The 57671-nt window shown below is 42.7% G+C and carries 47 protein-coding genes and 3 pseudogenes (1 of these 50 running past the window's edge); 17 read left to right on the forward strand and 33 right to left on the reverse strand.

Annotated features, from left to right (window positions below):
* On the reverse strand, positions 1 to 1376 hold a 1376-nt coding region (locus AACX33_RS26010), incomplete at its 3' end, for a heavy metal translocating P-type ATPase (protein ID WP_227788824.1).
* A 182-nt stretch (positions 1377 to 1558) separates the two neighbouring features.
* Here AACX33_RS26010 and AACX33_RS26015 point away from each other — a divergent pair.
* Together AACX33_RS26015 and AACX33_RS26020 are read left to right on the forward strand one after the other, a co-directional pair.
* Positions 1559 to 3103, forward strand: a complete 1545-nt coding sequence (locus AACX33_RS26015; protein WP_193999741.1) for a hypothetical protein — start codon at positions 1559 to 1561, stop codon at positions 3101 to 3103.
* A 170-nt stretch (positions 3104 to 3273) separates the two neighbouring features.
* On the forward strand, positions 3274 to 4374 hold the full coding sequence (locus AACX33_RS26020) for a precorrin-8X methylmutase (protein ID WP_193999743.1): 1101 nt from the start codon (positions 3274 to 3276) through the stop codon (positions 4372 to 4374).
* 46 nt (positions 4375 to 4420) lie between these two features.
* Here the strand turns inward: AACX33_RS26020 and AACX33_RS26025 are convergent, their stop codons facing one another.
* From AACX33_RS26025 to AACX33_RS26035, 3 genes and pseudogenes are all read right to left on the reverse strand, one after another.
* On the reverse strand, positions 4421 to 5521 hold the full coding sequence (locus AACX33_RS26025) for an iron ABC transporter permease (RefSeq protein WP_193999745.1): 1101 nt from the start codon (positions 5519 to 5521) through the stop codon (positions 4421 to 4423).
* A 31-nt stretch (positions 5522 to 5552) separates the two neighbouring features.
* A complete protein-coding gene (locus tag AACX33_RS26030; RefSeq protein WP_193999953.1) occupies positions 5553 to 6755 on the reverse strand; it encodes an ABC transporter substrate-binding protein in 1203 nt (400 codons plus the stop codon).
* 75 nt (positions 6756 to 6830) lie between these two features.
* Positions 6831 to 7011 (reverse strand): annotated as a pseudogene (locus tag AACX33_RS26035) ((2Fe-2S) ferredoxin domain-containing protein); the annotation flags it as partial.
* A 302-nt stretch (positions 7012 to 7313) separates the two neighbouring features.
* Here AACX33_RS26035 and AACX33_RS26040 point away from each other — a divergent pair.
* A complete protein-coding gene (locus AACX33_RS26040; protein ID WP_227788825.1) occupies positions 7314 to 11255 on the forward strand; it encodes a DUF4912 domain-containing protein in 3942 nt (1313 codons plus the stop codon).
* Between the two features lie 158 nt (positions 11256 to 11413).
* Here AACX33_RS26040 and msrB read toward each other — a convergent pair whose 3' ends face one another.
* From msrB to AACX33_RS26075, 7 genes are all read right to left on the reverse strand, one after another.
* Positions 11414 to 11905: a peptide-methionine (R)-S-oxide reductase MsrB gene (gene msrB / locus AACX33_RS26045; RefSeq protein WP_193999747.1), complete on the reverse strand. Its 492-nt coding sequence runs from the start codon at positions 11903 to 11905 to the stop codon at positions 11414 to 11416.
* A gap of 129 nt (positions 11906 to 12034) precedes the next feature.
* On the reverse strand, positions 12035 to 17182 hold the full coding sequence (locus AACX33_RS26050) for an nSTAND1 domain-containing NTPase (protein WP_193999749.1): 5148 nt from the start codon (positions 17180 to 17182) through the stop codon (positions 12035 to 12037).
* A 36-nt stretch (positions 17183 to 17218) separates the two neighbouring features.
* Positions 17219 to 17650 carry a DUF6006 family protein gene (locus AACX33_RS26055; RefSeq protein WP_193999751.1) on the reverse strand — a complete coding sequence of 144 codons (432 nt, stop codon included), beginning with the start codon at positions 17648 to 17650 and terminating at the stop codon, positions 17219 to 17221.
* Positions 17651 to 18841: 1191 nt separating this feature from the next.
* A complete protein-coding gene (locus AACX33_RS26060) occupies positions 18842 to 19084 on the reverse strand; it encodes a DUF1902 domain-containing protein (protein WP_193999753.1) in 243 nt (80 codons plus the stop codon).
* 90 nt (positions 19085 to 19174) lie between these two features.
* Complete coding sequence (gene fghA / locus AACX33_RS26065) at positions 19175 to 20026, reverse strand: S-formylglutathione hydrolase (RefSeq protein ID WP_193999756.1); 852 nt, start codon at positions 20024 to 20026, stop codon at positions 19175 to 19177.
* A gap of 6 nt (positions 20027 to 20032) precedes the next feature.
* Positions 20033 to 20545 carry a DUF29 domain-containing protein gene (locus tag AACX33_RS26070; RefSeq protein ID WP_193999758.1) on the reverse strand — a complete coding sequence of 171 codons (513 nt, stop codon included), beginning with the start codon at positions 20543 to 20545 and terminating at the stop codon, positions 20033 to 20035.
* A gap of 125 nt (positions 20546 to 20670) precedes the next feature.
* Complete coding sequence (locus tag AACX33_RS26075) at positions 20671 to 21780, reverse strand: S-(hydroxymethyl)glutathione dehydrogenase/class III alcohol dehydrogenase (RefSeq protein WP_193999760.1); 1110 nt, start codon at positions 21778 to 21780, stop codon at positions 20671 to 20673.
* 236 nt (positions 21781 to 22016) lie between these two features.
* Between AACX33_RS26075 and AACX33_RS26080 the strand changes: the two genes are divergently transcribed.
* Both AACX33_RS26080 and rimM read left to right on the forward strand, forming a co-directional pair.
* Positions 22017 to 23303, forward strand: a complete 1287-nt coding sequence (locus AACX33_RS26080) for a valine--pyruvate transaminase (protein WP_193999762.1) — start codon at positions 22017 to 22019, stop codon at positions 23301 to 23303.
* Positions 23303 to 23998, forward strand: a complete 696-nt coding sequence (gene rimM, locus AACX33_RS26085; protein WP_193999764.1) for a ribosome maturation factor RimM — start codon at positions 23303 to 23305, stop codon at positions 23996 to 23998. The genes AACX33_RS26080 and rimM overlap by 1 nt, the downstream gene beginning before the upstream one ends.
* Before the next feature lie 162 nt (positions 23999 to 24160).
* Here rimM and AACX33_RS26090 read toward each other — a convergent pair whose 3' ends face one another.
* Positions 24161 to 25162, reverse strand: coding sequence for a serine/threonine protein kinase (locus AACX33_RS26090; RefSeq protein WP_193999766.1), 1002 nt, complete (start codon positions 25160 to 25162; stop codon positions 24161 to 24163).
* 163 nt (positions 25163 to 25325) lie between these two features.
* On the reverse strand, positions 25326 to 26219 hold the full coding sequence (locus tag AACX33_RS26095) for an alpha/beta fold hydrolase (protein ID WP_193999768.1): 894 nt from the start codon (positions 26217 to 26219) through the stop codon (positions 25326 to 25328).
* Between the two features lie 414 nt (positions 26220 to 26633).
* Here AACX33_RS26095 and AACX33_RS26100 point away from each other — a divergent pair, with 414 nt between their 5' ends.
* The 5 genes from AACX33_RS26100 (at position 26634) to AACX33_RS26120 (ending at position 32881) form a co-directional block, all read left to right on the forward strand.
* Positions 26634 to 26828, forward strand: a complete 195-nt coding sequence (locus AACX33_RS26100) for an NAD(P)H dehydrogenase subunit NdhS (protein WP_193999770.1) — start codon at positions 26634 to 26636, stop codon at positions 26826 to 26828.
* A 91-nt stretch (positions 26829 to 26919) separates the two neighbouring features.
* Positions 26920 to 27576 (forward strand): HAS-barrel domain-containing protein, encoded by a 657-nt coding sequence (locus tag AACX33_RS26105; RefSeq protein WP_193999772.1) that lies wholly within the window; start codon positions 26920 to 26922, stop codon positions 27574 to 27576.
* A gap of 148 nt (positions 27577 to 27724) precedes the next feature.
* Positions 27725 to 29887 carry a cation:proton antiporter domain-containing protein gene (locus tag AACX33_RS26110; RefSeq protein WP_193999774.1) on the forward strand — a complete coding sequence of 721 codons (2163 nt, stop codon included), beginning with the start codon at positions 27725 to 27727 and terminating at the stop codon, positions 29885 to 29887.
* A 497-nt stretch (positions 29888 to 30384) separates the two neighbouring features.
* On the forward strand, positions 30385 to 31332 hold the full coding sequence (locus AACX33_RS26115; protein WP_193999776.1) for a UDP-glucuronic acid decarboxylase family protein: 948 nt from the start codon (positions 30385 to 30387) through the stop codon (positions 31330 to 31332).
* Between the two features lie 157 nt (positions 31333 to 31489).
* Positions 31490 to 32881, forward strand: coding sequence for a UDP-glucose dehydrogenase family protein (locus AACX33_RS26120; RefSeq protein WP_193999778.1), 1392 nt, complete (start codon positions 31490 to 31492; stop codon positions 32879 to 32881).
* Between the two features lie 113 nt (positions 32882 to 32994).
* Here AACX33_RS26120 and AACX33_RS26125 read toward each other — a convergent pair whose 3' ends face one another.
* From AACX33_RS26125 to AACX33_RS26145, 5 genes and pseudogenes are all read right to left on the reverse strand, one after another.
* Complete coding sequence (locus AACX33_RS26125; protein WP_193999958.1) at positions 32995 to 33789, reverse strand: LmeA family phospholipid-binding protein; 795 nt, start codon at positions 33787 to 33789, stop codon at positions 32995 to 32997.
* Positions 33790 to 33954: 165 nt separating this feature from the next.
* A pseudogene (locus tag AACX33_RS26130) lies at positions 33955 to 34850 on the reverse strand (efflux RND transporter permease subunit); the annotation flags it as partial.
* A 5-nt stretch (positions 34851 to 34855) separates the two neighbouring features.
* Positions 34856 to 35521 (reverse strand): cobalt transporter, encoded by a 666-nt coding sequence (locus AACX33_RS26135; protein ID WP_193999780.1) that lies wholly within the window; start codon positions 35519 to 35521, stop codon positions 34856 to 34858.
* 259 nt (positions 35522 to 35780) lie between these two features.
* Positions 35781 to 36080 (reverse strand): tyrosine-type recombinase/integrase, encoded by a 300-nt coding sequence (locus AACX33_RS26140; RefSeq protein WP_445253351.1) that lies wholly within the window; start codon positions 36078 to 36080, stop codon positions 35781 to 35783.
* A gap of 5 nt (positions 36081 to 36085) precedes the next feature.
* A complete protein-coding gene (locus AACX33_RS26145) occupies positions 36086 to 36691 on the reverse strand; it encodes a TetR/AcrR family transcriptional regulator (RefSeq protein ID WP_227788827.1) in 606 nt (201 codons plus the stop codon).
* A gap of 120 nt (positions 36692 to 36811) precedes the next feature.
* Here AACX33_RS26145 and AACX33_RS26150 point away from each other — a divergent pair, with 120 nt between their 5' ends.
* Positions 36812 to 37204 carry a nuclear transport factor 2 family protein gene (locus tag AACX33_RS26150; protein ID WP_193999784.1) on the forward strand — a complete coding sequence of 131 codons (393 nt, stop codon included), beginning with the start codon at positions 36812 to 36814 and terminating at the stop codon, positions 37202 to 37204.
* A 95-nt stretch (positions 37205 to 37299) separates the two neighbouring features.
* On the opposite strand, the gene AACX33_RS26155 is transcribed toward AACX33_RS26150, so the two are convergent.
* Positions 37300 to 37548, reverse strand: coding sequence for a hypothetical protein (locus tag AACX33_RS26155; RefSeq protein ID WP_227788828.1), 249 nt, complete (start codon positions 37546 to 37548; stop codon positions 37300 to 37302).
* 436 nt (positions 37549 to 37984) lie between these two features.
* Here AACX33_RS26155 and AACX33_RS26160 point away from each other — a divergent pair, with 436 nt between their 5' ends.
* From AACX33_RS26160 to AACX33_RS26180, 5 genes and pseudogenes are all read left to right on the forward strand, one after another.
* Positions 37985 to 39658 (forward strand): GMC oxidoreductase, encoded by a 1674-nt coding sequence (locus AACX33_RS26160; RefSeq protein ID WP_193999786.1) that lies wholly within the window; start codon positions 37985 to 37987, stop codon positions 39656 to 39658.
* Between the two features lie 58 nt (positions 39659 to 39716).
* Positions 39717 to 40214: a transposase family protein gene (locus AACX33_RS26165; protein ID WP_193999788.1), complete on the forward strand. Its 498-nt coding sequence runs from the start codon at positions 39717 to 39719 to the stop codon at positions 40212 to 40214.
* Positions 40215 to 40247: 33 nt separating this feature from the next.
* Positions 40248 to 40742: pseudogene (locus tag AACX33_RS26170) on the forward strand (HARBI1 family protein).
* A gap of 166 nt (positions 40743 to 40908) precedes the next feature.
* Positions 40909 to 41388: a sensor histidine kinase gene (locus AACX33_RS26175; protein ID WP_265338627.1), complete on the forward strand. Its 480-nt coding sequence runs from the start codon at positions 40909 to 40911 to the stop codon at positions 41386 to 41388.
* The gene (locus tag AACX33_RS26180; RefSeq protein WP_265338628.1) at positions 41379 to 41528 is read left to right on the forward strand and encodes a hypothetical protein; all 150 of its coding nucleotides are present in this window, start codon (positions 41379 to 41381) and stop codon (positions 41526 to 41528) included. The genes AACX33_RS26175 and AACX33_RS26180 overlap by 10 nt, the downstream gene beginning before the upstream one ends.
* Before the next feature lie 77 nt (positions 41529 to 41605).
* On the opposite strand, the gene AACX33_RS26185 is transcribed toward AACX33_RS26180, so the two are convergent.
* The 5 genes from AACX33_RS26185 to AACX33_RS26205 are packed head-to-tail and all read right to left on the reverse strand — an operon-like array spanning position 41606 to position 47031.
* Complete coding sequence (locus tag AACX33_RS26185; protein WP_193999790.1) at positions 41606 to 41920, reverse strand: nucleotide pyrophosphohydrolase; 315 nt, start codon at positions 41918 to 41920, stop codon at positions 41606 to 41608.
* A gap of 45 nt (positions 41921 to 41965) precedes the next feature.
* The gene (locus AACX33_RS26190; protein WP_193999792.1) at positions 41966 to 44227 is read right to left on the reverse strand and encodes a UvrD-helicase domain-containing protein; all 2262 of its coding nucleotides are present in this window, start codon (positions 44225 to 44227) and stop codon (positions 41966 to 41968) included.
* The gene (locus tag AACX33_RS26195) at positions 44224 to 45393 is read right to left on the reverse strand and encodes a hypothetical protein (RefSeq protein WP_193999794.1); all 1170 of its coding nucleotides are present in this window, start codon (positions 45391 to 45393) and stop codon (positions 44224 to 44226) included. Before AACX33_RS26195 ends, AACX33_RS26190 begins: the two co-directional genes overlap by 4 nt.
* A 39-nt stretch (positions 45394 to 45432) precedes the next feature.
* A complete protein-coding gene (locus AACX33_RS26200) occupies positions 45433 to 45645 on the reverse strand; it encodes a hypothetical protein (RefSeq protein ID WP_193999796.1) in 213 nt (70 codons plus the stop codon).
* A gap of 21 nt (positions 45646 to 45666) precedes the next feature.
* Complete coding sequence (locus tag AACX33_RS26205; RefSeq protein WP_193999798.1) at positions 45667 to 47031, reverse strand: hypothetical protein; 1365 nt, start codon at positions 47029 to 47031, stop codon at positions 45667 to 45669.
* A 374-nt stretch (positions 47032 to 47405) separates the two neighbouring features.
* On the opposite strand from AACX33_RS26205, the gene AACX33_RS26210 reads away from it, so the two are divergent.
* Positions 47406 to 48503: a DNA sulfur modification protein DndB gene (locus AACX33_RS26210; RefSeq protein ID WP_193999800.1), complete on the forward strand. Its 1098-nt coding sequence runs from the start codon at positions 47406 to 47408 to the stop codon at positions 48501 to 48503.
* A gap of 111 nt (positions 48504 to 48614) precedes the next feature.
* Here the strand turns inward: AACX33_RS26210 and dpdD are convergent, their stop codons facing one another.
* From dpdD to dpdJ, 9 genes are all read right to left on the reverse strand, one after another.
* Positions 48615 to 50882 carry a protein DpdD gene (gene dpdD, locus AACX33_RS26215; protein WP_193999802.1) on the reverse strand — a complete coding sequence of 756 codons (2268 nt, stop codon included), beginning with the start codon at positions 50880 to 50882 and terminating at the stop codon, positions 48615 to 48617.
* Positions 50879 to 51394, reverse strand: coding sequence for a phospholipase D-like domain-containing protein DpdK (gene dpdK, locus AACX33_RS26220; RefSeq protein WP_193999804.1), 516 nt, complete (start codon positions 51392 to 51394; stop codon positions 50879 to 50881). The genes dpdD and dpdK overlap by 4 nt, the downstream gene beginning before the upstream one ends.
* 6 nt (positions 51395 to 51400) lie before the next feature.
* Positions 51401 to 51847, reverse strand: a complete 447-nt coding sequence (locus tag AACX33_RS26225) for an HNH endonuclease (protein WP_193999806.1) — start codon at positions 51845 to 51847, stop codon at positions 51401 to 51403.
* Positions 51817 to 52086, reverse strand: a complete 270-nt coding sequence (locus AACX33_RS26230; RefSeq protein ID WP_193999808.1) for a hypothetical protein — start codon at positions 52084 to 52086, stop codon at positions 51817 to 51819. The genes AACX33_RS26225 and AACX33_RS26230 overlap by 31 nt, the downstream gene beginning before the upstream one ends.
* Positions 52087 to 52128: 42 nt before the next feature.
* Positions 52129 to 53550: a hypothetical protein gene (locus AACX33_RS26235; protein WP_193999810.1), complete on the reverse strand. Its 1422-nt coding sequence runs from the start codon at positions 53548 to 53550 to the stop codon at positions 52129 to 52131.
* A gap of 218 nt (positions 53551 to 53768) precedes the next feature.
* On the reverse strand, positions 53769 to 54317 hold the full coding sequence (locus tag AACX33_RS26240) for a hypothetical protein (RefSeq protein WP_193999812.1): 549 nt from the start codon (positions 54315 to 54317) through the stop codon (positions 53769 to 53771).
* 542 nt (positions 54318 to 54859) lie between these two features.
* On the reverse strand, positions 54860 to 55402 hold the full coding sequence (locus AACX33_RS26245) for a hypothetical protein (RefSeq protein WP_193999814.1): 543 nt from the start codon (positions 55400 to 55402) through the stop codon (positions 54860 to 54862).
* Entirely contained in the window at positions 55399 to 55893 is a 495-nt protein-coding gene (locus AACX33_RS26250) for a DUF4365 domain-containing protein (RefSeq protein ID WP_193999816.1), read from the reverse strand. Before AACX33_RS26250 ends, AACX33_RS26245 begins: the two co-directional genes overlap by 4 nt.
* 39 nt (positions 55894 to 55932) lie before the next feature.
* A protein-coding gene (gene dpdJ, locus AACX33_RS26255; RefSeq protein WP_193999819.1) for a protein DpdJ crosses the window boundary here: on the reverse strand, positions 55933 to 57671 show its 3' portion. The gene runs 2806 nt beyond the window's last position; 1739 of the gene's 4545 nt are visible here — the last part of the coding sequence; its start codon lies off the right edge, out of view; its stop codon occupies positions 55933 to 55935.

Genomic DNA, 57671 nt, shown 5'->3' on the forward strand with positions numbered 1-57671 from the left:
CTCTTCGCTTGCGGGGAGGGGCTAGGGGTGGGGTTCTTTGCTACCCAAACCACAGTTTTACCTTCATTTTCCAGAGATTGCGCCGATTTTTGTAACTCCTCTGGGAACTGGGTAACGTATTGCTTGATAAAAACGGCATTCCCCACAAACACCTGTTGATTGTTGACAAAACCGACAATTCCCTGTCCGGGTATAGCTTGGACATCAACCCCACGCACCCACTCTGTACCAGCCGCCTGGACAATGGCTTTCGCAATGGGATGTTCTGAGCAAGATTCCAAAGCGGCTGCGGCTTTTAATACCTCAGCTTCCGAATATTCACTACTAGAAATTACTTGAGATACTTGGACATTACCTGTAGTGAGAGTACCAGTTTTATCAAAGGCGATCGCGCGAACTTGACCAATTTTTTCCAACTGCGCCCCATTCTTAAACAAAATCCCTTGGCGCGCACCATTCGCAATTCCTGATAACAGTGTAGGCATAATTGCCGCCATCAGCGCACAGGGAGAAGCCACCACCAAAAAAGTCAAAGCGCGGTAAATCGTAACTTCCCAACTCCAACCCCAAATAAAGGTTGGTAAAAAGACTAACAATAAACCAGCAACCACAATTACCCGCGCATACATCCGTTCAAATCGTTCAATAAACTGTTGAGAAGGGGGTGCTTCCGTCTGTGCTTGTTCCACCAATCGAATTACACGCTGAATCAAACTGCTAGAAGCTGGTTTGTGTACCTGAAGTTTCAAAGCCCCAAAACCGTTCAGCGTCCCTGCAAAAACTTCATCTCCTACAGACTTTTCAATAGGTAAAGATTCCCCTGTAATTGCGGCTTGATTCAGAGTACTATAACCAGAAACAATCAACCCATCAGTAGGAATCAACTCACCTGGTTTCACGATAATTTCATCACCCACCTTCAGCTGAGTAATGGGAAGCATTTCTTCCTCTCCCTTCAGTAAAACCCTAGCTGTATCTGGAGTTAAACTCATCAAACCCTTGATACTGCGTTCAGTGCGCCGCATCGCATAACCTTCCAAAGCGCCACTAATAGCAAAAATGAGAATCAAAATCGCCCCATCTATAATCAGATGATATTCCCTGCGCCATAAACCCAGACTAGCAGCACCAAGCGCCGCCACAATCATCAGCAAATCGACATCTAACTCCTTTTCCTGAATCAGAGTAGTCAAACCCTCACGGGCGCTTTCGTAACCACCAATCACATAAGCAGCAGGTAAAAACAGCAAAGCCCATCCCAACCAACCAATATGTAAAGCCAACCAGCCCAGAAACAACAGCATTCCACAAACCAAAGCCGCCAAAGTATCCGAATGTTCTTCTGTAAATTCTGTAAAACGCTGAGAATAAACCATAAGAATTGCATAAATAATCACTCCCTAACCCTAAACCTTGACATCACTGTCAATGTCAACCCCACAAAAAACCTCTCCGCGTACCTTTGCGTTAACCTCTGCGTACCTCTGCGTTAAAAAATATTTACCAAAAAATGGTTTTTACCGGATAATTAACTGTGATAAAAAACTCTGGAGTAACAATGCTAGAAAAAAAAGGCATCACTCGGATTTCAAGGTTATCATTTCAATCACCTTGGTTGATTATAATTATTTTTTCTACTCTCGGTTTAATCGGTATTCTCAACCATTCAATGTGGAGAGATGAACTAAACCCCTGGCTAATTGTCAGAGATAGTGAAACCTTTGGAGATTTAATTGCCAATATTCATTACGAAGGACATCCAGTGCTGTGGTATTTTTGTCTAGCAGTTCTCAGAAACATTTCTGAGAATCCCGTAATTATGCAAATGTTCCATTTAGCTATGGCGATGGTTTCCGTTGCTCTGTTTTGCTTATATAGTCCCTTTAATCATCAACAAAAGTTTTTATTCTCCTTTGGTTTCTTTCCTTTTAATGAATATCTGCTGATATCTCGCAATTATGCTTTTAGTATGCTATTCATTTTTGCTTTTTGTAAATTATTTCCATCCCGGAAAAAAACTTATGTTTACTTAGCAATTTTATTGGGTTTGCTGGCTAATAGTAGTGCTTACGCCTTATTTGTGGCATTTTCTTTGTTATTGACTTTGCTAGTCGAGTTTTGGTTTGACATTGAACATCGAAATCAGTATTTTAGCCAAAGTTCCAAATACGATTTATTTTTAAGCCTGGGAATTATCTTATTTTCTTTGATTTTATCGATTTATATTATTACTCCACCAGCAGATAGTTATCTTCATGGTGGGTTAGAGAATGGATGGGTGAATCAATTAGATTTGCGTAATTTATTCAGAAGTCTAGGGAGATTATTTGGCAGTTATTTCTTAATCATACCCACACATAAAAGATGGCTCGATTTAATTGTGTGTGGTTTGATAGTTTTATTTGTTGTGGTTTTAACGGTAATTAAACTAACTAAAAAGCCTGTGGCGTTGTTTTTTTACATCATCGGTAATTCTATTATCTTGGCATTTACCTATTTGAGATTTTTAGGTGCGCCGCGACATTTTGGACATTTTTATTTAATTTTTATAGCAGCCTTATGGTTGGGAAGTTACTATGCAGAATCGGCATTTTTAATCAATAAATTTAAAATCAAACCAAAAACAATTACTTTTACTGACAAATGGCATCATATAGCCTTTATGCTCATCCTGTATGTGCAGTTTATTGGCGGAATTGGCAGTTTTACCAAAGACTTAATTATCCCATATTCAGCTAGTCGGGCAACAGCTAATTATATCCAAGCCTCTCAATTAAATGATGAATTTATTGTTGCCAGTCGAGATGCTAATATGGCGGCATTATCGGGTTATCTCAACCGAAAATTATATTATCCTGAACTGCAAAAGCTGGGAAGTTTTACACTTTTCAAAGCCGGTCGTCAACCGATAGAACAACCTGAAATATTAGGACAAATTACTTCACTGTTAACAAATCAACCAGACAACAGCAAAATTTTGCTAATTTTAAATAAAAAACTGAATGTAAATAACCAGGATTTAAAGATTGTGCCAATCAAAACTTTTGAAAAAGCTTGGGTGAATGATGAACGATATTATCTTTATTGGGTAAATAAAGTATAGAAATTATATTGAATTTCTGTTGGCGTAGCCAGGGCTTGGCGCTGAAAAATTAAATACAAAAATATCCGCGTTTATCTGCGTCCATCTGCGTTTAATTATTACTGCGTGTACCTCACTTGAATGGGAATTGCCATAAAGTAAATAAACACTGAAAAAGCAAATATTTAACTATGAATACTGGTTGCTTAACAATTAAAGAACTTACCGATGCAGTAGGAGAAGGCATAACCCCCCGCATGGTGAGACATTACCATCAACTAGGACTATTACCGCAACCAGAGCGATCGCCTAGCAATTATCGGCTGTACACAGATAGAGATATAATCAGATTGCAGCGCATCGTCGCCCTAAAAAATCAAGGTTTCCAACTCAACCATATTCGCAACATATTAGAAACCGAACCACAGACAGACAACCTCATAGAACAACTCCAGCAGCAATATCGGGCGGTGATGCAGCAAATAACCCAACTGCGACAAACAGCCTCAGCCTTAGAGAACTTACTCGGACGCGATCGCCATTGTCAAATCATGCAAGCCGAAGTCCTATCCCAACTCAAACATTTAGAAGTAGAAACCCAAATCGGACTAGGAGAACTCAATCAATTGTGGAGTGGCTTAGATGCAGAAGTACATCATCATCCAGAAGCATTCACCGAATCATTGCAGAGAATTTTACCCGACTTATCCCAGCGTTCCGAAATTGAACAAGATTTAATTGCCCAATTAGTGCTAGCCAGCGGTGATGTTAGTTTAGTATCCTTTGTGAAAATCAGTCAAAGTGCGATCGCAACCAGTCGAGAAAGCCTCAAATCAGGGTGTAACATCGTCGTAGATATCCCCACCGTCGCCGCAGCCTTAGATCAAACCAGACTCACCCACCTCGGCTGTCAAACCATCACCTTAATAGACAACCCCCATATTACCACCGCCCCAGAAGCCGAAACAGAATTTTGGCAACAGCAGAAATGGCGAAAAAAACTCACCCAAATTAGTAAAAACAGTATATTAGTCATAGGCTACGCCCCCTCAGTCCTCCTAGAAATCTGCGAAGCCATAGACCAGAAAAAAATCCAACCCGCCCTCATCATCGGCTTACCCATAGGCTTCAGTCACGCCCCCGCAGCCAAACGCAGACTCATGGAACAACCAACACCATACATAACCATAGAAGGAACCCTTGGCGGAGGACTCCTAGCCGCCACAACCCTCAACTCCCTACTAGAAACACTAATAAATAAACCCCATTGCCACTGCCATCTTACCTCTTAATTCTTTCCCCCTTTGCGCCTTTGCGCCTTTGCGCGAAACATTCCTCCTACCCCCTCCGCCGCAAAATCAACCAAGTAACAACCGGAGTCCCAATCAAAGCCGTCACCGAATTGAGAGGTAAAACCAACTGATTTCCAGGTAACTGAGAAACCAAATCTGCAACCAAAGCCAAAATACCCCCCATCATTATCACCGCAGGAACCAAAACCCGATGGTCAGAAGTATTAAATAAACTCCGACACAGATGAGGAACCGAAACCCCCAAAAAGGCGATCGGACCACAAAAAGCCGTAATTGCCCCTGCTAAAATAGAAGCACTAGTAATCAACCAAAACCGAGTCCGTTGCACAGCCAAACCCAGAGTACTAGCATAAGATTCACCCAGCAGCAGCGCATTTAAAGGTTTCGACAACAGAATAGCCACCGCCAACCCCAAAACCACCACAGGGGCTAAAACTAAAATTTGCGTCCAAGTCACACCGCCAAAACTGCCAAAAGTCCATTGTAAGTAAGTTTGGATATTATTAGTTTCACTAAATTGCAACAAAATACTCACTAAAGCACTCGTAGCATAGCCAAATAATAAACCTAAAATCAGCAGTTGCATTGTATCTTGAACCCGACGCGCCACAAGTAAAACTAAACCTAAAGCTAAACCTGCGCCTAAACTGGCTGCTATAACTAAACTTAAATCAGCAATTATTCCTAAACCTTTAAACATAGCACCAGCACCAGTAGCACTTGTTGTTAGAACAACCAAAGCTACACCTAAACTTGCACCAGAACTAATTCCTAATACAAAAGGTCCCGCCAAAGCATTTCTAAATAATGTTTGCATTTGTAAACCACTGACTCCCAAAGCTGCGCCGGCTAAGGTTGCTGTTAAGGCTTTGGGTAAGCGAAATTTGAGAATAATATTTGTCCAAGTGGCTTTTTCTGGTTCTCCTCCTAGTAAGATGGTCAGGACTTCGTTAATGGGTATATGGACTGAACCGAAACCTAAATCTAGTAAAAAGGCGAAGATTAAAGCTGATAGTAAGGTGAGGAAAATTAGATATTGTTGGGTTGATTTTTTATGAGTTAGGAATTTAACGAACCGCCAAGTGCGCCAAGTACGCCAAGTGAAGAAAGAGAGGATTTCACGCATTGTTTAAAGTTCGTAGTGAGGACTTTAGTCCTCAAGTTAATTTGCGGTAATAAACGAATTGATGATTGGGTAATAAATCAGGATGAAATATTTTAATTAAATCAGCTAAAACCACATCCGGGTTACTAATACCTCCTTCCCAATAGTCGTTGCCTTGATTTTCATTTAATCTGGCATCATTATTATAAAGGTTGCCTATTTTTACAGCTTGAAAATCACCATAGCGATTATCTGCATTCAATAAATCTGTTAAGTTCTGCCAAGCTTGACTAAAGTTCAGCCAGTAGTCAGCATTAGCAGCACGTTCTAAGATAATCTCGAAAGATAGGGGAAGGCTACCAGAAGTGTTATCATTATTCCATAGATAATTTGCCCCAGCGTCATTGAGATATTTAGCGACATAACTATTACCTCCTGGCATATACCAAGTTCCTTTAAAGTTGAATCCTACAAATACACTAGGACGATTATTTATAGACTTGGTTGTTTGAGCAATTTCTTCATATTTTCTAGCAATTTCACTAAATAGCTTTTCCGCTATTTCTTCCTGATTAAAAAACAAAGCTGTAAATTTCATCCACTCAGTTCTTCCTAGCGGAGAATTTTCCATATATTCAGTATTGATGGCGACTTTTAACCCAGCATCTACTAATTGCGGATAACTATCTGACTGTGAATTCCCCACCGCATAGGTTGTAATTAAGTCGGGATTTAAATCTAATATCTGCTCAATATTAACATTATTATTTCTCCCCACTTCTGTGATTTTTCCGGCTTTAATTCGGGAAATTACCTCAGCCGTATTGACTTGTTTAAAATCACTCACACCGATGAGTTTATCCACCACTCCTAACTTAGCTAAATGAGGTAAATGAGTCGTCGAAAGAGAGATAACCGAATTTACCGGGACAGTAATTACTTGCGTTTCTAAAAAATCCGGCGGTACTGGTGCGCCACACTGCACTAAAACATATTGAAAACCCGTATTAGCATTACGCCAAGGATTTTTAACCGTGACAACTTTGTAATGTTTATAATACTCCACATCAAAACCAGTCGCATAATTAACGCTCACTTTTGCCGGAAAATAATCAATAGTTGGATCATATTTTTGACCACAGGCGCTGCTACCCAGAGGACTGGTCTTATTACAAGCAATAACCAACGTAGCAACCAAAAACAAAACACAGAGAAAAAACTTGATTTTCCATCGACGAACCTGAGCAAACCTCATATATTTTCCTCTATCATGTCTTCCTCTGTGTTCTCTGCGCCTCTGTGGTTCAATAAATCCAAATTCATCCGACACAGGAGGATAAGAATAATCCCTGACCTGATTACCCCTCACCAAATGTTCCTCAACAATAATTTCCGCCACATCAGGAGTAACGCAAGTGTACCAACTCCTATCCTCAGAATGAAACACGCCCTAGCCCCAATTTGCAAACCTCTAAACAGCCAGATGTCCTGACTTCAATATCCAAACCCGCATCTGCATGGGGATATTGTCAACTGGTAATTTCGGCATAAGTCAGAAATTTTTAGGACTTTTTGCGCCTAAATCCGGTTATTCGCTGGCATTGACTCATCTGTGTACCCTGCGGTTAGCCATGAATTCTTCAGTGTATCTACGCAAGAGATCAGCGGAGTATCCTGTTTTGGTTAATTCACAGTCTGAGTAACAGAAAATTAGAATAAATTTAATACCAGATGTATAATTAGCGCGTCTGCTCTTTCATGAAAAGATAAAATTCATGATTGTCCAGCTTTCTGTACCTAGATAAACAGCATTATGTGGCAACAAGAAAAAAAAGATAGTGCGATCGTCAGTCTGGCATTATTACTGTCCTTTGCTACTACCCCTATGGCAGTACCTTTGTTCGTACCGACACCAGTGCTGGCACAATCTGCCACTGACGCTGATTCTTTTCCACTACCGGAAACTGTGGAAGATGGAACTACGGTGCGGATTGATGGTTCGATGAGTTTGGCTGCAATCAACCAAAGTTTAAAACAACGCTTTGAGCAAGAGTTTTCTGGTACAAGTGTAGAAGTTGCTGCTAATGGGACTAATGAGGCTATCTCAGCTTTGTTAGATGAAAGAGTTGATCTAGTAGCGATCGCTCGTGGTTTGACTCCAGAAGAACAAACCCAAGGTCTGGCGCAAGAACAGTTTTACCAAGAAAACATTGCCATCATAGTTAGTACAGATAATCCTTTTCAGGGGAGTTTGACTGATCAGCAATTCGCCGATATCTTCCGGGGAAATATTACCAACTGGTCAGAACTGGGAGGAAATGAAGGTACGATTCGATTCATTGATCGCCCTGAAACCAGTGATACCCGCAATGCGTTTCGCACTTATGCGTCTTTCAAAGGTGCTGAATTCACCACGGGTGCTAATGCTACCCAAATAGCAGATGATAATACTGCCGAAATTGTTAAACAACTAGGCAATGACGGTATCAGCTATGCAATGGCTCATCATGTGTCGCAACTGCCAAATGTGCGTGTGGTTCCGTTAAATGAAACTTTACCAGATAATCCTAACTATCCCTATTCTCAGCCTCTAGTTTATGCTTACAGGGAAAATCCTAGCGCCAATGTAGCCAGTTTTCTCGGCTTTATTCTATCACCACAACAGCAAGCTATAGAAGCAGCTAGAGCCACAGCCGCAAGCGCGATCGCCGGAGGCGGGGCTTTGCCCATCATCGCCCAGGGTGCAGCACAAACACCAGCAAGTCCTACTCAAGATGCAGGAACATTAGATCAACAGCAGCCTCCAGAATCTAGTTCTAACGAAATACCTCTGTGGTGGCTTTTGTTACCTACGGCTGTGATTGTGGCTTTAGTATTGTGGCTTTTCCGCTCACGCCTATGGCCAAGTAAGGCTAAAAATAACACCTCAGATGGCGACTCCCCGGATATTTGGGAGAATGAAGTGGCAACAAATAATCCAAATATTGCTCCGGCTGTGGGTGAACCTCTCGACGAAATGTCGTTCGAGGATGACGCTATCGGGTCGGTTTGGGATGAACAAGTCGGTAATCAAGAAGAATCGCTGACAACCAATGATGACAGTAATTATCCGGAAGTAGAGTCTTTTGATGAAGAGCCATCTCCCTGGGATATAGAAGCACCGGCATCTGTTGTCAATACTCCATACCCTCAATTACCAGATATCTCTCAGGCGAGCTGGGAAGAGTCGCAGTTTTCAGATGTGGTATCTGATGGGGAAAATCTCGATGTCAAAGATTCTAGTGACGAAATAGCAGAACAGCCCCAGCTAGAACCGGATTTAATTACGGATGTGATCTCAAATGAAACTAGGGACCTAGCTGGCGATATGACTACAGAAGCCAGTGTCGGCTCTCAGGTAGCAACCACTGATGATACAACAGATGACAGTAATTATGATGAAGTAATATCCCCATCAAGTGAACAAATATCAGATGAGGTCACAAATTCTCATCCCTTACTCCCAGATATTACTGAAGATATATTGAATGTAGTCGCGGATGCAGCTGAACCTGTCAACGATGAAACTGTTGCTGATCTGCCAGAGGAGTCAGATATTTTTGCAGATAGCGCCACCTTTGTGGGAACAGTTATTGGTGCATCGGCTGGCAATCAATGTGAGCCGGATTTTGAGGAAGAAGTGCTGAATGATACGCCAGAAATGCCTTTGTTGAATCTCGATGGCGAGAGAAATATTGTCCTCAAGCCCCGAAATGCGGAATGGGTTTATGCGACTTGGTACATTGATGAAACTTGTCAGCAAGCATTAGCAAATCAGGGCATATCTCAATTAAGGCTGCGGCTATATGATGTCACGGATTTAGATTTGAGTTATCAGACTGCGGAGTTTGTCCAGGAATATGAACTTGATTCAGAGATAGAACTTTATCTTGCCATTCCCCAAAGCGATCGCGATTATCTTGCGGAAATAGGTTATGTCAGTCCAGGCAATCGCTGGATCACAATTAGTCGTTCCGAAAGGGTTCGCGTCTTTGCTACACCCCTGGAAGATACCACAGCAGACCCAGAACTTCATCTCGATGGGGAACAAAGTATTGTCCTCAAGCCCCGAAATACGGAATGGGTTTATGCGACTTGGTACATTGGGGAAACTTGCCAGCAAGCATTAGCAAATAAGGGCATATCTCAATTAAGGCTGCGGCTATATGATGTCACAAATTTAGATTTGAGTTATCAGACTGCGGAGTTTGTTCAGGAATATGAACTTGATTCCGAGATAGAGCTTTATCTTGCTATTCCCGAATGCGATCGCGATTATCTTGCGGAAATAGGTTATGTCAGTTCAGGCGATCGCTGGATCACAATTATTCGTTCCGAACGGGTTCGCGTCTTTGCTACGCCTCTGGAAGATACCACAGCAGACCCAGAACTTCATCTCGATGGGGAACAAAGTATTGTACTCAAGCCCCGAAATGACCAATGGGTTTATGCGACTTGGGACATTGGGGAAACTTGTCAGCAAGCATTAGCAAATCAGGGTATCTCTCAATTAAGGCTGCGGCTATATGATGTCACAAATTTAGATTTGAGTTATCAGACTGCGGAGTTTGTTCAGGAATATGAACTTGATTCAGAGATAGAACTTTATCTTGCCATTCCCCAAAGCGATTGTGATTATCTTGCGGAAATAGGTTATGTCAGTTTAGGCGATCGCTGGATCACAATTACCCGTTCCCCCAGGGTTCACGTCTTTGCTACACCCCGGCAAGATACCATAGAAGACCCGGTTCTCAATCTCGATGGGGAGCAAACTATTGTTCTCCAGACCCGAAATGCCGAATGGGCATATGCTAGTTGGAATATTGGTGAAATGTGCCAGCAAACATTGTCAAATAATGGCATCTCTCAATTAGGGTTGCGGCTGTATGATGTCACAAATTTAGACTTGAGTTATCAGACTCCGGAGTTTGTGCAGCACTATGAAATAGAGTCAGGAAGAGAAGAAAAATATATCGCCATTCCCCAAAGCGATCGCGATTATCTTGCCGAAATAGGCTACTTAATGACAGGCGATCGCTGGATCACAATTGCGCGTTCTCCAAGAATTCGCGTCTTTGGTATACCCTTGACAGATAACACAGATGAAAATCTCGCCACAGAAGATGCAACATTGGTGGATTTGCCCAATACAAATAGTGAGAGTAGTCTTCTGCTGAAATGCCGGACTCCCAAATGGGCTTATGCTAGTTGGTATATTTCCCCAACTCACACACAAATACTTCAAAATAACAACATCTCTCAATTAATGCTGCGACTGTATGATGTCACAGATTTAGACTTGAGTTATCAGACTCCCAATCTAGTACAGCAGTACGAATGCGACGAAATCACCAGCGATCGCTATGTGGCAATTCCCGCAACTAACCATGACTACATTGCCGAAATCGGTTATCTTGCAAAAGGCGATCGCTGGGAGTGCATCGTTCGTTCGGAAACGATTCGTGTCTTTAGTCGTCCCCAAGTAGATTTTTGGTTTGTTGCAGATGTGGAATTAATTATCCACGGATCAACAGAAGCAGGTGCAACAGTAAATATTGCGGGTAAACCCATCAAACTCAAATCAGATGGAACTTTTCACCTGCGGATTCCTTTCTCAGATGACTCCATTAACTATGTGATGACAGCAATTGCTGCGAATGGGAAGGACACTGCAACTATCACGAAGAATTTCTCTCAGGAAAATTCCGAAGGCTAGGGGAGAAGAGGCAGGGGTGCAGGGGGCAGGGTGCAGGCTTGCCCTGAGCGCAGTCGAAGGGGAGAAGAGGAAAGGCAGAATACAGTGAATAAGTGCAAAATAATTTCAACTTTACCCACTCTCCACTCCTCACTCCCCATTCCCTACTCCCTAATCAATTAAGCAGGTTCAAAATTCATCGCCACACCGTTCATACAGTAACGCTTACCAGTGGGTGCAGGGCCGTCATTAAACACATGACCCAGATGTCCACCACAGTTGCTGCAATGCACTTCGGTTCTAGTCATAAAAAATGACCGATCTACAGTCATAGCGATCGCGCCTTCAATTGGTTGGAAAAAGCTCGGCCAGCCAGTACCACTGTTAAACTTGGTGTCAGAGGTAAACAGTGCTTGTCCACAGCCAGCACACACAAAAGTCCCCTGATCGTATTGCTTATCGAGTGCGCTAGTGAAAGCGGGTTCAGTACCGTGTTTTCTTAAGACGCGAAACTGTTCCGGCGTTAAAATTGTCCGCCACTCTTCTTCAGGTTTAGTAATTGCAAACTGGCTTTTAGAAGTTGTCATGTTCTCGGAACCCCGGTTGATATTGCTTGCTAAGAATGTCGTGCCGATGACTGCACTACCATTTAAAAAATAGCGTCTGTTCATGATCTATATCTTATCGTTAACTAATTTTGGCCACAGAGCCGTCGAACAATTTTAGATTTTAGATTTTAGATTTTAGATTGACCACATACATAAATGTCAGGACTCAAAACGCGGATGACTATAGATCCATTAGTCACCAAAACAAAGTTCATACTCTTCTCTAGAAATATCAGGGCTAGTTTGCAGATAATTACCCAGGCGATCGCAAGCATTGTCCAGCAGCTGATCGAGATTTGATGTTTGCAGTTCTATCTCCTCCAGGTTCCACAGTTTAATCGTGGCATCTTGACCCCCAGAAACTAGCATTTTACCGTCAGGACTGAAACTAACGCTTTTGACACCGCCATTATGCCCAGAAAAGCTTTTCAGCAAAATCCCACTGCTAATATTCCAGACTTTGATAGTATCATCATCACTAGCTGAAGCGATCATTTTGCCGTCCGGCGAGAAGCTAACCTGATTCACCAAATCACTATGTCCCTGGAAAGTGTGCAGTAGTGAACCATCCAAATTCCAGAGTTTCACAGTTTTGTCCTGACTAGCGGAAGCAATAGTTTTACCATCGGGAGAAAAATTAATCCCCCAGACACTAGCGCTATGACCTGAGAGAGTTTTCAGCAAACCACCGTCTCGCTTCCAGAGTTTGATAGTTTTATCCGCACTTGCAGAAGCCAGAATTTTACCATCCGGGCTAAATTTGACATTAGTCACCCAACCCTGATGACCCTCAAGAGTTTGCCACAAACCACCGTCTCGATTCCAGAGTTTGATAGTTTTGTCTGCACTACCAGAAGCCAGAATTTGATCATCAGGGCTGAAACTCATACTCCTGATCCAATGCTTATGTCCTTCCAGGGTATGCAGCAAAGTCCCATCTCGTTGACGAATCTGGATAGCCTGATTTGCACTTGCCAAAGCCACTGTATTACCATCCCTGCTAAAACTAATACTGGTAACATCTTCGATGGGAGAAGGCAAAGTTTTGAGTAACTGACCATTCAAATTCCAGAGTTTCATCGTGTTGTCAGCACTCATAGAAGCAATATTACTGCCATCAGCCGTGAAGCGGACATCATTGACACTATCTTTATGTCCGTAAAAAGTTCTGGGTAAATCTCTTTCTATTTGCCAAAATCGGATTGTATTGTCATCACTAGCCGAGGCCAGTCTGTGGCTATCTGGGCTAAAACTCAGACTATTAACCTCATGGCTATGTCCTTGCAAAGTACCTAACAGATTACCTGCACGAGTCCAAAGTTTGATAGTTTTATCAGCACTGGCTGAGGCTATGATCTCACCATCAGGAGAAAACTTGACTTGCCAAACACCACCACTATGTGCTGCGATCGTTCTGAGCAAATCACCGTCACGACTCCAGAGTTTAACTGTCCCATTAGCACTAGCGGAAGCAATTGTTTGTCCATCCGGGCTAAAACTGACATCCAAAACTTCTTGCGTACTGGCTGGCAAAGTTGATAACAAACGACCGTCCAAACTCCAAAGTTTAACAGTGCCATCATCACTCGCTGAGGCTATGAGATCACCTTCTGGAGAGAACCTGACGCTATTTATACTGCGGCTATGTTCGAGAAAAGTTACCAATAACTTACCATCGCGACTCCAAAGCCGAGCCGAATTGTCATTGCTAGCAGAAGCCAACATTCGACCATCCGGTGAAAAACTGACGCTATTCACACCATGAAGGTGTCCGGTGAGAGTATTCAGTAACTTACCCTCACGACTCCAGAGTTTAATGGTACTGTCACTACTAGCAGAAGCCAATATTTGACCATCCGGGGAGAAACTCACACTATTCACACCATCATTATGGTCTGTGAGAGTTGCGAGTAAACTGCCATCACTTTTCCAAAGTTGGATGGTGTTATCTGCATAACCAGAAGCCAACATTTGACCATCCGGGGAAAAACTGACGCTGCTTACCCAAGAATTATGAGTTAAACGGTGACGTTCTTGAGTGCCATAAACTGCCTGTTGGAGGATAGTTGCTGTTTGAGCTTGGATATTTATCGGGATACCAGGAGTAATTTTTTGTACTTCTCTCCCTGCCTTGAGGCTAGTGAGTAATGCTTCTAACTGATTATGGGAGAGGAGAAAGTTTTCTGACAAAGAATTTAAAGCTTGTATCTCTCGTAACTGGGCTTTTTGAGTTTGTTGGTAAGCTAAAACAGCTAAACCAAAAGCTGTCAGTCCCAGAATACTCATAATTCCCACAGTTCTTTGAGCTTTTCTGAGTCTATTTTTTTCTTTTTGTTGTTGGCGTTGTCTTTCGATTAAACAAGCTTGAATAAAACGTTGGACATCAACAGATACTTCGTCAGTGTAATGGAGATAAATTTCTTCAGCTTCGGCGAGGCGAACCCCTTGTAAGAGAAAATCTGGTTGTTCATCGCTATTGATCCACAAAGCTGCGGCTTGGGCAATTTGACGATGCGATCGCAACATCGCCCGATTTTCCTCTAACCACCAGCGCAACGTAGACCAGTAACGAATCAGCACTTCGTGGGCTACTTCCACAGTTACAGGCGAATATGGAGGTGATCCCAGAGAAGTTTTTTCTTGTTCTCCTAGTCCCCGGCTTTCCCCAAACGCCTCGGCATCTTCTTCTAAATTCACAACTACCAGCTTGGCAGCAATTAACACTTGTAATGTTCTTTCTACCAATGGAACCGGATATTTTTGGACAATTAACTCAGATTTGAGTACCCGTCGCCGAGTATCTTCCGTACCCTCACCCAACTGAGTCAGCGACAGAAAAATCCACCGGGCGCACTCTTGAGCTTCTAAATCTAAACTGTTGTAAAGCTTTTGGGCTTTGCTTTCCAGCGCTCCTTTAATTCCGCCCAAATGCTGTTGGTACGCTTGTAAAGTAATTGCCGCATTTTCGCGGTATTCCCACAACTGTTCCAGAACAAATTCTAACAGTGGTAAATCCCCAGGAGATTGGTGTAACTCCTGCACCAGCACTTCTACCAATTCCGCCTCAACTGTTAAACCCACTTGTTCAGCAGGGTTAATAATAATCTGGCGATACTCTTCTTCAGTCAAGCAGGGAGGTAACAGCAGACTCGACTGCTGCAACAACTTCGCCAAAGTCGGAACTTCTAAACAGGGAGCGATAAAGTCAGCCCGCAAAGTAATAATTAATTTAAACTTTTCTGGTATATGTTCCAGCGCCCCTAAGACAACTGCTAAAAAACGCTGTCTATCGTCACTGGATGCAGTAGTAAATAATTCTTCAAACTGATCTATCACTAAAACTACCATTGTTTCTGGGCGATGACGTACCCAGAGCGCAAATTCTTCTATACCCTGGGACAACATCGCTTCTAGTTGCAATTGCTGATAAGCTTTTTCCTTTTCAGTCCCGCTATCTACTAAACGGCGTGATAAAGCTTGCAGAGGATTTGCACCAGGGCGAAAGCTTCTCATCCACCAATTTTCACTACCTAGTAAGAGTTTTCCCCGTCGCAGTTGGGCGATTAATCCCGCCTGTACCACAGAAGATTTACCACTACCAGAAGCCCCCACCACAGCAATAAATGACTTCTGCCCTAAGTCACTAATTAATTGCTGAACCACAACTTCTCTACCGTAAAAATACGCAGCATCTTCTTCCCCAAAAGCCCGCAATCCCCGGTAAGGACAAAGCCCTAAATCAATCGCTGCTGTTGACTCAACGCCTCGATTACCAGAACTGGCGGGTATAACTTCAATTACGCCTTGTGTACCAGATAGCCAGATATGCAAGGGAAATTCATGGTTACAGAATAATTGCAATTGGGTAATCCAAGCCGCTGCTGAGAGGCTACCTTGAATTTGGGCTGCTTGTAAGGTAGAGTGTAGCGCTTCGGCAAATTTTTCGGGATGATTTTTTGGTGCAGCCGCCGCAATGATACATTGCCCTTGCTCAAATCCTAGTTGCAAATCCTCCACCCAATCTTGTAGAGGTGCATAGTCATTTGTCACCGGGCAGTCTAAAATAATGATTTGTTGGGCATAAGTTGAACGCCTGAGCTGTTGCCTTAACCAGGAACGACTCAGGCGGACATTTTCTGCTAAAACTAAAACAGGTTCACCAACTTCAGTTTCCTCCAGTCGTCCACGTAAATATAACAGGACAGTGGCAAAAATTCTGGGGTGGTTTTGCGGTGCTAATTCTGTAGTTTGTAAACAAGTTTGAATAGTAGAGTGTAAATCCTGAGTGGTAGTGTCTGGCGATCGCGGCCAATACTCTAACTCAAAACCACCCACACCCCGTAACAGTTTACTCACAGCCAGGGTAGTCTGATTATTTGCTAGCCCTTCTAAAATTAAAGCTTGTCGGGGAGAAGACGATTCCACAAAGGCTGGTTTTAATCCCAGAATCACTTCCCCCACTCCTTCCACAATCCGCTTCGGTGTTTGCTGCGGATATTCGGAATACAGATTAGTGTCGCCGCGACTTTTGTTTTGCTGATTAATCAGTCGTAATTGCTGATTCGTTTGCTCAATATATTGGCGCGTTTGATGATAAACATATCTGTACAGTCCATCAGCATCAATCAAACCTTGGGGATCAGCCGCTTCACCACGCAACCCACGCATTAAGTAATATGTAAATACGCCATGTCCCAATTCGGGAAATTCCCAGGATTGTTGATTAGTATCACAGGAAAGCAAAGCATAGAATCCTTTACTCTGTTTTGCTCGTTGGCGTAACAATTCCACCATCTCAGATGTCGGATTGGGCAAAGATGCTGTACTGATCTCACTTCTAGCAGATCGGAATGTCAGGCTACCACTATGACAAGCATCCAGCCACACTAACTGAGTCTGCGCCTGACTATTTCCCAACAGTTGCAAAATTTCCTCTAAACCCAAAGCTGTGTTGAGTAAGTCGTCTGTTTGAGTATCTGCTAGACACAAAAATGCTTGTTGAGAATTTGGCTTCAGCATCCCATGTCCAGAGAAATAAAATAAAATCGTGTCCTGTGGTTGAGCTGCGGCAGTAATTTCCTGTAAGCTAGCACGGACTGTGGAGAGAGTCGGCAAGCTAGAACTTAAATCGTGGTGAACCCTTTCTGCGGTTTGGGGAAATCCTTGGGTTGCGTCGGCTAAAGCTGCGGCTAAACCCTGACAATCAACAGCCGAGTAGCGTAATGAAGGTAGTCCCTTGTCTTGGTATTTGTTGACTCCTACCAACAACAGCCAAAATTGTGCCTCTCCTAATTCTAGGACATGGGTTAAATGACTGGTAGCTATACCTAGTGGAGACATTTTAAATTTGCTGGGTAATTATTAAATCTGGATCAATTAAGACTTTCGGCACTGTAACCCAAAGGGGATGCCGTTCCAACTAGTATAACCACTAGCAATATTCCGATTCATGGTGTGCATGATCAGCAACCAGTTGTCTGTATTTTTATACCGCAAGGGCAATATATGGTCTCGCCGTGAAGAAGGGGGATCGCCAGCAGCAAACGCTCTCTGTTCAATCGATACCCAAGGACCGCCATTATCGCTGACACGTCCGGCAATTCTGGTACCGGCAGTTGTCGTACACAAACCATCTTTACATATTCTGGTGTCCCCTAAACCCAGTTCTAACACAGCTTGACGACCATCTAAATTACATCTCCATTTTCCCGCCCAATCAGGGAGAATTACCGAAAAATTGGGTTGAAAGCCCCGTCGTAGAACAACGGCTTTTAATTCATTAGTGTACCAAGATGCTGCTATACTCATAATAGTGGAAAGGTAATCAACCACTTAAAAAACCTAACTGTCGAAAGACAAAGCACTGAACCTTGATAATTGAATCTATGCGGTTCTACTGCATTGTTCTAGTTTCCTCCTAGCAGTAGGTAAAAGACTCATAGGGGCTAGACGACTCAGAATTTTGAAACAACTGTTTCAAACTAAACAGGACTTGCACTAATGCAAATAGGGTAGGGCATACCCGAATTAACGCTTGGGGAGAATCCCACCTCTGGTCTAGATGACGCAAGGACTCTAGGTTAAGTGGTTTCGTTGAACCAAGAATCCCCGTCGATTTATCGCGGGGAGTGTCAAATCCGTGGGGTTGAGCCGTCCGTAGGTCGTGGACTGAACATCTTGTACTAACATTACATAACCAGCGGTTGTGCCTGAAAACACATTTATCGGTATTTTGTTCATTTTCATACCTACGGGGTAATCATAAAAGTTTTTAGGGAGCATTTTCTGTATAAGTTTATTGATGTTAATTTATGCAGTTTTGTGCCGGGAAAGAACCGGAATTTTTATAAATTGACATATTAAGAGAGTAAAAATTACTCAATAATCTTACTTGTATAAACGAATAAATAAAAAAAACGCCAATTTGGCGAGATTTATAAAATTATCTTTGTTAAAGTATTGGTTGTAAAAGACTTGTGGGCTTAATAGTCCAAGGTTTACTACACTTCAAGAGCATTGATAGGATTACTAATTCCAATAGTTCTGTCAATTATGCTCTATGAATTGAAGATTGCTACGAGATTTTCTGTAGTGGTCTCAACCAATCCCTTCTTCTCGCAAAAGGGACAAGTAGAATCATAAGTCCTTGTTGATTTACTCCTATCCTTACCTCGTTCAACCATGATATGAACGGGGTATTTTTCATGGTTTTTCTCACGACAATTTACGACTAAGACACCCCAGACAAAATTAAAATGTCTGAGGTGTTATTGTGCATCAGGGTGTTTATTAACGTGAAATCAAAATTGTTTTGGTAGCCCAGCCTGCTTTAAAATAGCATTAGCTGTATGGCGTGATTTTATACAGTTGTCAACAACAAACGATTGCTGATTGATTGGACTGTGCCAAAGTTCATGATCTCCCTTCCCGTGACGTTTAAAATAACACCCTGAGTCTAAAAGAATTTGTTTAAGTTGTGGAGTATAGGAAATGCCCATTTTAACAAGCCATAGTAATAGGTTCGAGTAAATGGCTTGTCAAATCTAAAAAGAGAGGTTCTGTACTCGAAAGCTGCACTTGATTTAGCTCAATAAGCTCTGGAATCATCACTTTCAGCTTTTCTGACAGCTTTTCTGCTGTATCAGCTTCTGTTGCTAATCCAGGTAAATCATCACTTGTAGCAACCCAAACTCTAGCTTCAGCATCCCAAAAAGCCTGTACTGCAATGACTTTTTTTCCCATATCGTTTGCTCTCTATCTGATAGGTTGGGGATTTCTATCTTTAGTGTAGGACAAAGTTGGAAAAGATATATTTCACTTTCTGGTCAAATTTCAGTAACTTTCACATAGAGCGATCGCATGATGGCGGATATGATCTTCAATAAAACTAGCGATAAAATAATAACTGTGGTCGTAGCCTGTTTGGTAACGTAAGTTGAGAGGCTGATTCACAGATGCACAAGCTTGCTCAAACACTTCTGGAAGTAATTCTTCAGCTAAAAATTTATCCGCAGTTCCTTGGTCAATCAAAATGGGACTGTGATATCCTAATTGTTGGACTAATTGACTAGCATCATAATTACGCCACGTTTCTTGATTTTTGCCTAGATAACCACTGAAAGCCTTTTGACCCCAAGGCGATCGCATTGGTGCAGCAATCGGTGCAAAAGCTGAAACTGATTTATATAGATGCGGGTTTCTTATAGCACATACTAGCGCTCCATGTCCTCCCATTGAATGACCAAAAATACCTTGTTTATCAGGTATAATTGGGAAATTTGCGGCAATTATCGCTGGTAATTCCTGGACGATATAACTATACATTTGGTAATGCTGATGCCAAGGTTCCTCAGTAGCATCCACATAAAAACCTGCACCTGTACCAAAATCCCAATCGTCATCTTCACCTGCAATACCAGTGTTGCGGGGGCTAGTATCTGGTGCGACTAATATTAAGCCGTACTCAGATGCGTAACGCTGCGCCCCAGCTTTGGCTAGAAAATTCTCTTCAGTACAAGTCAAGCCAGAAAGGAAATAGAGAACGGGTATTGGCTGTTGAGTGGCTTGTGGTGGTTCATAGACGGCGAAACGCATCTGACTTTTACAGGTGGAAGAAAGGTGAGAGTAAAAGCCGAGTTGGCCGCCAAAGCTTTGATATTCTGAGATCAGATCCAGATTAGTCATGATTGATCAAGTTTTAGGCGATGATTCCATCAAATCATCATTTGCCGCTTCAGACGGATAAAAGCGATCGCTCATCACTTCTAGCAGAGTATACAAACATTGTTGGGGAAAAGTTGATAATGGCAAGTTGGTTTCACTTGATGCTAAATCTCTAGCATTTTCATAGGCTTCTGGGAGTATTTTTTCTAAGTCAGGCTTGAGACGAGAATTTTCGCTGAGTAATTTGAGAATCTCCCGCCGTTGAAGTCGAATGATTACCAACCAATTACGACTGCGTTGTGCTGATTTAAATTCCCACTTGAGTAAAGTTCCAATTAATATGCTGAGGCGATTTCGTAATTCTTGACGTTCCAGTCTCCCTAAAGATTCGATCTCCGCAATTAAATTGGGTAAGTCCAGCTGGTTCCATTGCTGATTACGCAGCAGATAAGATTGTTGCTTTGTCCAAGCAGCAAAGTCGGTTTTATAGAGGTTATCTTTGAGATTTGCCAATGATTTTCCAGTTTGTGGTGTTTGCATGACTCAACAGACGCGATTCATCGTACAATTTTGTTTCTGCCCAATCAGTACCGAAGGTTTTTTGGGTGAATATTTCCCAATGCTCATGTAATTTTACAAGCGATTGCCTCTTGTATTTCAGACAATTAAAATGTCACTACGCTGCGGATTGATTCGCCTTTGTGCATTAAATCAAAAGCTGTATTAATCTCTTCAATCGGCATGACATGAGTAATTAAATCATCAATATTTATTTTTCCATCCATATACCAATCTACAATTTTCGGCACATCTGTACGCCCCCTAGCGCCACCAAATGCCGAACCTTTCCAAACGCGTCCAGTTACTAATTGAAAAGGACGAGTCCTGATTTCTTGTCCTGCACCAGCGACACCAATAACGACACTCACGCCCCAACCTTTATGACAGCATTCTAAGGCTTGACGCATCACATTTACATTACCAATACATTCAAAACTATAATCAGCACCGCCTTTGGTTAAGTCCACTAAATAAGGAACTAAATCACCCTCAACTTCTTGGGGATTGACAAAGTGTGTCATCCCAAATTTTTCGGCTAATGCGCGTTTGCTGGGATTAATATCTACCCCGACAATCATATTCGCTCCCACCATCCGCGCCCCTTGGATGACATTCAAACCAATACCGCCTAAGCCAAAAACCACGACGTTTGCTCCTGGTTCCACTTTGGCTGTATTAATAACTGCACCCACGCCAGTAGTTACACCACAGCCAATATAACAAACTTTATCAAAGGGGGCATCTGGGCGAATTTTGGCGACGGCAATTTCTGGTAATACTGTGTAATTAGCAAAGGTAGATGTACCCATGTAATGATGCAGCATTTCCCCGCCAATACTAAAGCGACTGGTGCCATCGGGCATGACACCGCGCCCTTGAGTGAGGCGAATTGCTTGACAAAGATTGGTCTTCATGCTTAAGCAATATTCACACTGCCGGCATTCTGGAGTATATAGAGGAATGACATGATCTCCTGGCTTGAGGCTAGTCACACCAGCACCAACTTCTACTACCACACCAGCGCCTTCATGTCCCAAAATTGCGGGAAATAAACCTTCAGGATCATCACCAGAAAGGGTGTAAGCATCGGTATGGCAAACTCCAGAGGCTTTAATCTCAATTAAGACTTCCCCGGCTCGTGGTGGCGATAATTCCACGGTTTCAATAGTCAACGGCTTACCCGCGCCGTAAGCGACTGCTGCTTTAACTTCCACAATTAGCCTTCCTGTATAAAAGTTGTATCAATGGGCTGATATGAGTTTATATCGGCAAGGGGTTAGAGAAACTTTTTGTTACTTTTTTGTAAATTAACTATAAAATTGCAAAATTGCTTTTTCCATTGATATTGGTACATTAGTTACAGGCGGCAAACCTGGACGATGATATCGCTCCGCCATCAGAGACTGATAATTTTGTTAACTCCGACCTTATCTTTATTTTTACAAAGCTTATGAACCCTGCCCTCACGAAAATTGGCGCTCAAATGTCTAACTTGACTGGCGTTAGAGCGATTATGAAGGATATTATTGAAACTTTAAAAGCTGGGGTAGGGCAAGAATTTATTAATTTGAGTGCTGGAAACCCGTTGATTTTACCAGAGGTGGAACAGTTGTGGCGGGACTGCACGGCTGAATTATTGGCTGGTTCGGAATACGGCGAGGTGGTTTGTCGTTACGGTTCGAGTCAGGGTTATGCACCGTTGATTGAGGCGATCGCCAATGACTTCAACAAACGCTATGGTTTAAACTTAAGCGATCGCAATATTTTAATTACACCCGGCAGTCAAAGCCTCTACTTCTACGCTGCCAATAGCTTTGGTGGTTACACAACAAGCGGCGAACTCAAGCAAATCGTTTTACCTCTCAGTCCCGACTATACGGGTTATGGCGGTGTTTGTTTAGAGCAAGAAGCCTTAATCGCATATAAACCAACTTTAGATATTGATGAGGCGGCTCACAGGTTTAAATATCGTCCAGATTTCAGCCAACTATCAATTACAGACAGCACGGGTTGCGTCATCTTCTCTCGTCCCTGTAACCCCACTGGTAATGTTCTCAGCGACGATGAAGTGAAAAAAATTGCGGCTTTGGCTGCACCTTACAATGTACCTGTGTTGATTGATTCGGCTTATGCGCCGCCTTTCCCAGCTTTGAACTTTACAGAAATGACACCAGTCTTTGGTGACAATATCTTGCATTGCATGAGTTTATCAAAGGTGGGATTACCTGGAGAACGCATCGGTGTTGCCATTGGTGATGAAGGCATCATCCAAGCATTAGAGTGCTTTCAGACAAATTTGTGTATTCATCCCTCACGCTATGGTCAAGCTATAGCCGCTATCGCCATCAACTCTGGTGCTTTACCTAAAATCGCTGAAGAAGTGATTCGTCCCTTCTACCAGAAAAAGTTTACTGTGCTAGAAAATACTTTAGATACGGCAATGCCCAAGGATTTACCTTGGTTCCTCCATCGCGGTGAAGGAGCTATATTTGCTTGGTTGTGGCTACAGGATTTACCCATGACTGATTGGGAATTTTACCAGGAACTGAAGCAAGTGGGTGTGATTGTTGTACCTGGTAGTACCTTTTTCCCTGGTTTGCGGGAAGAATGGCAGCACAAGCACCAATGTTTACGCATTAGTCTGACTGGTACTGATGAAGAAATTGCCACGGGAATGCAGCGTTTGGCACAGGTGGCTGAACAAGTTTATCAGCGTGCTGTTGTGAGTCTAAAATAATGAAAACGAACCGCCAAGGCGCAAAGGTCGCCAAGAAGAAGCAGGGGAGCAGGCTTGCCCTGAGCGTAGCCGAAGGGGAGCAGGGAGCAGGGGAGAAGTTTCTCAACCCAGTCCCCAATGCCGATGAATGGTTAGAAATTGGTAAAATTGTCGCCCCTCAAGGGTTGTCTGGGGAGTTGCGGGTTTATCCAGAATCGGATTTTCCGGAACGGTTTGAGGTTCCGGGAACACGTTGGTTATGGCATCCTGGGGATCAGGAACCACAACCGATAGAGTTGTTGTCAGGTCGTTATGTGGAAGGGAAAAACTTGTGTGTGATTACCTTGGCTGGAGTGAAAAATCGCAATGATGCCGAGGCGTTGCGCGATTATAAGTTGATGGTTCCCGCAAGCGATCGCCCCCAATTAGGTGAAGATGAATATCATGTCACCGATTTGATCGGGATGTCCGTCTTCATGCAAGAATCTGGAGAACTTGTGGGCGAGGTGGTAGATGTGATTCCGGCTGGTAATTTTTTATTGGAAGTGAAGCTGCATCAGCAAAATCAAGCTGTTCCCTCAGAAACATCACAGCCCAAATCCCCGAAGAATCTTTTGATCCCATTTGTTAAGGCGATCGCCCCTGTAGTCGATGTTCCATCCCGTCGGATTGAAATTACTCCCCCTCCTGGGTTGCTAGAACTAGGTAATGGGTAATAGGAAGAGGCAAGGGGAGAAGAGGAACGGGGGCAGGGGGCAGGGTGCAGGGGAGAAGAAGAACGGTTGTTAAGTAACGGCAAGTTTAAAATAATTTATAACTCCCCCTTGCTCCCTGCACCCTGCTCCCCTTGCACCCTGCACCCCTGCCTCTTCTTCCCCCTATTCCCTACTTTTCATCTGCTGGGCTACCCCACTTGGCTCGGAAATTATCAAAGTTGTGGTTGCTACTGCCATGATGCCAATCATGGCTAGACATAGCACAGCTGTTCTTTGTCTCAATTTGATTGCCGCAGCTAAAGTATCTATGGTATGATCATTATCAGTAACTTGAATTGGCTGAAGTGCTTTTAAAGCCAAAAATGCATTAGCATAGCGGTATTTCCATCTACATTTCACCAACTTCATCAACCACAATTTAAAACGCGGATTGAGTTGGGGAACTAATTTCTGGAAATTCAAACGATACTTACGATCTATTAACTGACAAATATCAATAGAACGGGTATTAGTCAATAAGCAAATCAGTGTTACTCCTAAACTATATAGGTCTGAAGCTTGGGTGAGGGGATGACCAAGTTGTTCTTCTGGAGGCATAAAACCTGGGGTTCCGGAAGCAAAGCTGCTGAGAGCCATTTTCACTTCCTCTAACCGAGCCAAGTCAAAATCAACTAAGTAAGCATTGAGATGCTCATCAACTAAGATGTTTTCTGGTTTAATATCCCGATGAATAATGGGGTCGGCTCGTTGTTGCAGATAAACTAGAATTTCTAAAATTGATACCGCTATTTGTTTGATTTCTTCCGGGTTAAAGCTGCGTCGTAAACCCAGAGATGGAGCGTTTTTATACTCCTGTACCAGATAAAAGTAATCTGGCATTTCAAAAGAGTTTATGTAGCGCGGAATCCGAGGATGATCAAGTTGTTGCAAGATTTGAATTTCACGTTCATAAGTTTTCAAACCTGACCAGTCAGCACTGGTACTGGCAACATTGAACTCTTTAATTACTACCTGTTGATGAGATTGACAGACCTTAGCCAGGTAAGTAATACGCCCCTCTACCTGATTGCGTCCTAGTTCTTTAATAACTTCATAGCCTAGCTGAGAAAAATCAGGATAATGACTGAGGCGAATTGCCTTTCGATTATCTACATCAAGCTCCATTACACACACCATCTAAGTCTGATTTTGTCAAGGTGCAATTAAAAAATAAGAGGTTTTTACCCAGTATTGTTACCCTGCCCACACAAAGACGCATTGTATGAATAGAAAATAGTTTTTGCATCTATCCACAGGCTAGATGCAAAAACGGCATCTGTATGCTCAATTATGAATTTTGCGCCAACCAAGCGACAATCTGGGCGTTAACAACATCTGGAACTTCATCGTGGGGACAATGACCAGCGTCAGGAATGGCAACAATCTTGATGTCTTGGCCATTTTCACACGCCTGTTCATAAATCTTCGCACCGGTAATTGGTGTCCAGGGATCATCAGCACCCCAAATTACTAATAAAGGACGTGTGATTTTGGGCAATAGTTCCTCTGGAGTAGGGCCAGGAGGGGCTGTGAGGATGGAGGCGAAAACTTGCTGCGCTCCTGGATCACAAGATGGGGTATAAAGAATATCGACTAATTCCTCTGTGACGGCTTCACGGTTGCGGTAAACTTGGTATAGAGTGCGACGAATTTGGGATTTTTGACGAATGCGATTATAGAGAAATGTACCTGTGATCGGCGATCGCACAAATCTGTTAAAAGCTCCCATCACCATCCGTAAAGGTGGATTTAACTCATGGGGACGATGACTCAAACCACCAGCCGAGTTAATTAAAACACCACCAGTCGTAATTTCTGGATGTTTAGCCAGCACCATCAAGCTTATAAGTGCGCCAATGGAATTACCGATAAAAACCGCAGGTTCTTGGATGTGTTCTGCCCAAAAATCCTTCAGCAGTTCTACCCACACTTCTACAGTGTAATTAATTGGGGCTTTATCTGAACCACCAAAACCTAAAAGATCAACAGCAAAAACCCGGTAGCCTGCATCGGCTAAAACCGGGATATTTTTGCGCCAGTGTCCAATGGAAGCCCCAAAGCCGTGAACCAGTACCAAAGGGCGACCAGCACCCATGACGGTATATTGAATTTTGTGGCCTTGCCAAGTCCAAACAAGTTTTTCTAAGGTGACGGCAGGTATCTGCTGTGTAGTTCCGGTCATTATTAAAATTTGTGAAGTATATTTCTATATAATATTGTCCCTGAAGCTGAATAGTTCTGGCAAAAATGCTATTGATCAACCATCTAAATAATTTCGATCATTTTTCCCACCAATATTCGGTTGACCGAAGAGGCCAGGTAGAAGAGGAAAGGTTCTTAAGCAGCCGGCAGTGTCAAAAGAAGCAGGGGAGCAGGGAGCAAGAGTACTCCGCCCCAGTCCCAGCGCCCTAAAAGGGTGGGGAAGATTACCCCGGCTCCGCAATGCTTGGCGCAGAGGCTTCAGGCTTGTTCCCCCCTGCACCCTGCCCCCTGCCCCCTTTCCTCTTCTGTCAACAGGCTAGGAACTATCGACTCTTGACTATAGACTAATAATAAGTATTAAGCTATTAACAGTAAACCAGCGAGGGTAAACATCATGATTCTGCCTGGATCAACAGTTCGCGTCAAAAATCCCGCAGACACCTATTATCGCTACGAAGGACTTGTACAACGTCTCAGTGATGGCAAGGTAGCTGTATTATTTGAAGGTGGCAATTGGGATAAATTAATTACCTTTCGCCTATCAGAATTAGAAGCCGTAGAACTGACAGCCGGCAGAAAAGGAAAATAAATTAATAGTCATTAGTTATCAGTAATTAGTCACCGAGTAAAAGACTGCTGGCTAATTACTCAGGACTAATGGCCAAGGACTAATAACTAAGATGCGCCTACCTTTACCACAGTTTGCCATAAGCGATCGCCACCCCAACCATATTGCGGAGGTAATCGAAACTACTTCTACCGAATTTGTCTCACAGTGTTTGGAACCGGAAGACTTAAGTTTTCCGCCCATGCCTCCTTTTGGTAGTTGGGTTTGCGCTGTGGATGAAGAATCAGGCAATCGAATTTATGCTGTGCTGTATCATGCTACAACCATGCCCATTGATTCGGTACATCGGGCTGTGGCGTTGGGGTTATCATTGCAGGATTTACGCGAGGAACAACCCCAAATTTTTGCCATGCTCAAAACTGAATTTCGGGCGGCCATTGTGGGGTTTGAGCATTCGTCCGGGACTCTAGGGACAAAACCAGGGGTATATCAGTATCTACCACCCCGTCCTCCGCAAATTCATCAAGCTGTTTATCGGTGTGAACCAGAAGCCATCATCAAATTCACTGAATCAGTAGATTTTTTGCGGACATTGCTCTCTGTATCTGGTGCGCCAGTAGAGGCATTAACGGCAGCAGCTATCCGCCATATCTACCAGTTACGTAAAGCTGACCGAGAATGGCTAATTAAGGCTGGACGTACTCTCAGCGTTTTGTTAAAAGACGACTACGATCGCTTACGGTTTATTTTAAGTCAAATCCATCCATAGGTAGTTAGTTCTTCGACAATTACCTAGCTACTGTAAATGAAAATTTGTTAATTCTTCGTCAGGGTGGCTTTGACGTTCCTTGATTATTTTTGACTCGATTCCCTTCTGGGTAATCGCAATTTCACTGTCGCCCCTTAAAGTCCAACCTATGGAACTAATATCACAAGTTCTGGCTCTGGAACCAACTTCTCAAGTTCTCGGCGATGAGCCAATTGTGAGCTTTGCTGTTTTGCTGGTGGTTATCTTAGTTGTACCCATCCTATTTGAGAGGCTGAGACTACCAGGATTAATCGGCTTAGTCTTCTCTGGGGTAGTACTGGGACCATCAGGCTGGAATCTCTTTCACACAGAATTACCAATAATTAGCCTGCTATCAGATATTGGCTTATTTTACTTGATGTTTGTCGCAGGTTTAGAAGTGGAAATCAAGCATTTCCGCCGCTGCAAAAAACGCTCCTTGGGATTTGGCATCCTCAGCTTTAGTTTCCCCCTAGTCATGGGAACTTTAGTCGGACAGTTTTTTCATTGGCAATGGAATGCGGCGATTTTAATTGGCGCTTTGTTAGCTAACTATACCCTGTTGGCATATCCCATTCTCAGTCGTCTGGGGGTGCTGAATAATCAAGCTGTGACCATCACAATGGGAGCCACCATTTTTACCAATCTCAGCGCTGTGCTGGTCTTAGCTGTTTGTATAGCTACTACTGATACTCTCGCATTCAGCTTGGCTCAAATACTTCCCCTATTGATTTGGTTAAGTGTTTACACGATGATCATTTTGGTGGGATTTGATTGGGCTGGCAAAGAATTTTTCCGGCGATTTGGAGACGACGAGGGCAATCAGTTTTTCTTTGTGTTGCTGACCGTATTTCTGGCTGCGGTGGGCGCTCAATTGATTGGGATAGAAACAATTGTCGGAGCCTTTTTGGCAGGTTTGGTGGTAAATCAAGCTGTGGGTGAAGGGCTAGTGAAGGAAAAGGTGGTATTTTTGGGCAGTTTCCTATTTATTCCCATTTTCCTGGTCAATTTTGGCTCAACCATTGATTTACCTGCTTTGATTACCAGCATTGACACCCTGCAATTAACGTTTTTAATAGTAGTCGGTTTAATTACTAGCAAATTCATCGCCGCTTTATTCACAAAACTGCTTTACCACTACAACTGGGGGGAAATGCTGACCATGTGGTCGCTATCAATACCTCAGATGGGTACAACTTTAGCAGCAACTTTCGTGGGCTATCGGGCTGGGTTGTTTCCAGAGGCAGTATTAAACAGTGTCTTTGTTTTAATGCTCGTTACTTCCATCTTAGGGCTATGGGTCACTAGTTATACAGCCCGTGCTTTGGTTTCCACCGCAGTTACACCAGCAGATCCCCCAACTCTCTTTGAGCAGCACTCAGAAGCCAAACACAGTCCGGTGACCATTGTTGTCCCTGTGTATAATCCTCAAACTCAGCAGTATTTGCTGGAAATGGCGGCATTATTAGCAAATCAAGCCCAAGGTAAAATTGTCCCATTGGCGATCGCCACTGCTGCGGCTCAAATGGATGCACCACAATTAGAAACTGCTCTACGCCGCAGTGAACGGTTACTAGCAAAAGCCACAGCCCAAAGTCGATTGTTGGGAGTAGACGCAGAACCATTACTGAGAATCGATGATGCTTTTGCTCTCGGTATTAGTAGAGCCGCACGCGAACAAAAGGCGAGTTTAATTATCATGGGTTGGGGTAAACGCACTGGGTTGAGAGCGCGTTTATTTGGGAATGTGATTGATAGCGTACTTTGGGCATCTCATTGTCCAGTGGCGGTGACACGTCTGATGGACTCACCCAAAAAAATTCAACGCATCTTAGTACCCTTAGAAAATTTAACAGCCTCATCATTGCAACCTGTACAATTTGCTCAGATGCTGGCTGAGGCAAATCAAGCCCAAGTTACTGTACTTCATGTGTGCATGGGTGAAGCTCGTGGTTCCCAGAAAATTGCGACCAAGCGAACTGACAAGTCAGCGCTGGCGCGAACGCACCTCGCCCGATTAATGTCTCAATTAGCTGTACCTCATCCCCCAGAAATTCAAATCATCGCTCATGAAAATACTGCCCAAGCAATTTTACAGGCAGCACGATTATATGATTTGGTAGTGTTACCCTTTATCCGTAATCGGACAAGTCCTGGTGGGTTAGCTATTAGTGATGTGACAACCCAGTTAGCGGGTCAACTTACCTGCTCTATCGTCATGCTGGGAGAACCACAACACACTCAAACGCAAATGTCAATACCAGCAATTTCCCACTCTACAACTGCTGTTTAAGCCAGAAAAAAATCGGCTTTTTTAGCCTGTCCACAGAGACATCCCTCTCCTTGGTCAGGATAGGAAAAAGTTTTGCATAGCATAACCAAGAGAAGTTTTGAATGGAATTAATTAAAGATTTGATGAATTATCAGCCACAGCAGACCATCGTCAGAGAATCTTTGATACCTTGTTAGATGATTTATTTAACAATTGAGTTTAAACTTGACGTAAATAGGTGGGACTCGGAAAACCAAACTATATTACGACTCGGAAAAACCCATGAAACCCTTACCAATGACCAATGATTTACCCTGAGCGTAGCCGAAGGGCAAAGGACAAATGACGACCCCCGCCAATTAACTTTATTTACACCAACCTACTTACATACTGCATCATGCAAATCTAATGTTTTGGAAAAATTAGCTTTGTTCGTTTAATATTTTTGTAACAAAACTGGTGACTCTAACTTATTCTTAGAGAGCAACTAGAAATATTTATAAAATCACTGGGAAACTATGAGAATTTTGGTTACGGGCGGTGCTGGATTTATTGGTTCCCATCTCATTGACAGATTAATACCCGCCGGGCATGAGGTCATTTGCTTAGATAACTTTTATACAGGTCATAAGCAGAATATCCTTAAATGGATCAATAATCCCAATTTTGAACTGATCCGTCATGATATCACAGAACCAATACGCTTAGAAGTGGATCAAATTTATCATCTAGCCTGTCCAGCTTCTCCTGTACATTACCAGTACAACCCAGTTAAAACCGTTAAAACTAACGTCATGGGGACACTGAATATGTTGGGACTAGCTAAACGCGTTAAGGCTAGGTTCTTTTTGGCCTCAACCAGCGAAGTTTATGGTGATCCCGAAGTTCATCCCCAAACAGAAGAGTATCGGGGTAGTGTTAATCCTATCGGCATCCGTTCCTGTTACGACGAAGGTAAACGCATTGCGGAAACTTTGGCATTTGATTACTACAGACAAAATAAAGTCGAAATTCGCGTGGCGCGGATTTTCAATACCTACGGGCCGAGGATGTTAGAAAATGATGGTCGGGTAGTGAGTAATTTCATAGTTCAAGCCTTACAGGGTAATCCTTTAACTGTGTATGGAGATGGTTCGCAAACGCGCAGTTTCTGTTACGTTTCTGATTTGGTAGAAGGATTTATCCGCCTGATGAATGGCGACTATGTTGGCCCTGTGAATTTGGGTAATCCTGGGGAATATACAATTTTAGAATTGGCAGAAGCTGTACAAAATATGGTGAACCCAGACGCAAAAATTAAGTTTGAGCCACTACCTTCTGATGATCCGCGTCGTCGTCAGCCGGATATTACCAAAGCTAAAACCTTGTTAAATTGGGAACCTACTATTGGGCTACAAGAGGGGTTAAAACTCACAGTAGACGATTTCCGCGATCGGCAAAGCCGCGCCGTAGGCGATCGCAATTGAGGTTCGGTGGTAGTCCTAAACGCTGTGCTGAATCTTCGTGCAGGCTCATCCTCTCAGTAGCCCGTACTTCAGTTACTAGTTTTTTCAATGGTATAGTAAGTGTCATATTTGACAGTGTTTTAAAAATCTAATCCCAAAAAATGAGGAGTGAAAATAAATGCGTGTTTGCGTAATAGGTACTGGTTATGTTGGTTTAGTAACAGGTGCTTGCTTGGCTCATATCGGTCATGATGTAATTTGTGTAGATAATAATGAAGAAAAAGTTAAATTAATGAAATCTGGGCAGTCCCCAATTTTTGAGCCGGGACTCTCAGAGATTATGCAGTCTGTGATTAAAACAGAGAACATCCATTTCACTACAGATATTGCGGCCGGAGTTGCCCACGGGGAAGTTTTATTTATTGCTGTGGGAACACCACCTTTACCCACTGGCGAAAGTGACACCCGTTATGTGGAAGCTGTCGCTCGTAGTATTGGCGAAAATCTCAACGGTGGTTATAAGGTAATTGTGAATAAATCTACAGTCCCCATTGGTTCTGGTGACTGGGTACGAATGATTGTTTTGGATGGGATTGCTGAACGTCAGAAAACACTTATACCCGCAGGTGGAGTAGTGAGTGAAGAAAAAACACTAGAAGATGTACCCCAATTTGATGTGGTCAGCAATCCAGAGTTTTTGCGGGAAGGTTCGGCGGTGTATGACACCTTTAACCCAGATCGGATCGTTTTAGGCGGCAATAGTCCCAAGGCGATCGCTTTAATGAAAGAACTGTATACGCCCATTGTAGAACGTCAGTATGCTGCTGATCAGTCTTTACCACCAGTGCCTGTATTATCTACAGACCTCAGTTCCGCAGAGATGATCAAATACGCTGCTAATGCCTTTTTAGCCACCAAAATTAGTTTTATTAACGAAGTTGCGAATATTTGCGATCGCGTCGGTGCTGATGTTACCCAAGTAGCAAAAGGCATTGGTTTAGATTCCCGGATTGGGAACAAGTTTTTAAACGCTGGGATTGGTTGGGGTGGTTCTTGTTTCCCCAAAGATGTCTCCGCACTGATTCACACTGCTGATGATTATGGCTATGAAGCCCAGATTATGAAAGCTGCTGTCAGTGTCAACGAGCGCCAGCGCCTAATTGCTTTGGAAAAACTCCAGCAAGTTCTTAAAATTCTCAAAGGCAAAACTGTCGGACTTCTGGGTTTAACCTTCAAGCCAGATACCGATGATATGCGGGATGCGCCAGCACTCAACTTGATTGAGCAGCTAAATCGACTCGGAGCTAAAGTCAAAGCCTATGACCCCATTGTTTCCCAAACAGGTTTACGTCATGGTTTGACTGGCGTGTTAGTGGAAACTGATGCAGAAAGGCTGGCCGATGGCTGCGACGCTTTGGTATTAGTCACCGAATGGCAGCAGTTCAGCGGTCTAGATTACGCTAAGATGGCAAAATTAATGAACCATCCCGTGATGATCGATGGTCGGAACTTCCTTGACCCTGAAAGTATGGTTAGGGCTGGTTTCCAATATGTCGGTGTGGGAAGATAAAAATTAAAAACCTCACCCCCAACCCCTCTCCTTACCTTCGCGTAGCGTCTCCCTTTGGGAGAAGGAGAACGGAAGTTTTGACGCAAGTCAAAGGCGGGGTGAGGTTCTGTATTTTAACCGTTACTGGGAATACGTTCTATTTCCGCATATCCACTGAAAATTAAAGTTTTACCTTCAGTTTCTAAACGATTCAGCCGCAATTTCACACCATCAAGGTCAAAGCGATCCAAATCAACCATATTATCTAAAATTTCCGCCAGCGCCATACTCAATGTTTGGGAGATTTCCCGTTGTGCTTCTGGTACTGAGTCAAGCTCAATTTGGGGGTTTTTAAAGGAAATCCGCCGCCGTCGTTCTACGGCTACAGTCATAACCATGTTCAGTGGGATGAGTTCGCCATTATTTAAATCTGCTTTAGCTAAAATTCGCAGATGATTTTCTGCTAAAAGTTCTACTTGAATATCGGTAAAGGAAACTGGTGTACCGCCGGATATTGCTGTCAATGAGGGTACTGTCAGGTTAACCAGGTGCTGTGTCACCAGTTTGGCATTGAAGGCTTGGTTAATGCCCGCTTCTGATAGAATTACGTTAGCGATCGCTTGGGTGGGTTGCTTGAGGTTGAGCTTACCACTCAGAACCGCGCCGAAGTCAATGGTAACCGCATCGGTTTCAAAGGACATTTCCTCGACCAAAAAATCTTTGCGAATCACCAAGCCTCGACCGCTCATTTTAAAGCTATCAATGCTGCCTTGCAACAGTTTGCTGGAGGGATAGCAGCGCACAAAGACTTCTACGGACTCGCTTTGGGTAAACAAGTGGCGAATCGTTTGGCTGGCGACTGTATTGAGCATTCGCTCTCCCCAATCTGTGCTTTGAGAATCTTTTAAACCAGTAAGTCCGCCGAACATGAAGTTTTGGATCTCTAGAAGTTCTTTATACTTTTGTAACAAACTGTGAAGAATAGAGCAAGCGATCCCCACATTCATTCTGCTGATGGTGAGGTGAGGTTTGGCTGATGATTGATAGTTGAGTGTATCGGATCCCACATTCCGCACCCTCAACTGTCACAAGAAAAGAGCGCCCAAGGTCATGGTGTTAATGCCCAAGCCAAAAGCTTTCATGAACATTAAGCCAATCAACAGCGACAGAGGAATTGCACTGAGAGTAATTACGGCAGTACGCCAATTCATTAGAAATAACAGCATAATCACCGACACGATGATGATGCCTTGAATTAGGGAACTGCTGACATTGGCAATGGCAGTATCAATAAAGTTAGACTGCCGGAACGTCCGCGCCACCTGCACATCAGAGGGAAAGGTTGATTGCAAAGATTGCAGCACCGCTTCTACTGCTTTTGTCACCGTAGGGGTATCGACATCAGGCTGTTTGTTAATCATCATCACCACAGCCGATTGCCCATTAAAACTAGCATCTCCCCGCTTCAGTGCCGCACCCGTTTTGACTTCCGCTATATCTTTGAGCAAAATCGGTTTACCATCTTGCACCTTCACCACAGATTGCTGCAAGTCTGCAATTGATTTTACCTGCCCAATACCGCGTACCAACAGTTCTTGACCACCACCAATTAAAAATCCACCAGGAGCGTTAGAATTTGCGCCTTTGGCAGCATTGGTCACTTCGGTCAGAGAAACATTGAGCGATCGCAATTTTTCTGGATCAACTAATACTTGTTCCTGTCGTTCATCCCCACCGTAGTCACTCCCGGCAAACCATTCACCGCGCTTTCAATCGGCACAGTAATTTGTGATTCCACTTCCTCTGGAGCGAGTCCAGTCGCTTCGGTGTGAATATCCACCTGGGGGGGCGCAAATTCGGGAAAAACGTCCAGTGGCATCTGGGTGACAGTGAATACTCCCCACACCGTCACTAAAATTGCACAGATAACTATAAACCAACGTTGGGCAATTGAGTTTTTGAGAATCTGATTCAGAATGGAATTCAACATCTCAATTAAACGCCTCCCTTGTTCTTGCGATTGCCTACGATAACAGCGATCGCTCCGCCCACAAGCACGACTCCACCACCAACTCCTGCTAAAATACCCATCGGCAATCCGCCACTTGCTTGCTGAGTTGTTTCACCAGCCTGTGAAACGAGATTACCGCTAGCATCATGGCTATGAGGTATTCCTTGAACATCTGCCTGAGCATGGGCTGTATCAGTTTTAGGAGTGGCGATCGCTGCTGGACTGGGTACTGTATCGGCGGTTTGGGTTTTGCGCGATTCAGCATAGAGCGACAAACTATCTTGGGTAACGAGCTTTTCCTCAACTGACAATCCTTTGGTAACAGCGATTAGTTCGCCTTTGGTCGCGCCAGTGGTGACTTCTACTGACTCATAAAAATTCTTATACTGCACAAAGACTAGCTGCTTGCCATCAGCATCAACCAATGCCGTCACCGGAATCATGACAGCAGATCCAGATTTGGCAGAGGAGGCGATCGGTGTCACCACAATACCTAACAGTTGATCGGTTTGAGCATTGACTTTCACGCGATTAATGCCGCCCGTTGCTTGAAATTCATCACCATGTCCAACGTGAGCAAATACAACTGTGGGCGCACTGATAATTAAACTGGCTGCCAGAATGGAACTCATTAGCATAAAAGGTTTCATAATCACTCCTCACAACAAAAGTTCTCCATAGTTTGCCAAAGGGCAGATGAAATCCAGGTGAAATGGCAAAAGTTTTTGTAAGATTCAGAGCTTCGTGGTTGATTCCCTGAAGTGATGTGAATTTTACTAGTGGAAGATGAAGCAGAATACCCATCGGCAATCCACTTGCCTGCTGTGTGGTGTTATGGCTATGAGCTAGGGTGTTAACTTTGTACCATTTTAGGTGTTCAAAATTCATGCAAAATATATGCCAGTAGTTCTAATCAAGGGGGCTACGCACAGCCTTACCACCCCGATTCAGAACATGGGTATAAATCATCGTGGTTTTCACATCCTTGTGTGCTAATAATTCCTGCACCGTGCGGATGTCATAGCCGTTTTGCAGTAGATGAGTAGCAAAACTGTGGCGAAACGTATGACAACCCACCTTTTTTTGAATACCAGCTTGACGAACCGCTTGCTTTAACGCTTTTTGTAAACTACTTTCATGAAGGTGATGGCGACGAATTTCGCCACTGCGGGGATCTTTATAATAAATAGTTATACCGCTCCAACACAAAAGTTTTACTGAGTAAAAAGTCCGATGTGTAGTGTTCTTGCGGTGGCTTCAATGTGAGCAGATATTTCACCTGGCATATCAGTAATGAAAGGTAGTTGCTCATCCATGAGCAGCACTGCAAGTCCATGAATCGTCGCCCAGATAATTCGTACTGTCCTATCAACGTCTTGATTTCTAAGACCATCACGGTGTTTTGCTGTTTCAACAATCCTAAATAACGGTACCGCAGCAGCTTTTGAGATGTTCTGAAGTGCAGGTTCAGTAACACGCTCTTTCAGGCTAAACATTAGGCGTACAAGTTCAGTATTTTCAAGTGCAAACACTACGTAGGCTTCTGCGATCGCTCTAATTGTCTCGAAGGAGTCGTCTTGCACGGGTTGAGCAGCTTGTTGTAGGGCTTTAGCCAGTTGTTCAAATCCTCGCTGCGCCACACTAATCGTTAAAGCTCGTTTACTCGCAAAGTGTCGATAAACGGCTGGCTGGCTGACTCCAGTACTGCGTGCTAGCTCACTCAAGTTGAGAGCCAGTCCCCCTCCCTTTGCAACCTGTTTGCAGGCTTCATCAAGTAGCGCTTCATGCAAATGCCCATGATGATACTTTTCACTACTCACAATTGACTTTACACTCCTCATGTTATAGCCTATAACATCATAGGTGATTTGCGGCGGGAGACGGGCAACATTGTGTCGCTTTCTTGTTTTAACGATATTCGGAGTTTATGGTGAACAATTATGAGTTCAAATCAACAGTTTCTGCAAAATTTATACGAAGCCTTCAACAATCGCGAGCTTGAAACAATTATCTCGGTGATGCACCCAGACGTGAAATGGGCGAACGGGGTAGAAGGCGGTTTCGTTTATGGACGCGACGCGGTGCGCGAATACTGGACTAATCAATATAAGGTGATTCAAGTGCAGCTTGAAACCTTAAAGTTTGAGACGGATGAAAACAATCGAAATGTCGTTACTGTTCATCAAATCGTCAGAGATTTGCAAGGCAATTTACTTGCGGATACAACAGTTCAGCAAATCTTTACCATTGAGGATGGTTTGATCAGTCTTTATGAAATTGGCGAAACTGAAACAATCCAAGAGATGATTCAAAAGACGAGAACTTCCAATTAGCAATTATGTTTCAGCTATCAGTTGCAGCGATCGCGTTTTCTCAAACATAGGTTTTTGAAATTAACAGTGCAGCACAACAACGCTGTTGCAGCGGATTAGTCGTTGATTGGTGGAGTGGCAGAGATTGTGGGCAACCGCTGTGCAGATCCAGATTTGGCAGTGGAGGCGATCGCTGTTACCACAATACCTAATAGTTGATCGGTTTGGGGATTGACTTTCACGCGATTAATGCCGCCCGTTGCTTGAAATTCATCATCATGCCCAACGTGAGCAAATACAACTGTGGGCGCACTGATAATTAAACTGGCTGCCAGAATGGAACTCACTAGCATAAAAGGTTTCATAATCACTCCTCACAATGGATACGAGTTAAACAAAAGTTCTCCATAGTTTGCCAAAGGGCAGATGAAATCCAGGTGAAATGGCAAAAGTTTTTGTAAGATCAGAGCTTCGTGGTTGATTTCCTTGGAGTGATGCGAATTTTACTGGTGGAAGATGAAGCAGAATACCCATCAGCAATCCACTTACCTGCTGTGTGGTGTTATGGCTATGAGCTAGGGTGTTAACTTTGGACCATATATTCAGACAGGAGTTCGTTGTAATGCTTGATATATTAGGATTGACAAAAGATTATACGCAAACTTTCCGTATAATAAATAGTTAGACAGCATTGGTGAGTCAGTTACATGATCAGAATCAGAGCTTTCTTATACTGACCAGCAAAGTGATCCATTGTATTTTAGTGACTAAACTAATTTTGAAAAGCCAAGGGTAAGACGGATGCCATTTCAGAACAACTACGTAAATCTGGTTACAGAGAAACCTCAAGCCCACACTCGCTTAATCCGAGATTATGACGGCGATAATAAAGATTTTGACTTCATTATCATTGGTTCTGGAATAGGCGGCGGCATCCTGGCGGACGATTTGGCAGATCGGTTAGGGCAAGATCATCGCATTTTGGTTTTAGATGCTGGTTCCTTCATTTATCCGACCCATGTCTATAACATCAGTCGCATACCTAACAATTCAGTAGCCACACACTTTGGCGTAGATAACTTTAAACAGTCACCTAGCGATTCTCATTTCATTGGTTCTAAGCCCCAATTATGTTTTGGCGGGCGTTCTATTTTTTGGTCTGGACTGATTCCGCAAGCTCAAAGTTGGGAGATGGAGTTCTTCCCAGATAATGTCCGTCGAGATTTGGAATCAAAGTATTTCAAATCGGCTAATGACCGGATGAATAAATCGTTATCACTAGGCGATAAGGCACAAAAGTTGGTGGACTATTTTCAGTCCAGCGCTCTTAATTCAGATTTTGAGATAAAACAGACACCTCGTGCTGTACATCAACCCTATCTCAATCCCGACGGTACGCCACGGGATCAATTCTTTGTAGAACCAACAGGCGTGTTTAACACGGCTGAACTGCTGATTAATCAGGCTGGTCTAACGCCTGGTGCCGATCAAAACGGTAATGGTCTATTCATCAAACTCAACAGTTTTGTAGAAACGATCCAAAACGTTCCTTTTGACTGGTATGAAGTCAAAACCACTAACACTATTACAGGAGAGCAAATCAGTTTTTATTCCCCTAAAGTTGTCATTGCTGCGGGTTCTACAGAAAGTCCTAAACTGATCAATCGTTCTACCGTCTATCAAAGCCTGCCTGATCAAATTCAGAAGAAAGTAGGTTTTGGCTTAACGGATCACCCTGTTACAGGGGAGTCTCAGGCTTATGTGTCGTCTGTGGGAAGAAACGGCTCACGAATTCAACTCAGTCGTCGGGATCACGCCAAGATCATCTTCTACTCACGGGGTAATCGAGATGCTAGTGGTCATGTGATCTACCCCTTCAATATAGAAATGAATATCAATCATGAATACTGGCATCTGAGAAACAACGATCTGTCTGCTGAACCTGTGGTTGACGATACTAGTAAAACGCGTGTTGACATCAAATTTAGCTTTGGGAATTGCCTTGATGATGAGAATGGAATTTTCTCCCACGCTAACGATAACTATACTCCTGACATTCGCTTCAAACGCTTCTCGAATCTGAGTGATTTGCTGCTATCGCGCTTTCCGAGTCTTACAGGCTGGAGCAAAGGAGAAAATGAGTTTTTTGACTTACTCAATCAAACAAGAAATCGCATTTTTGCAGAATTCAATGATGTAGACTTTATTACTAGTGAGTATGGTGGGGGCAGTGGCAAGCAATGGCCTTTTGGTTGGGGTACGGTTCATCACGCCTGTGGCACCTTGCGGATGCCGTGGAAAGCTAACCGCAATGCTAGCTTCAATAATGAGTCGGTTGTCGATGAAGACCTTAAAGTTCGAGGCACTGCCGGACTGTATATTTGTGATATGTCTGTCATGCCTATCAGCACCGCAGCAAACCCCGTCCTTGCACTTGCAGGGTTGGCTTTGAGACTTTCAAATCATTTGGGCTAAGGGTTCATAACTAGTTGGTGATTTGCTCACTATCACTAACTTATACTATAGTTTGCCTATGGCATACATACCACTCAGAAAAGCGGTCGAATTTCTGGGATTGCATCCAAATACTTTGAGGAGATATGCAGATGAAGGCAAAATCAAAAGCATTAAAAACCCAGCAGGGCAAAGATTGTATGATGTCGAGTCATACGTCAATGGCAGTTCAGATCGAACTACCGTTATTTGTTACTGCCGAGTCAGTTCCACAAAACAGCGAGATGATCTTGACAGACAAATCGCTTATATGCAATCCCTCTACCCAGACGCAAATAAAGTCCGTATTATTGCCAAGGGAGGTGGACGCAAACCAGAGATTTCACCTAAAGAAGGAATCTGCTTATGTCTAGTTTACCTCAGACAAAAACCAATTTTTGAGATTTTAGGATTACTCTTTGACATTTCCAAAACCAAAGCCAATGATGCCTTTAATTATTGGGTAGATATCTTGAGAGAAATTTTACCAGCATCTCAAATAGAGGAAGTTGAATCAGACAGTCAAAAATATCAATAATTACAGCGAATCCTATCCGAATACGAATTAATCATTGATAGTGCAGAACAAGCTATACCAAGACCTATAGACTATCAGGAGCAAAAAAGATACTACTCTGGTAAGAAAAAAATGCATACTTTAAAAAACCAGTTTATTATCCTACCAGATGGTGAAGATATTGTAGATATCTGTGTGGGAATGTTGGGAAAAATGAGTGATATTAATCTAATTTGAGATACCCGCCATAAATTTGTCCCCTCACAAAAATTTCTGGGAGATAAAGCCTACATTGGAGATGATGCCATTACCACCCCTCATAAAAAACGAAAGAATGCAGAAATTTCGGCATCACAAAAACAAGAAAATAAACAACTATCGTCACGCCGAATTGCTGTTGAACACATGATATGTCGAGTAAAAATATTTCGAGTAGCCAGTGACAGATTCCGTCTAGCTCGGCATCGATATAGTCAAGTGATTATGGCAGTTTGTGGACTTGTCAGATTACGACTTAATCGGTTATTTCCTTTAACCATTAATACTTAATTTTCTCTCTTTAAATTGATTTAATCATTTTCTACCTTTCTTCCCAGTTTTAGTTTTTTTGTCCTTTAATGCCTTCAAACACCCATTTGCTCGTAGGCTAAGATAGCGATCGCCTATTGAAGCTATCCTCCGCATACCGCAATCAAATCAACAAGATATGCAAATAATGCTTCATACTATTGAGCGACAGGGGCGAAGGTTGAGCCATTTGATCGCTGACTTACTCTTGTTGACCAGTCTGGAGAAAAATTCATCGTTAAAACCTTTTCACCCCTGTTGCTTAAATGATTTGGTGAGCGATTTGACCGAAGAATTTTTAGAACTGGCTACTGCTGCTGATATTAACTTAAGCTGCCAAATTCCCACTTGCGAGGTTTATGCTCTAGGTAACGAATCGCAACTTTACCGTTTAGTGTCAAACTTGATTGCCAATGCCATCCAGTACACACCCAGAGGGGGATATGTAACTGTTAGCTTAGTCAAGAGTGATTACACTTTTGTCATTGCTGTAAAAGATACAGGTATTGGGATTGAGGTTGCTGATCAGGAGCGAATTTTTGATCGCTTTTACCGTGTTGATGGCGATGCCTACGGCGGGCTGCGCGCCTACGCTCTCGTAAAACTGGAGGCACAGGATTGGGGCTAGCTATAGCTGTGGCGATCGCCCAAAAACATCAAGCGATTCTGAAAGTTGAAAGTCAGGTGGGAAAAGGTAGTATTTTTACGCTAGAGATGAAAGTTTTATCTTCTATAGAAAGGATTAAGGGTTTTGTCAGCTTTTGGTGATCCTGTTTGGGGTAAGGCAAAAAGTAGAAGGAGGAAGAGTGGAAGTAATAAATTTAAGCTGAATTTGTGATTTGCGATTAGTATCTTTCCTTATCTCGTATGGTGTACTTACTCATCATTTGCTCAAAAGCCTCTTGCAAATTAATGTCTTGAGAATTCGCCAGACAAATGACAGCAAACAAAATATCAGCAAGTTCACCGGAGAGTTCTTGAACAGGTTCGCTACCCTTCTTTTTTTTTTGGCCATATAAATGATTAATCAGTCGAGACGTTTCGCCCACCTCCTCGACTAGTCGAGCCAGCATTTCGTGGGGACTCCAATAACCTTTACCCACTTCTTGTACCCAATCATCAATCTGTTTCTGAACTTCTCTAAGTGTGTAATCTGCCATTTCCAAAGTTTCTTAGTACTTTTGATATTAATACGACGTATCGGCTCAATTTTTTACTATAGCTCCCAGTTTTTGTAGATTTTTCCAGGCGCATCGAATCTCGTCTTTCCAACAATAAAATTCGGAGTCAGGATTAGGCTGTTGAGCTTTGGGAGGTGTGCGACCACTGCCTACGAATATAACCGCGTTTTGTGCGCGGGTGACAGCCACATACAACAAGCGCATCTCTTCCTCAATGCGAAACTTGCGGTTCTTTTGTAGTTCCTGTAGGTATTTGTCGGAGTGTTTGGGTAGTCCCCAATTCTGTAGATTGACCTCCAATCCCCAATCTGGAATGATGAGGAAATCCGGTTGTTCAGACCGATTTATAGGTGACTGCACTTCTGGAATGATTACCACTGGAAACTCCAGCCCCTTAGCGCGGTGTATCGTCGTAATGCGTACATAGTTCGGACGTTCTCCAGTATTTTCCGGTAGCAAAGCTTCTCCTTCTTCTTTAGAAGAAAGTATAGATATTTCTAGCCATTTTACAAATTGACGTAAGGTGAGAGCTTGTTCGTTTTGGCAGAGACTACGGGCGAGTTCACGCAGTTTCTCCAGATTATTAGCCGCCTGCTGGTTTTTTTGGCGCAGATAGTGAGAACGGATGTGAAATGCTTCGTAAAGCCGTGTTAGTATCTGAGGGACAGTGGCAGAGCGTACAGATTTCCGTAATTTCAGCAAATAGCGGTTGTAGTTTGGATATTCTTGCTCGAACCAGTCCATGAGAGGATTACCTTCACGGGTTCCATATTGAAGAATATACTGCTCGTGAGCAGTTGGATCAACACCTTTTAGATAGGGAGTCCGCAGTGCTAAAGATAAAGCTGTATCATCAGGATAGTAGAGAACTAATTTTAGCATTTGGAAAGTAGAGACAATCTCAGGTTTCTCGAAGAACCTACCACCAGCATCTGAACGCACGGTAATACCTGTATCTTTCAACAAAATTTGTAGCTGCCGTTCATAGTTACTGAGTTGATTATTAGAGCGAACTAAAATGGCAATATCAGCTTGTTCTATAGGACGGAGTTTTCCTGTTTGCGGGTCGTCGATTTCCTGGCTCATCAACTCACGGATTTGACTAGCAGTAGCAGCAATGCCTTGTTCTAAACTCACTTTATCGCCAGCTGGAGCATAAGTGATTGGTGCTAATGCACTCTGCCCTTGAATAGTACCTTCCCAAGGCTCTAATGGATCATTGAGGTTAGGGTAGCGCTGACCGATACTATTAAATAGTTCGTTTTGGGCATTTAAAAGTTTTTGCGTTGGTCGTCGTGAAATACTTAAAGGCAGAATATTTACCCCAGTTTCTTTAGATAACTGCTCGATGAGAGAGTCATCTGCTGAACGAAAACCGTAGATAGATTGCTTGCGATCGCCAACTACTAGCAATCCCGCAAGTTGAGGGCGCAAAGCATCAACAAGACGTTTTTTTACTCGATCTGTATCCTGAAACTCATCAATAAAAAGGTAATGATATCGCTCAGTTAATTTTTGAACGATTGTCGAACCTTCTAAACATTCAAGTAGTGCTGCTGTTTTACTTATGAGATCGCTGGAATCTAATACTTGATCCTTTCGCTTGCGTTCGGTGTAGAATGTTTCAGTATCCGCCAGCAATTCGGCTATAGCAACACGATAAGCCTTTTCTGAATCCTCAGCTTGACATTGAGTCTGTCCCAATATGGATGCAGGATCAAGATTATGGTTATGCATGTATTCGAGGATATTGGCTAGCAACCTACGCAGTTCGTGTTCCTGCCAATAGAGTCTTTCTCCAAATAAAATTGGATTTTGACTGGCTGTATATTTTTCAAGAACATCTTGAAGTGTTTCAGTTAGTTGATACCGGGATAAGGTAATTTTTGATTCTCTGGCAACGCGTTCTTCATAGCCGAAAGTTCGTAATATTTGGGCGCAAAAACTGTGAATTGTACCGATAAAAGCAATAGTTAACCTCTCCTGCTGCTTCCGCCAAAAATTTCGCTCTTCTGCATTTTTGGCGGAAACTAGTCGCTTTGCTAGTTCTTTCTCCATCCGTTCCTGTAACTCATCAGCTGCCTTTTTAGTGAAAGTTATAAGGATAAACTGATCGAGAGTGGCAAGTTTGCGTTGTAGTATTTCTAAAACTGCTGCGACTGTAGTGTGGGTTTTGCCAGAACCTGCCCCAGCTCCAACCACACTTATTTTATTATTAAGTAATTGGTCGATAACTTGTGCCTGTTGCTTGGTAACGCTTAAACCTCCCCGGATTAGTTCGTTCATGAATTTTCCTCCTCAGACAAACCAAGGCATTCACCACGCACTGGGCAGTACAGACAGTGTTCTCCAAAATGCTTGGGATAATGCCCAGCCTCAATTGCCTGAATAAAATCCCCAATCTTTTCCTGTTGCTTTTGGTAATTCTGCTGTTGTTGTCTAGCAAAGTCGTTGTTCTGTTGACGGGATCGCTCAAAGTTAAAAGCTGTCCTAATTGCGTTTTGCCACCACTGCACTGCATGGTAGTGACCAGGAAAAACCTTAACTCCATCGACTTCCATATATTCGGGACTTTCCACCTTTGGTTTAGGCGGCGATATTAGCCATTCTTCCCGCATTAGGTTATTGATGTATGGGTAGGAGTATCTACCTTTTATAATTGCGTAGCGTACGTTAACTTCAATTTGGACGATTCGCTCATTGTTTGTTACTACATATTTAACTGGTCTTACTGATTCAACGCTAATCTGATAATTATCTTTGCCATAAAATTGAGCTGCGTTTATAAAGTCACGTTGCACGTAACGCTCAACAGTTACCCAATCCAAATCTCTTAAACCATGAAATTTTAATTTGACATTTTGTCTTGCAGCATCGATAGCAACAAAGAACATTTTAAGAATCTTATCTTCTCCTTTAGCTTTTGTCTTCTGCTCCACAAGATGCTGGAAAACCAGATTAATCCATTCTCCTTGAGCTAGGAAGCGCATCTGAAATTTGTCGCGGTATTGGCGTGCTTTAAAATCAAGACGTTCTAGCTTGTATCTAAAAGGACATAGCCCAAAGTGTGCAATCTCCGCTAGATCGTAATTTTTTCTACGAGCTTGAGTTAAAGGTCTGCTTGGTGTAGACGTATCTTCTAATTCATCGATCTCCTGTAAATCAAACTTTTCCTCTATAGGCATTCCAAAGACAGTCGCTGCATCCTCCATGTACAGAGAAGGGCGATACTTTTGTTCTTCATCTGCTCTGGCATATGACAAGTGCAAATGCTGTTTGGCAGAACGAACTACAGCTAGAAAAAAGTAGCGTTCTTTCTCTTGATGTTCATCAATTTTATTAATGTAAAATGGCCAAGGTTCTGTGTATGGTAGAGGAACACGCTGATTATCCACCCCTAAGAAAAAAACGATATCTTTTTGATAACCGTCAATTCCTTCAGGTGTAGCCACCCAAATTTGCTGGGGTTTATCTGGCTCTTCTTCTTCGTTTTATTTTGGGGTGCGCTCCTGCACAAGGCTATTGAGAACGTCACCAAATTCATCGGGGCTGATTTCGAGGGAAGCAGATTCTGTCAGTTCGCTCAAGACAATCCCAATCCGCTCTAAAATTTCGCGTTCAGCCTTGAGCATTTCTTCCGGCGCTAGGTAACTTAACTCATCTAGCAAGTATTCAACGTGCTTTCCAATGGTCTGTTCGCCCACAGAAAATAGTTTTTGGCAAATTTATTCTAATTCGGCGATCGCACTTTCCCATAAAGCAATGGTTTTTTCACTTACAGATGCTGCTGGAAGACGAGAGTCATGCGGCAGTTCCTTTTTCAGATTCTGCAAATTAGTCAAACTTCCGTGCCAACTTTCTCGATTACTACAACGAGCAAACATCTGAAACTTGACGGCATTAAATTGTTCTGTAGTTCTTTGTAAATGGCCACCTAACCAACCAGAAGCTAAAATAGCTTCAAATTGGTCTATATCCATTTGAAGAGAATTTTTCTGCCATATTTTGTATAAAGTTAAAACAAAACGTCCTAATGGGGTTAGTAATAACTGACGAGGCTGAATTCCTAAAGTTACAATGTTGCCTTCATTATCCCGAAGTTTATGTAACTCTACCTCTTCTTGCAGCAGAATTTGGAATTCCGATCTAGCCCTTGTTACTATTGCAACTTGTTCAGCTTTTACCCCATTTTGCAGATACTCTTTAATACGCTTAATGCAAGCGGCTACTTCCCGGTTGCGGTGACTGTAGTACTCCAGAGTAACTGATGGTATTTTTTCTGGCTCTCCTGTTTCCACAACTTCATCAGCAAAAAGATATTGTTGCAGTCGAGATAGATTATTTGCTCTAATGAAGCTGGCTGTTGGTAGCAACCGTGGCTGGGGATTGACAATGTTAATGGTTTTACCGTAATAAGTCCGTTGCATTATCTCAAACCCGTAGGCTTGAGTATCTCTATAGGGGATGAAAATATGCACAGTAACTTCTCTTTTATGGCACTCATGGAGAAATCGTTGCTGTAGAGGTGTCAAAAACGTGAAACCCTCCATTATAACCAGTCGGGTTGGCTCATAGTTGTTGAGTAATTCATAGGCAGCTTCCTCAAAAGTTTGTAATCCACTTTGTTTTTGAATGCTTTGATAAAAGTTTTGAAAAGACTGAAGTAACTGCCCAACGGAATAATTTACTAGTGAATTTTCTAATTCGGGTTTTATGCCCTGACTCAAGTCAATTCCCCGTTGTGCTAACTCTGCTAAAGCATCTGCCCAAGAGTAAACGTCATTTTTAAGTTGCAGAACAATCTCCGGAGATTTTTTAGCTATATCTTCAGCTGCTCTTTTTAAGGCAATGCTTTCTTCAGCACGAGTTAGCAGCTTCTTATTAATTAGAAGGCGCAAAAATCGGTGAAATACTATTTGAGCTTTTCCATCAACAATTTGATGTAGTGGTGCTAGTTCCTCTCTCTGCTTTGCTTGTGCTACTGTTGCGACAATATAAGTGTAATTCCGGTCACTATTTCCCAATAATGATTGAATCTCTGTATTAGTCGGAGGTTCTCCGTTGTAGCTGTGCAGGAAAATACCTTTCATTATGGTTCGACATCTATAGTATTAGCCTTGTTCCTACCCATCCTGGAACGGGCAATTTGACGCTGTTCAAGAAGTTGTTCAGTTATATGGCTGCGGGCATTAAGATTTTGCTGCCAATCACTAATCAATCTTTTTAGTGCCACGTTTACCATGTCTTGGTAAGTTGGAGCGTCGCTAATGTATTGAGGATCGATCAGAGATTCTCTGATCTTGTACAACTCTGAAAAAATTTCGTCCGGTATCCGTACTTGGTGAGGCAATTATTCTCCTAGCACTGTGTAAATACCCTAAGCATATATACATGACACATATTGCTGCTACCATGCATGCTTGTATGCAAGCTAGTTTGAGAATGAAAGCCAACCAAAAGAATAATGTTTGAACTTGTTATAAAAGGCGTTCCCGTACAGCGCGGTCCTCTAGGTGAACAAATAAGTTACGTTGCCAGCATTACTTTTGGTGACGTTGCTCGTCTGTTAAATGACGGTCACCTTTATATACCCAATGTTTCGGAACTGCCAGACTTCGCTCAACGTAAACTTAATCAAACGCGAGTCAAGGCGATCGCTCGGTATATTTTGGAAACTTATCAGGATGGAACTACATTTTTCCCACCGATTTGCGTTAATGTTCAGCCACGCCCAACCTACAGGGATGGCAGTCTTTACCTTCCTTATCACTCTGTTGCTTTACGTTTAACTGATGGGCAGCATAGATGCTATGGCATTCGTCAATCGCTCTTAGATATTCAGGCGCAACAGTCAGAGTATGCCATCATCCTTTCACAGTTAGAAATTGGCGTGTTGATATATGCGGGACTGCCATTAGAGGAGGAGCGTCAAGCTTTCCGTGACCAAAACCTGTTAGTGCAAAGACCAAGTGTATCGCTTTCGCATATGTTTGATAAGCGATCGCCTACAGTTTTAATTGCCAAAGATTTGCTCCAACGAGTTCCTCAGTTCCGTAACAATGTAGAAATGGTGGAGAAAGGCTTGGGTAAGCACAATCCCAAGGTGTTGACACTTTCTACCCTGGTGACAGCCACGAAATATATGTTTCCCAATCTCAACTCTAAGAAAGATTTGGAATTGAGAATCGATTGGGCAGCCACGTTTTGGGCGGCTGTAGCCAGCATTTTACCTGATGACCCTTGGAACATTAAAAGCAAGGAGGAACGCACACAGCAAAGACAGGAGTCGCTGACTGTGAACGCAGTTGTATTCCAGGCTTTAGGAATGTTGGCTCGCGATTTGTTATTAGAAAATGTTCCCGAACCGGAACTGGTTAAGTGGTTGAATAGACTGCGGGAGATAGATTGGCGTAAACGTAACGAATTTTGGCTAGAACGAGGAGTCACACAAGTTGGCGCAACAGGAAACCCAATTATTCAAAATACACGAACTACTGTGGATGCTTGCCATCGGGTTTTGCGTGAATTTGTGGGTATTCTCCCTGTGAGTAATGTAGTTTAATTTACGTATTTATTGACAGTAAAATATGGCAAGATGCCCACCTCATGCTGAAAGTGCGACGATGCTCCACCTTTAGCGATCGCGCATGGAAGATCAGCTATTCTTATATCCTCACCCACCTAAATACTCCCGAATCACCCGCAGCATACTTGCACTACCTTTACTATTAACCAAAAGAATTGGTGCAAGGTGTGATGGACGATTCGCTTCAATAAAACCTGTAGCCGAGTGTTTAGCACTAGCCGTCACCACGACAACAATATCAGAGTTTTTCACCCACTGACGCAACCTATCATTACCCCCATGATCATGACTGAGGTAAACTTTAACATCTTGACAAGCTGCTGCCAAAATGCTCTTCACCCTTAAAGCTGCTGATTCTGTCAGAGTGTAAATCAGAAGAGATTTCCCCTTCAGATTTTGGAAGATATTCGCCTCAACCTCAATGCTTGGTTCTACCAAACTTGCTTGTTCGCCTAGTAAATTTGGCAGCGCTGCTTGCAGATTCAGGTCTTGAACCAGAGAGCGAAAAATCCCCCATTGAGTCTCATCAATCCTGCCGGCAAAGCGACGTAGACTTTCAGCAACTGTAAATAATAACTGTTGGCGCATCTGGGGAACTGCACACGGGTATGATACCAGTAAATCAACGAAGTCAAGCACCCAATCAACCTTTTTGGGAGAGTTAAAGCGATTCCAGAGTTCCAAAGCATACTCTATAATCTCAGTATATTTTCCCGTCTCAACTCCCAAAGTTAAAAGAGCGATCGCTAAATCATTGAATAAAATTAAATCAGCATCTCCACCCTGAGTGCTGAGAACTAGCAGTTCTAGCAGCGAGTGATAAAGCATCACAAACTCGCAACGAGGAAAATGTTCATCTTTTTGGAAAAACGCTAACAAGTGGGGGAGGGCATTGTGCAGCACAGACTCAGCTTTTGAGGCGACTTGATCCAACAACTCGTCAAAATCTGCCACTGCTTGTGGTTGCATCAGCAAACTGGTGACATCCCACTCCGCAGAACCTTGGCGTGCAGTATATAAAGCTCGTTCCCAATTTGGTTCTTTGTCCAACTGCAATAACCACTCTAGCCAACTGGTGGGGACAGCTTCGGCGGTGGGGGTGTCTTTGGTTGTATTTTCTTCACTTCCCCACAGTTGGGTCAAAAAATCTTGGTTCCAGCGTACCTTCAGCAAGGCTGTTTGCTCATCAGCCGTTAGCGCATCAAAGGCTTGCAATGCAGCTTTTTCCACTGCCAAGGTTCCCAATTCGTAGGCACACTGGAAGAGCAAACGAACTTTCTCCTTCGATGGTGGACTATCACAAAGCAATGAAAAGGCTTGGTCAAAGTCTCCATCCTTAGACAGCTGTTCGGCTTGTTGTAAGGGGTCGCCTGGGTTGTCAGGAGTAGCATCTTTTAGCAGTGCAGCTAACCTTTGCAAATAGCTGCGATGAGTCTCTTCAACTTCCGAAATTGCCAGCAGTTCATCCCGGAGAGTAGGTTTTGCTGGTTCTCCACCCACAGCCAGCAGCATAAATAATTTCAGGACTTCGGGGATTTTACTACCTGCACGGACAGCAAAAAGATTGTTGTAACGAGGGAAAACTACTTCTTGGAAATAGGCTACAGCACTACCAGGGGCGTTATTGTCTTCAAAATGTTGTAATTCAGTGCGGTACACTGCCCTCAGCAGAGCTTGGGTAACTGCAAAGGGTCGGCGAACCTGCAAAAGATTACCTAGTTCTGGGAGGGTAAGTAATTCGTTCCATTGCTCCAATTCTGCTAAGAGTTGCACCCGCAGAAACAGCAGATTCAGGGCATCCAGACGATGCTGGTCTATCAGGTATTGCAGGGAATTTTCCGCCGCCATGCGATCGCCTGCTTGCAGTGCCATGTAAAAGTCCCGCAGTACCCGACCCGTGGGCAGAGGAATTTCTATAACTCGCTTGACTCGGCGATCGCTCACCCGGCGCATCCGTTCTAAAGCTTCCCAAACATCTTTGGCTTGTCCGCTTAGTTTGAACACTGCACCACCAGTAAATTCATAAACCGCTAATTCTACAGGGTCTTGCAAGTTTAGCTGGGCTTGTTGTCCCCGAAATGTAGAATAAGTGGGGCCAACGAATGCGATTAATTCTTCACTCAAGGAACGTAATTGGCGTTGGCTTTGGGCTATCCCATACCAATCTACGCTTTTTTCACGCCAACGAGGGAGAACGGTTGTTTGAGGTTCAGGTTGGGTCAGTCGTTCCACCCAGGGACGAATTTTCGCCTGATTGCCTTCACCACCTTCAATTTTTCCCAAGTCAAATTTATTATCTGCGCCAAAAAACTGCTCTAGGAAGCGACGAACATCGGTATTAGTAGAATTATTCATGGTTCTACTCCCCCCCAACGGTTAGCGAAAATCACCTGTTGTTCAGCGATAATTTCTGGTAATGTCTCATAAATTACTGCTTCTTCATTAACTGTAATTCCGTTGTAGGTAAAATTCATCGAACCTGCAAGATAATACCCATCTCCCAGGATACCTTTTGCGTGTAATTCTTCGGTAATGTGGATGTGGCAGTTCGTGCCGTCATTTCTAAGTTTGAGTGCTGACAAAAAACTATGGTTATGGGAGTCGGGACGGGTAGCGATGTATATGGTTGTTCCCTGTTCCGCCAGGGTAGCGAGGATTTGGGAAAGGCGAATGCGGGAGCGACTCCAAGAGGGTTCTAGGGAGAGGAAAGTGTTGGCAGTGTTATCGATAACAGGGATATCAGATATCCAGGGGGAAACAAGCCAGATGCACTGACTGGGGTTAATCAGTTCGGCGACGAAGATAGTTTGGAGTAAGTCGGGGATTTGGCGGGAACTTAGGCGGGAGTGGATATAGCGGGAAGGCATTTTATTTTATTCTTGACGTGGATCTGACTGGGGGGGATGCCAACCAGCTTCTACCCAAAAACGACGAGCCACTTGAATTGAAGGCTCATCCCGACGTTCATCATTGAAGTCAAAGCGATCTTTAGTAGCTCTCCCTGTAGGAGTTGTACCTATAATTTTTGTCCCGTCTTTTGTCCAAATAAAATGCTCAGACCATTGTTGCTGACGAGGATGAAATAAAGGAACTTGTTCTTGGGTTTTGGGATCAGTACCTACTGTAAAATTATAGTGACGCTCATTACAGCGATGACAAGCTAAGGCTAAATTATCCAGTTCATCTGAGCCTCCCAAAGACTGCGGCATGATATGGTCAATGGTAAAACGGTCTGGACTCAAGTATTCTGGAGAATGACAGTATTCACAGAGGTATTTAGCTCGTTGTCTTACAAGTTTTCGAGTTTTCTCGGACACCATTTACTTTTCGCCGCTAGTTGAGCGTTTATCAAGGTAAATATTCGCTCTAATTCGGAGATGCCTACATATTCAGCTTCTTCTTCAGGAGTGAGCGCATCAGCTTTTTTCTTCTCCAACAGTTCTTCAAACCGAGACTGTAGCTCATCGGTAAATTTAAACAGATAAATGTCACCGAATTCGCTCATCCTGATACCAGAAGACATTAAGGATGAGGGTTGAACCATCAATTGGGTAGTCATTGTGTGTTCATAGTGCTTTTGGTTCTATTGTGCCGCAATTCATTATGAAACGGGTACAACATTATTATTATGTGTTCCTGCATTAGGAAGAGTAGTTCTTGAATGAGATAGCCAAATATCAAAAATTTCATATAAAGCCACTTTAAGTTTTTTAGAAATAAATTCGGCTTCTTTAACGGTAATTTTTCGAGAATGAGATTTAGTATTTTGCTCTACTGGATGATCAACACGGTTACGCATATTTCCTAAGTCTTTCCAAGTATTTACCCCATTAGGAAGAGTAGTTACAAAGACTCCTCTATGTGATAAATCTCCATATCCTCCTTTACCATATATTCCTTGCTCTGAAGGTAAAATATCTTCATAGAATGCAATAAGAGTTAAGTGTGCAAATTGATGAAATGTTCTGATATAATCGCTGGGTGACTGCTGATAGTTTTTAAAAGATTCACGCAAATGCTCAACTGCTTTTTCATAATGGCTTTTATAAAAATCGCGCAGGTCTGTTTGCGATAACGAAACCTCATACATAGTTGAAAGTGTTTGGTATATAAAGCATATTTTCGGTGCGTCTGGTGATAAGCCAACATCTTTAACTAAATCTGACAGCTTGCTCATTTCTTGGTGGTGCGGCTTTAAATCATCCCAGGTAACTCTACATTTATCCATTTGTAGAAGATAAATGACTAATCTGTGAAGTACAGGACTTTTATCACTACAAATTAAGCGAAACAATGCCAAAATTTTATTATGTAATTTAATCCTCTGAAATGCACCATAAGCTAGTTTTTGTCTAAGAAGTGAAGAAGCTTCTGGATCATCTTTGCTATTGTGTTGTTCTTGCTGCAAGCATTCCATAAAATAGGAATGTTGACCAGGAAGTTCTGCCAATATTCGTGCAGCTATCATTCTTGCATACCAGTCAAGTCGAGTATCGGCTAGCCATTCTCGGCATATAAACGCAGTATTTTTAGCTCCACTAATTTGATATAAAGACCATAGTGAATTAGCACGATGCCAAGAATATACCTTATGTTCAGTTATAAAATCTTGTAATTTTCTTATAATAACTGAATCATTTTTAAAACGTCCTAAACAATTACATACAGCTTCAGAACGCCAAGGCAATCTGTAAAGTAAATCTAATATCGGCTCACGTATTGATTCATGAGGTTCTAGCCTGTACAAGCAAAATGTGATATTTGATTCTGCTTCCTTACTTTTGGCTGAATTATCTAAAAGTGAATAAGCTTCTAAAAATATTTCACGAAATTGCTCTTGTAATTTTTCATTTCCAGTTATATTTATATTCAAATTTTTATTTGAAGAGTATATATTGCCCTCTTCTTCTTCTTCTTCAAAACCATCATCGCTATCTTCGTCTGATTCAGTAGAAATATTTGATGTTTTTGTTTCTTCCTCTATACTATCGGTATTTGTTTTTTTGACATAATCTGCCGCCAATTCAGCCTGTTCACTTTTTGGAATAGTAGGCTCTTGAATTAGAGTATATTCTCCTTGACCTGTGGGATCTGTAATTAGAAAGCGTAAATGTGTAATTTCTTTATTTATATCCTCGATTTCATGAATGCTAGTTTTTGTGACCTGAGCTACTAATCCAGCACGCTTAAGTTCTAAATCAAAAAGAATTAGTCCTTGTTGAACAGTTGGTTTATCACGTCCTAAAATGCGTATATACGTATAATCTGAATTAGTCTTTCATGATCAATAGTGTCATAGAAAGACACAATATCTGTTGAAGCAATCCAAGAATTACCTTTACGATATAATTTTTCAACAGAATTAACGAAGTTATTATATTGTTGTTTCCAGGGACGGAGCATCCAGCGCTTACCTGAACCAGCATAAACATTGCCAAAAATATGCTGATTTTGGTGAGTCACCAGATATTGATGACTTTCGTCAGCAATAACATTAACAAGAGCCTGGTAAACAATAACATCAGATACAGCCATGAGTGACATTGTTCTCAATGTCGTTGATGGTTTGGGAACATACACTTTGTGGTCTGCTAGTGGTGTATAGGGAAAATCTTCCGCTTGTACTTGTCTTATTAAATCTTTTAGATTAACTTCAAGATTAAAGGCAAATATTTTAAACCCCAACTCATCAATAATCATACGGCTAGTAACATTCACTGTTCTTTGCCAAGCCAGCATAAAATTATCGTAAGTTATAAATTTATCCCACAGATTTTCAGAAGATGACATTATTTATATTTGTTACTTAGTTAATAAAATGTAAATCATCAAGAGTTTGTACTTATTTCGGTACTTCGCTAAGAGAATTTTTTAGTGTAGGATTTTAATCATAGAAAGCAAAATAAGTGAATCTAAGTCATAATATTAACTTAAGAAGTATACATAATTGATACTAAAACTATTTTTGTACACATGATCACTGCACTACCTCCCGCACCCGCAGCTTCACCGCCAACCCCTGCGACAGTTTTGGTACACCCTCCACCAAAGGGTATACCTGCAAAACCCAACTTCCATAGGTTCCACGGCTAAACTCAACATTGCTGACTTGAAATTTCCCCGTGCATCAGGACGCGCTATCAATGAAACCAATGTACCCTGTGTAAACACATTCTCTACTTGTTTTCGCTAGTCGGGGTCATGTAGCCAAACTGTAGGATGAGCGCTATGTCTGCCATACCCTTCGGGATTTTGCTTGCAGAGAAAACATCGCGTAACTCTCAGAATCAAAACTCACGTAGAAAAAACCTAAAAATCTGGATATGCTGAACTCAGATTTTGTCAATTTGCAAATTTTGCGGATTTTCGAGGATAAAATGATTATCTTCTCTGACTAAATCACCTGTGCAACGAATTGGTAAACGCTCCTGATATGCTTTAATCGCTAAGATGTAATCATGGTTTGCTAGTTTAATTTTAATTTCTTGCAATTTATCAAAGACTGTACATAATAAAGTAATTTCTCCACTCAGTTGCTCAATTTCAGGAGTGGCAATTTGCATAACCACACCTTGTACTGTGAAGTTGGGATAATTGGTAATAAACTCGATTAATATATCAACTTGTGAACGATTTTCTACTGTCTCTAATATTTTTAAAATATCGCTGATTCTTTCAGCATAATCACCTAAATTATGTTGAAGAGGTACCAGAATTTCATATTCCTCTGTGGCATCTTTTTGTAGTCGCCAAATTGACCCAGCATCATTATAAATACGTCCGGTTTCATGCCAACCAGTAGCTTGCAAATGTGCTTGTAGCACATCAGGGTTAACAGTTTTGAGTATTTGACTATCTTTAATTGTAACTTTCATGGCAAATCTCCCAAACTAATACGTTGAATGATGCCTTGGAGTGCATCTGGCGTAAACTGATGACTACGGGGTAGTTCAATAGTAACATTGGTTGTATTTTCGGTGTCTGGCATTCCGTGTAAAGATACCCAATAACCACAATTTCTCAGACATAGTTCGGATTCTGTTTGTTTTATCCAGTCTGTTACTTTTTCGGGAACTAAAACGACTACTAAAATCCGAGGAACAAGGGCATTAATTTTTAAATCATTATAATTTTTGAGATTGAGGGGATATTTAATCGAGTTTTCATCCAAAATACCTCTGGATGTACATTTTAGCTGTAGTTCTAGTCTAGGCGAAATAATTTTACCTGTACCACCTCTGCTGACTATGCCTAAATCTACGCTGTCGTTATCAATTTCTGGTCTATATAAAGAATAACCTGCAACTGCGGCGATCGCTCTAATATAACTGATGCTAAATTGTTCTTTTTGTTGGTTAATATCCATATTGTGTTCAATGGCAAAACTTGACCTTCAAGCCGATAATCACTGCAAAACCTCCCTAACTCGTAGCCTCACCCCCAACCCTCGCGGATACCTCTGTACTCCCTCCACCACCGGGTAGACCTGCAAAAACCCCAATTCCATCGGTTCCACTGCTAAACTCAAAATTGCTGACTTCAAATTGTCCCGCCCATCAGGAGGTGTGATCAGGGAAACCGAAGCACTGTGCTTAAAGGCTTCCTCAACCTGTTCCCGCCAGTCAGGATCATCCAGGCAAACTGTGCGATCGCCCACTTGCAAAACATCCAATAATAGTTCCCTATCTGCGTTGGGAACCACAGCAAAGGGATTATAGGCAGATAAAGCACGAGAACGCACGATATTTCCCCTTGACCACAATAGACCATAAATCACTTGAAATCGCCAATAGGGATGAGGTTGCACTAAACCAAGATGGGACAACGCCTGATCTAACTGGTCATGATTACTGGCTACATAGGCAAATACCCGCCCATCAATTTCAATACCTAACCGTTGTTCTTCTTCATGCCACAAACGAATTAAATCCAGTAGCAGTTGGTCTGTTTCGCGGTTACTCCCTGGACGCAAAACCCTGGCGTTAATTGCAGTCATGACTGGATGTATTGCCAAAATCCCCTCAGAGGAGAGAATTTTACGGAAGCGATCGCTTGCTTGTTTTAATTCACCATGTCCTTCGGCTAACCGCACATCTGCCATTGCATCAGCAACTGCAACACTGGTTTGGGTTAACTCCAGTAACAGAGTCAGTTCTGAATCCACAATCTCAAAATCCGAAGCTGCTAAAGCACTCTCCGCTAAACGGAAAAAATTCGCCGGGTCAGCTGCATAACGCCGTAAAATTTCCTCAATCACCCCACCACCACCAATGGTAGACTCAGTAATCCAGATTTCCTCTCTCTCACTCTCAACAGTTACATCTGATGGACATGGCCCAGGGTCAATATCTAAAATCAAGTCGCCCACATCAAAATGAGGACACAACTGATTACAAGCATCCAGCAAAGCCCCTCCCAAAGTTGCTTTAAACCGTAATGCTGCCCAAGAGTGCCACTCCTCATCTGGTTCTGACCACAGAACTGATGCCAGGTCGTTTAAAATAATTTGAATTGCTTCTGTTCTGCAAAGTGCCAGCAACCTGTCATGTACCCTCTGCCGTCCCTGAATTTCTCCTGGTGCCGACTCTTCACCTGCTTCTAGTAGGGTTTCTTCGACATTCAAGGTTTGGAAAATATTGTCCAGAACCCTGGCCATTTCCTGACCCATATTTTCACCCAAAAGAGTTTCAAAAGCTTTCGGCAAAGGCATTTTGTCTGCCAAGGCACGGGCGGTCAGCATGGATATATATATTTGATAAAGCCATTCCCGTTGAAAGACGTTTGTTAATTCACACAACCTGGCATCTGTCAATACCCGATATCGGAAATATGCCGTGCGAAACGCCCGAATCTTCTCTTGATTGACATCCCTGGGACTGATACTGAAATCAGGCGGAATACAAAAGCGAAATACTAAACCGTCAACAGATTGGGCAAATCCCACAGATGCTGGACTACCATCCTGTCTCTGGGTGAAGCGAATTGTTGTATCCAGTTCCTGGCCATTGTCGAAGCGAATGTTAGCATGGGATGCGATCGCAAACCGCCGCACTTCCACGGGCGATTGTTGAGCATGAGTAAAACAACAAACTTCTGTGATAATCTTACCCCACGGGGAACCTTGAGGCAATTCGAGTTTTATTC

The organism is Nodularia sp. LEGE 04288, from assembly GCF_963896525.1.
GTDB lineage: Bacteria > Cyanobacteriota > Cyanobacteriia > Cyanobacteriales > Nostocaceae > Nodularia.

Excerpts from the sequence above, each read along its gene's own strand:
- fghA (WP_193999756.1), bottom strand. The coding sequence starts at position 20,026 with ATGACTAATCTGGATCTGATCTCAGAATATCAAAGCTTTGGCGGCCAA.
- AACX33_RS26155 (WP_227788828.1), bottom strand. The coding sequence starts at position 37,548 with ATGAAACCTTTTATGCTAGTGAGTTCCATTCTGGCAGCCAGTTTAATT.
- AACX33_RS26250 (WP_193999816.1), bottom strand. The coding sequence starts at position 55,893 with ATGGATATTAACCAACAAAAAGAACAATTTAGCATCAGTTATATTAGA.
- dpdK (WP_193999804.1), bottom strand. The coding sequence starts at position 51,394 with ATGCCTTCCCGCTATATCCACTCCCGCCTAAGTTCCCGCCAAATCCCC.
- AACX33_RS26185 (WP_193999790.1), bottom strand. The coding sequence starts at position 41,920 with ATGGCAGATTACACACTTAGAGAAGTTCAGAAACAGATTGATGATTGG.
- AACX33_RS26015 (WP_193999741.1), top strand. The coding sequence starts at position 1,559 with ATGCTAGAAAAAAAAGGCATCACTCGGATTTCAAGGTTATCATTTCAA.
- AACX33_RS26120 (WP_193999778.1), top strand. The coding sequence starts at position 31,490 with ATGCGTGTTTGCGTAATAGGTACTGGTTATGTTGGTTTAGTAACAGGT.
- AACX33_RS26030 (WP_193999953.1), bottom strand. The coding sequence starts at position 6,755 with ATGAGGTTTGCTCAGGTTCGTCGATGGAAAATCAAGTTTTTTCTCTGT.
- AACX33_RS26115 (WP_193999776.1), top strand. The coding sequence starts at position 30,385 with ATGAGAATTTTGGTTACGGGCGGTGCTGGATTTATTGGTTCCCATCTC.
- AACX33_RS26050 (WP_193999749.1), bottom strand. The coding sequence starts at position 17,182 with ATGTCTCCACTAGGTATAGCTACCAGTCATTTAACCCATGTCCTAGAA.
- AACX33_RS26100 (WP_193999770.1), top strand. The coding sequence starts at position 26,634 with ATGATTCTGCCTGGATCAACAGTTCGCGTCAAAAATCCCGCAGACACC.
- rimM (WP_193999764.1), top strand. The coding sequence starts at position 23,303 with ATGAAAACGAACCGCCAAGGCGCAAAGGTCGCCAAGAAGAAGCAGGGG.
- AACX33_RS26160 (WP_193999786.1), top strand. The coding sequence starts at position 37,985 with ATGCCATTTCAGAACAACTACGTAAATCTGGTTACAGAGAAACCTCAA.
- AACX33_RS26040 (WP_227788825.1), top strand. The coding sequence starts at position 7,314 with ATGTGGCAACAAGAAAAAAAAGATAGTGCGATCGTCAGTCTGGCATTA.
- AACX33_RS26025 (WP_193999745.1), bottom strand. The coding sequence starts at position 5,521 with ATGCGTGAAATCCTCTCTTTCTTCACTTGGCGTACTTGGCGCACTTGG.
- msrB (WP_193999747.1), bottom strand. The coding sequence starts at position 11,905 with ATGAACAGACGCTATTTTTTAAATGGTAGTGCAGTCATCGGCACGACA.
- AACX33_RS26210 (WP_193999800.1), top strand. The coding sequence starts at position 47,406 with ATGTTTGAACTTGTTATAAAAGGCGTTCCCGTACAGCGCGGTCCTCTA.
- AACX33_RS26095 (WP_193999768.1), bottom strand. The coding sequence starts at position 26,219 with ATGACCGGAACTACACAGCAGATACCTGCCGTCACCTTAGAAAAACTT.
- AACX33_RS26190 (WP_193999792.1), bottom strand. The coding sequence starts at position 44,227 with ATGAACGAACTAATCCGGGGAGGTTTAAGCGTTACCAAGCAACAGGCA.
- AACX33_RS26070 (WP_193999758.1), bottom strand. The coding sequence starts at position 20,545 with ATGCAAACACCACAAACTGGAAAATCATTGGCAAATCTCAAAGATAAC.
- AACX33_RS26230 (WP_193999808.1), bottom strand. The coding sequence starts at position 52,086 with ATGACTACCCAATTGATGGTTCAACCCTCATCCTTAATGTCTTCTGGT.
- AACX33_RS26060 (WP_193999753.1), bottom strand. The coding sequence starts at position 19,084 with ATGGGAAAAAAAGTCATTGCAGTACAGGCTTTTTGGGATGCTGAAGCT.
- AACX33_RS26110 (WP_193999774.1), top strand. The coding sequence starts at position 27,725 with ATGGAACTAATATCACAAGTTCTGGCTCTGGAACCAACTTCTCAAGTT.
- AACX33_RS26090 (WP_193999766.1), bottom strand. The coding sequence starts at position 25,162 with ATGGAGCTTGATGTAGATAATCGAAAGGCAATTCGCCTCAGTCATTAT.
- AACX33_RS26165 (WP_193999788.1), top strand. The coding sequence starts at position 39,717 with ATGGCATACATACCACTCAGAAAAGCGGTCGAATTTCTGGGATTGCAT.
- AACX33_RS26205 (WP_193999798.1), bottom strand. The coding sequence starts at position 47,031 with ATGAAAGGTATTTTCCTGCACAGCTACAACGGAGAACCTCCGACTAAT.
- AACX33_RS26105 (WP_193999772.1), top strand. The coding sequence starts at position 26,920 with ATGCGCCTACCTTTACCACAGTTTGCCATAAGCGATCGCCACCCCAAC.
- AACX33_RS26245 (WP_193999814.1), bottom strand. The coding sequence starts at position 55,402 with ATGAAAGTTACAATTAAAGATAGTCAAATACTCAAAACTGTTAACCCT.
- AACX33_RS26150 (WP_193999784.1), top strand. The coding sequence starts at position 36,812 with ATGAGTTCAAATCAACAGTTTCTGCAAAATTTATACGAAGCCTTCAAC.
- AACX33_RS26055 (WP_193999751.1), bottom strand. The coding sequence starts at position 17,650 with ATGAGTATAGCAGCATCTTGGTACACTAATGAATTAAAAGCCGTTGTT.
- AACX33_RS26135 (WP_193999780.1), bottom strand. The coding sequence starts at position 35,521 with ATGAAACCTTTTATGCTAATGAGTTCCATTCTGGCAGCCAGTTTAATT.
- dpdD (WP_193999802.1), bottom strand. The coding sequence starts at position 50,882 with ATGAATAATTCTACTAATACCGATGTTCGTCGCTTCCTAGAGCAGTTT.
- AACX33_RS26225 (WP_193999806.1), bottom strand. The coding sequence starts at position 51,847 with ATGGTGTCCGAGAAAACTCGAAAACTTGTAAGACAACGAGCTAAATAC.
- AACX33_RS26020 (WP_193999743.1), top strand. The coding sequence starts at position 3,274 with ATGAATACTGGTTGCTTAACAATTAAAGAACTTACCGATGCAGTAGGA.
- AACX33_RS26175 (WP_265338627.1), top strand. The coding sequence starts at position 40,909 with ATGCTTCATACTATTGAGCGACAGGGGCGAAGGTTGAGCCATTTGATC.
- AACX33_RS26080 (WP_193999762.1), top strand. The coding sequence starts at position 22,017 with ATGAACCCTGCCCTCACGAAAATTGGCGCTCAAATGTCTAACTTGACT.
- AACX33_RS26240 (WP_193999812.1), bottom strand. The coding sequence starts at position 54,317 with ATGTCATCTTCTGAAAATCTGTGGGATAAATTTATAACTTACGATAAT.
- AACX33_RS26125 (WP_193999958.1), bottom strand. The coding sequence starts at position 33,789 with ATGTTCGGCGGACTTACTGGTTTAAAAGATTCTCAAAGCACAGATTGG.